Raw genomic sequence first — 57,671 nt, 5'->3', positions numbered from 1 at the left:
TCACTAATTAAACAATTTAATGAAATTGGAATTGAAGTAGTCATGGTTGGAACACAAACAGGGAGAAAAGAAGAATACGATACTATAGCAGATTTAGCTACAGCAGGTACGGTTATATTAGACGATGCAAATCCTTCTGAGCTTGAACAGTTTATGACAGAAAAAGCTGCTGATTTGTTAGTTGGTGGTGTTAAAGAGCGGCCATTGGCTTATAAATTAGGAGTAGCATTTATAGACCATAATCATGACCGTAAACATCCATTGAGTGGCTTCATCGGTGCAGTAAATTTTGCAACAGAAGTACATTCTACGGTTTGTTCGCCCGTATGGAAATATGTTTAGGAGGGATTCCAATGACATTGAATTATAAAAGCACCAATGAAAATCCTTGTAATATGTGTATGCCGATGGGCGGAATCTTACCCTATAAAGGAATTGAAGGGGCAATGGTCATGTTACACGGCTCGCAAGGATGTAGTACTTACATGAGAAGACATATGGCCGAGCATTACAATGAACCAATCGATGTTGGCTCGTCTTCTTTAAATGAGAAAGGCACAGTCTATGGCGGAGAAAAAAATCTTAAGCAAGGCTTAATAAATATAATTATGGTATACGAACCTAAAATTGTAGGAGTTTTAACAACATGCTTAGCTGAGACAATTGGCGAGGACGTAGAACGTATAGTTGCTGATTTTTTAAAAGAAAATCCAGACGTAAGTAGTACTATCATACCTGGCAGTACACCAGGTTATGGTGGCAGTCATTTTGAAGGATATTTTACAACGCTTAGACAAATTCTCAAGACTATTACCAAAGCAACTCAGCCCCATGAAAAACTAAATATAATTATTCCTAATATTAGTCCTGCTGATATAAGGGAATTGAAGCGATTACTAGACACTATGGATATTAAGTACACAATATTTCCTGATTTTTCAGAAACTTTAGATCGACCTTATGAAAAGACATATAAAAAAGTTCCTGAAGGTGGAACAACAATTAAAGAAATTGAACAAATGGCTGGGGCAAAAGCTACGATACAATTTGCTACAACAGTTGAGGATGCACTATCTCCAGGAAAATATCTCTATGATACCTATGGAGTTCCTTTATATAATCTACCAATTCCGCTAGGAATAGAAAACACAGACTTGTTATTTGAGACAATACAGCAAATTACTAATTTAACAATGCCAGACTCTATCAAAAAAGAACGTGGTCGATTAATCGACGCAATGATAGATTCCCATAAATATAATGCGCAGGGTAGAGCTGTTGTCTATGGTGAACCAGAGCAGGCTTTTTCAGTGGCAACATTATGTTTGGAAAATGGTATTACTCCAAATGTAATAGCAACAGGTAGTAAAACAACAAAGTTGTCTAAATTATTACAACCAGGGCTTAAGCGAAAGCTAGTAAATCAAGATGCCGTAAATATAATACAGGAGACTGATTTTTCGGTAATTCGGGCAGCCGCTGTAGAGGCGAAAGCAAATATAGCAATTGGTCATTCTGATGGAAGATATCTGACAGAAAAGGAAGGAATCCCCCTTGTCAGACATGGGTTTCCAATACATGATCGGGTAGGTGGGCAACGTTTACTTTCTATCGGATATTTGGGAACGACGGTGTTTCTAGACAGAATTACGAATACACTACTCGAAAATAAGTACTTACATTATCGAACAAACATGTATCAAGAATACTACAAAAAAGCAAAAACGATTTAATAAAAATGACTTTAAATAAAGTAATCTAAATATAGAAGGAGTTGATAGTTATGGCTTGCAAAACAAGTATGTCTGCATGTGGAGGATTTTCGAAACAGGCGATGGAACAAGCGAAAATGCACCCCTGTTATTCAGAGGATGCCCATCACACCTTTGCTAGGATGCACCTTCCAGTGGCTCCTAAATGCAATATTAGCTGTAACTATTGCAACCGCAAATATGATTGCATGAATGAAAGCAGACCGGGTGTTACAAGTGAAGTATTAAAGCCTGAACAAGCACTAGCTAAATTTATCAAAGTTAAGGAAGCGATTAAGCAGTTAACGGTTGTTGGAATTGCAGGGCCAGGAGATGCCTTGGCAAATTGGGAGCAAACGAAATCGACAATAGCTTTAATTAAGCAGCATAGTGATGATGTGATATTTTGCCTATCGACAAATGGATTGATGCTACCAAGATATGCTGATGAAATTGTTGAACTAGGTGTGAATCATGTAACGATAACAATTAATGCGTTAGACCCTATTATAGGTTCTGAAATCTACAAGCATGTTGTATATGATGGTGTTGCTTATGAAGGAAAGCACGCCGCAGAGATTTTAATCTTCAATCAATTACAAGGTCTAGAAATGTTAACAAAAAAGGGTGTTATGGTAAAAGTAAACATTGTGATGATTAGAGATGTCAACGACAAGCATATACCTGAAGTAGTAAAAAAAGTTAAGTCACTTGGAGCGTTTATGACGAATATTATGCCCCTAATACCAGCTAAAGGTAGTGCGTTTGAAGCATATACGCAAACAAGTATGAAGGATATTAAAGAAATGCGTGCTATCTGTGAGTTAGATATAAATCAGATGCATCACTGTAAGCAATGTAGGGCTGATGCAATTGGTTTGCTTGGTCAAGACCGCTCTATTGAGTTTCGAGAATGCGAGACGAACAATGATAACAAATTAGTCAGTTCAACACCTTTTAATTCAAAATACAGGGTCGCTGTAGCGAGCAAATCAGGCAAAATTGTCGATCAGCATTTTGGTCATGCTACTGAATTTTTAATATATGAAATCAAGGCTGATGCGCATCAATTGCTGGAAAAACGCAGTGTTGGTAAGTATTGCAATGGAAATGAACAATGTCAGGATGATAAAAGGCAGCAAATAATTGCAATGCTAGCTGATTGTGATGCCGTATTATCTTTGAGAATTGGCCACTCTGCTGAGCAAAAGCTATTAGAACAAGGGATCCGTAGCTACCAGCATTATGAAACCATAGATACTAGTCTTGAGTATGTAGCTAAATGCCTTGCATAAATCAGTTATTTAATAAATCAAGTATTTAATAAACATGAAAATAGAAAAACAAGTCAGGGGGAAAACCTTATGGGAAAACCAGTAAAGCACATTTTTGTATGTAGCAGCTCTAGAATCAACGGACAACAAAAGGGATACTGTCATAGTAACGATGCAGTAAATCTAGTAGAAATGTTTATGGAGGAATTAATGGAGCGTGATTTGAGTGGTGATGTGATGGTAACAAACACAGGCTGTCTAGCAATATGTGAAAAAGGGCCAGTCGTAATTGTATATCCTGATAACATATGGTACGGCAGTGTTAGTGAAGGCGACGTAGAGGAAATCATTGAACAGCATATTGAAGAAGATAAACCTATAGAACGTCTGCAAATTTATAAGTAATTTTATAAATGGTTTTGACAGAATGGAGTGGAAATAATGGCTAAACGAATTGCATCCTTTATTGATGAAGAGGGTAATATCACTCCTCTAAATAACAGTGGAAATATCGTAGTATATAAAAAATACCAAGGTCAATGGGAATTAGAGACAACTAAACCTTTTACTATGGATGGAATTAAAAACATGGCACAATTACGGGATATAATGGGTGCCATTATAAATAGCTTAGGTGATTGTAAAACATTTATTGGGCAGTCTGTTTCGGGGGTACCTTATTTTGAATTTGAGAAGGCTGGTATAAATATATGGGAGTTTGAAGGAACGCCTACAGACTATTTAGAGCATGTTTATAAGCAAGAGCTATTAGAGCAAAGCGAGCTTGAAATAACCGAGCTACGAAAAAAGCAACAGCTTGAGGCGATTGGGCCAAAAGATTTTGGTAATGGTCATTATCAAGTGTCTCTAACAAAAATACAGGGAAATAACTTAGGTATTACATCTAAGCAAGTGCTATTACCTATTTTGAAAAAGGGGTTATATTATAAACTAGAGGTTTACTGTAGTCATATACCTCCTTGGTTAGAAGCAGAAATTGTGAGTCGTGCCTTATCGAGTAAGATAGAAAGAATTAATGAGAAAGAGTTAAGGGTACTTATTACTAAAAAAATATGCAAATAGCATTTCGCTGCAATAATTTAAGATTGGAGTGGATGGGGTGAAAACATGTTAACAATTATCGATAAAACACTAATCACTATTTGTAATGAAAGAGCAGATTTTTACGCAATTAAAGATATTTTAGAAGGGCTCATAGGGGCAGGGGTTAAAACTTTTGAAGTTAATAAGGACACATTGCAATACCTCATAAATATATGCAACGAATCACAGTCAAAGGACATTTTAAGTATACTTAAACCAGTTTCCTTAGCATACCGTTTATGCGACGATTCAAAATACGATAGACATGAGCAAGTAAGTGTATTGACCAAGACCCTTTCCGAGAAAGTCGAAATTTTAATTATTCCAGTTAAAGACATTTTATCGTTTGATCCAATATTACTTAGCAAATTAAAAAATATTATGGTAGAGGTGTCCGTTGCTGATTTCTTTGAATTATTTAAGCAAGATAATTGGCAGCAACTAAAGCAAGTTGTTCGAAGGTATGGAGTAAGTGTGCTTAGGTTATCTGGCTTACAGCGAACAGTACTACCATTGTATGAGAACTATATTATGCTTATTAAAAAAGAATTGCAGGTAAAAATTAATGTGTGTGCTAGAAATGATGCATATACAGCGACTGCTATTAGCTTTAATGCAGTTGAGCAAGGAGTTGATTCCATAACTACCCATATAAATGGAGGGATGAGTTCGCAGTACACTCCATTAGAAGAGATAGTTATGTCACTGACAATCTTAAGTAATCAAGAGTATACAGGAATTAAAGAGCTATCTTTTATACAAACAACGGCAAAAGCGTACGAACAAGCAACTGGGAATAAAATAGCACACAATAAGCCTATTATAGGTGATGGTATATTTAAATATGAGTCGGGAGTGCACGCAGATGGGATTGCCAAAAATCATGCTACCTACGAACCATATGCACCAGAATTTGTAGGTCAAAACCGAAAACTTTTATTAGGTAAGCATTCAGGCTGTAAGTCATTGCAAACTCAAATAAAAAAATGGAAAATCCCGCTTACTTGTACACAAATACCAATCTTACTAGAAACAATTAGAAATAATAGCATCAACTTAAAGCGTTCAATTTGTGATGAAGAACTATTATCAATGATTAAGCAGATTGAAAGTAATACTTGCTAAGAAAGGGAGTGATAAACGTGTATATTGTTGATACTACATTACGGGATGGAGAACAACAGGCAGGGATTGCGTTAAACGTAGAGGAAAAAAGCAAAATTGCTACCCTGTTAGACTATATTGGTGTAAGACAGATAGAGGCTGGAACACCAGCGATTGGCGGTATTGAAGTAGAGAGCATAAAAAACATAGTTAATCTTGGACTAAAAAGCAAAATAGCTACATGGAACCGTATGAACATAAACGACATACAAGCATCTGTAGAGTGCGGAGTTGATATTATACATATATCAGTTCCTGCATCTGATTTGCATATTCAAGAGAAGCTAAAGAAAAACCGAACTTGGGTTAAAGAACAGATGAAAAAATGCATAGATTATGCTAGGAAAAAAGGTTTTGAAATCCATGTTGGCTTAGAGGATGCGTCTAGGGCTGATTTAGGTTTCTTATTAGAATTATGCATAATAGCTAAACAATTAGGTGCATCTAGGGTTAGATATGCTGATACCGTTGGAGTATTAACTACTAAAAAAGCCTATGAGGACATCTTTTATTTAAATCATCAAATAGATATTCCGCTTGCAATTCACACCCATAATGATTTTGGCATGGCAGTAGCTAACTCGTTAGCAAGTGTGCGTGCTGGTGTAAAGTATGTAGATTGTACAATTGGTGGTGTCGGAGAACGAACTGGCAACTGTAATTTACTACATCTGTTGCAAGCTTATGACATGCAAATGAAACATGATCGCAAAATCAAAGAAACCTTAAAACGGCTAGGTGATGTTCAAGATGAAATAATGAATATTTTTTACAACCGCAAACTTAGCTCCTCCAAGACTTTTTCCTTAGCTTGATTATAAGTGGAAAAAGTCTTTTTAGCTGTATAGACACATGAGTATACCTTCCAATATCCGCAATACAAATAATTCCGGCCTTTATTATTGATAAAACCAATTACGTCGTTCATAGGTATCCCAAGGAATACCCCAACTTCATGGGGGCATGCATTTTTGAAGCGTTGTTTTAATATATATATTATGTTATCAAGCGATGTCTGGGTCTTATAACCGTATGATTGTAAAAATTGCATAACATTTGAAGTGAAAATCGCTTGTTCTAATATTTGGCGGTTATAAAAAAGTACTAATGAGGATGAAGCACTTTTTTTCAATTCAATATAGGTAAGCTGATTATCGTTAATTAAAACATTTGTTTCTGACGCAAATTCATTCCATAATCTTAATGAGCTCCTGTTTTTGTCAGTAAAACTTAGTAACACTGAAGGTTTAGCCATTGCAGTAACAGGTGCTGCATGAAATTGAATGGTTGCTTGAAGATATTGTCTATCGTCTAAATGTGAACGTAATAATATGAAATCTTTAGTTAGATTATTCAATATCCATAGCCTCCAATACCGCAAAATTCATTGACATTACGTAGTTTTACTAAGATAATGATGAATAAGTAAAGATATCCATATAAATAAGTCGTTGAGAGGTGAAAGCAAGTTGATGCAAGAAAAAGAAAGCTCACTAACACCACCAGATTTATCACAAACAAAAGAACATGGCATGCAAATTGTATCCATTAAAGGTAAGCTGACTTATGGAACGACACAAGAAGCAAAAGTACGGCTAAAGAATTTATTCGATAACTCTGCTGACGGATATATCATCGATATGGCAGATGTAGAATACATAGATAGTACTGGTTTTGGTTTACTTATTAATTTTGCTAAACAAATTGCAAGTATTGATCGTAAAATGGCGCTTATAGTTACGAATGATTTTATCTATGATTTGTTCAAAATATCTAAATTTCACCTCGTTTTCCCAGTCGTTAAGACAAAAGAGGAAGGATTTAAGGTGTTGAAAGAACAAATTGATTTGCCATTACCATTGCGTGATTATTAATTTTTTGTTATTATGCACACCTAGCATAGTATTATTGCATGCTGGTGTGTTTCTTCTATAAATTGGAGGAACTATGCTATCAAATATTTTATTTGTTATATTTGCAGTCGTACATCTAATTACTAGGGAGTGGCCGTTTGGGACTGGGCTGCAACCAATTCTTGATGTGCTATTTATTGTAGTTACGTTTTTGTTAATTGCTAAATATTTAGGAGAAAATAAGGATTAAGATATTTTTATTGAAAACTTTGGGGTGAGCAGATTGTCTTTATTGAAAAAATTTATACCAGATTTATATGTAACGAATATTCATCAGATAAAACCAAAGGATTTAAAAAAACGTGGCATTGAAGGCGTGCTTACGGATCTTGACAATACATTAGTTAGATGGGATGAGCCAGCTACGACGCAAGAGGTTATACAGTGGTTCAAAGAGCTAAATGATGAAGGCATTAAGGTAGTTATAATATCAAATAATAACGAAATACGAGTTAAAGAATTTGCTGACCCAATGAATGTGTCATTTATTCATAAAGCTAGAAAGCCTTTGAAAAAAGGTTTTGTTACGGGTTTGAAGATGCTGCAATTGCCAGCAAACAAAACTGCTGTTATTGGTGACCAGGTTTTGACTGATGTTTTAGGTGGTAACCGTATGGGTATGTATACAATACTGGTCGACCCAATAGGTGAGAAGGAATTTTTAATGACGAAATTTAATCGACGGATTGAAAAGAGAATAGTTCGCCATTTATTTAAGAAGGGGTTAATATCATGGACTCGCTAACGGAGGCAAATATTAAATGCTATGGCTGTGGAGCTACATTACAATCCCAAACTGAAAATTTACCAGGGTATGTTCCTGAAAAGAAATTAAAAAATAATGAACAAAAAAAGCTTATTTGTAAGCGCTGCCATCGAATAAAGCATTATAACGAAATATTACAGGTAACATTAGATGAAACAAAGTTTATTAATATTTTAAGACAAGTTTCTAAAGATAGTTCAGCGGCAATCTTATATGTAATTGATATTTTTGACTTTGAGGGCTCATGGCTTAGTCAAGTACCTGAATACCTTGCGGAATTTCCAATATATGTAGTAATCAACAAAGCTGACGTATTACCAAGAGATATCAATGCAGAAAGAATCAGATTATGGGTAAGTGATGAATTAGTACAAAAAGGCTTGCAAGTAGAAAAGGTGTTTCTAGTAAGTGCATTAAAGCGTTGGGATTTAGACAATCTTGCTAATGCTGTATTGAAGCATTATGTTAATAAGAATATCTATGTTATTGGAGCAACAAATGTAGGGAAATCAACATTGCTAAATCGTCTAGTCCCCATATTAATAGGACAGGCCGAGCAAGTGAAAATGTTTGACATACCAGAGATCACTACTTCTGTATACTCTGGTACTACTGTAGAGACACTGAAAATTCCGTTGTCTAGTGAGTATGCGATTTATGATACTCCTGGAATTATAAAGCATGAGCGGTTGACGGAGCAAATATGCCCCAAATGCTTACAAGCTGTGATACCAGCCAAACGCATAAATCCAAGAATATATCAATTAAACAGTAAGCAAACGCTATTTCTTGGAGGTTTAGCTAGGTTTGATTACCTTGAAGGAGATAAACAACCATTTGTGTGTTATGTGTCTAATGAGCTTAATGTTCATAGAACAAAACTTGATAATGCTGACGATTTATATCAAACACATAACAAAGATTTACTAACACCGCCATGTGCTGATTGTGCGCAGGATTTTTCACTCAATAAAATTATTGAACTAGATATCCCTGTTTATCAGGAAATAGATGTTGTGATTGCAGGCTTAGGTTGGATTACACTTAAGGGCTATAAGTCAAAATTAAGATTATATGTACCAGAAGCTGCAGAGGTTAGAACGAGGACAGCACTTATATAAGTATTAGATGTGAATGGAGATAATAGCATGAGATTAGTTGGTTTATATGGGCATCCAGTAGGTCATAGTCTGTCACCTTTGATGCACAATTTTGCATTCAATAAATTGGGCTTGTCATTCCATTATCAAAGCTTTGATATCAAGCCAGAGCAGCTACAAAATGCTGTATTGGCTATAAGGGCATTAGATATGACAGGCGTTAATGTGACTATTCCGTATAAAGAATCTGTAATCCCTTACTTAGATGCTTTAGATGAATCAGCTAAGCTTATCGGTGCTGTGAATACTATTGTGAATGAAAATGGTATTCTTAAAGGATATAATACCGATGGATTAGGCTATGTCAAATCATTAGAGCAAGAACTACAAATACGAGTCGCTGACAAACGGGTGGCTATAATAGGTTCAGGAGGGGCTGCACGGGGTATTGTATACGCTTTAATTGTAAATGGATCTACAGATATCACTATCTTAGGAAGAAATGCAGCCAAAGCACAGAAAATAGCCAATGATTTAATAAATATTGGTAATATAAAAACAAGTCAACTCAATGAAGAAAATGATTTAAAAGACTTTGACATAGTTGTAAATACGACCCCAATTGGAATGCACCCAAACACTGAGCACACTCCAATTGCAGCTAGTCTTCTACATAGTGAACAAATTATAAGCGATATTGTATATAACCCATTAAACACAAAGCTCTTATTAGAAGCGCAAAAAGTAGGGTGTAGAATTCATAGAGGATTAGGTATGTTTATACACCAAGGTGCGTTAGCATTTGAGAAATGGACAGGCCAAGAGCCGCCAACTAAAGAAATGTACCAATTAGTACACAGTCATTTACAAAACAAGTCAAGTCAATAAATCAGGTAAAATCAATAAAAAATTATATGTTTTAAGATGGAGGATTTAGATATGCTTACTGGAAAACAAAAACGTCACTTACGCTCATTAGCAAACCCACTTGAACCAATTTTTCAAGTTGGAAAGGGTGGAGCTAATAGTAATCTTTATAAGAGTATCTCAGAGGCATTAGAGGCTCGCGAATTGATAAAAATTAGTGTGTTGAAAAATTGCTTAGAAGAAAAACAGCAGGTAGCAGAATATGTTGCAAAGCATACTGATTCAGAGATTGTGCAAATCATTGGTAGTACGATTATTTTGTATAAGGAATCTGCTGAGAAGAAAAAAATTGAATTGCCATAATAAAATTATTATCAATAAAAGGACGGTTTAATTTGTGAGGATAGGAATATATGGTGGGACGTTTGATCCCGTACATATTGGCCACTTAATATGCGCTGATTGGATTCGTAACGCGTTAAAACTTGATAAAATATTGTTTGTGCCTGCTAAAACTCCACCCCACAAACAGGGAAAGAGCATCACTGACCCTAGGCACCGTCTAAACATGCTTGCTTTAAGTATTAAAAGCAACCCGTATTTTGAGGTCTCTGATATAGAATTAGTATCACAAGAACCTGTATCTTATACATGGTACACGATTGAAAGGATTAAGCAGCAAAATCCAGATGCTAAATTATTTTTATTATTAGGTGCAGACACAATATATGACTTAGAGAACTGGAAGTACGTAGATAATATTATCAATAATAGTCAAATCGTAGGCTTTAATCGTGGTGGTGAAATAAGCCTTAAAGATGCAAAGTGTGTAAAATATAAGGACTCGATTGTATACGTTGATACACCTATAATAAGTTTATCGTCAACGACAATACGCAATCGGATTGCTAATGGAGAATCGGTCAATTATATAGTTACTTCTGAGGCGTGGCAATATATTAAGGAGAATCGTTTATATGGACATATGTAAAGAATGGATTACAGACGAAAAATGGGAACAGTTATTATCTGAGGTTTCCAAAGCATTATCTTTCCAACGATTTGAACACACTAAACGTGTAATTGTTGTTGCTAAAGACTTAGCAAAACACTATAACCAGTCAATTGAAAAAGTAATGCTGGCTGCATTGTTCCATGACTACGCCAAAGAACTTCCAAAGGAAAAAATGCGCAATATTCTCACAGACCACGGTAGAAAAGATATTTTAGCCATGGCACCAGCAATCTGGCATGCTCCAGTGGGTGCCTACTTAGTACAATCTTATCCCTTTGGTAAGGAAATATTTGACGCAGTTTGTTACCATACCACTGGTAGGAAAATGATGTCTGATATCGAAAAAATTATTTTCTTAGCTGACTACATAGAGCCAAGTCGTTCGTTCCCGGGTGTTGAAGAGGTACGTAATATGACCTGGAAAAACCTGGATGAAGCTATGTACCTAGCTTTAAACTTAAATATCGAAAAATTATTAAAAAAACACTTTTTAATCGCAGAAATTACTGTTGACGCACGAAATTATTTTTTAACTAAAAGGAGTGCAACATAAAATATGACAATACAAGCTAAAGAACAAAACTTACAAACCGTTGAAGTGATAACAAAATTATTAGATGAAAAAAAAGCCGAAGATATGGTGGTACTAAATATAGAAGGCCTATCTGTGATTGCGGACTACTTTATTGTCTGTACTGGTAGGTCAGTTACACAGGTGAAGTCATTAGCAGACCATGTTGAAGACACCCTGAAGCAAAAACATAATATTATGGCAAAGGGTATTGAGGGCACACAAGAGGGCAAATGGGTGCTGCTTGATTATGGCGATATAATTGTCCATGTATTCCGCCAAGAAGAACGTGAATTTTACAATTTAGAGCGTATCTGGGCAGATGCACGACAAATACCATTAGATAGCCTGTTAGAAGAAAAATAGGTAGTGTTTTATGGGTATATATCGAGAATTTGCTAATTTTTATGACTTTCTAATGAAGGATGCACCATATGAGCAGTGGTTGAAGGTGCTTGATAAGGCAATAGAAGAAAAGCCGTTAAGAATTGCAGATATAGGCTGTGGAACTGGAACACTTTGTATGAAGCTTGCGGCTAATGGGCATCAAATATGGGGCATAGATATTTCTGACGAGATGCTAACTATTGCTGAAGAAAAGCGATTGCAGCTTAGCTTGCCAATACGCAGAAGAGTTAATTATCTGCTTGAAGACATGACTCAGCTACAGCTACCAGAACCAATGGATATTTGCTACTCTTTTTGCGATAGTATGAACTATTTACCATCAATAGCCGATTTAGATGTGACCTTCAACAAGATATATAACAATCTAAAACCAGGTGGTTTATTTATTTTTGACCTATTAGCACTTGCGAAGATGGAACATCAATTACACGATTTGAAAAATTTTGAGGTAGCTGATGATGTAATTTGTATTTGGCATAATCATTTTGATAAACAATTATCTGAATTGCATTATGATGTAACGTTAATGACCAAAGAACAAAAGAATAAATACCTTCGTCATGATGAATATCATATCCAAAAAGGATATACTATCGAGGATGTAAGAGGCTTATTGAATAAAAACGGCTTTGAAATATCAATGGAGTTTGCAGATTTTAATTTAGAGAAAAATATAGAAGAGGCTACAGACAGATATTTTTGGGTTGTTAAAAAGGTAAGCCCTTGACAAAGCATATAGAAATTTCATATACTAACACTGATTTTAATCGAAATAAAAACAGTGACAGGGACTATTAGTTATATGTTTGACCAATAGAGAGCTAACGGTTGGTGGAAGTTAGTGGCGAAATATAATGAACTCACCCTTAAGTTATCTTTATGAGCATTTCAGGGTAGCATTTGCCTATGAAATGGTAGTATCGATCGTCTAAGCTGCGTTAAAGCTTTGAGTGAGCATACATGTTTTAAGGTTGCTAATTAGGGTGGTACCACGTGTGATAACCTCTCGTCCCTAGCTATATAGCTTGGGGTGAGAGGTTTTTGATTTTTTTACAATATTGTAGTTTGAGAACAAATATTTACTTATATTAGGAGGTAACTAATAAAATGCAATACAACCCAGCAGAAGTAGAAACTAAGTGGCAAAAGCAATGGGAAGATAAAGATATGTTTAAAACTGAGGATATAACGGACAAGCCAAATTTCTATTGTTTAGAGCAATTTCCATATCCATCAGGAAAGCTACATATGGGACATATGCGTGTATATTCAATCGGAGATGTAATTGCAAGATTTAAGCGCATGAAAGGCTATAATGTACTACACCCTATGGGTTGGGATGCATTTGGTATGCCTGCCGAAAATGCTGCTATCAAGAATAATTTACATCCTGCTAAATGGACCTTTGATAATATTGATTATATGAGAAGTCAACAGAAGAAATTAGGCGTAAGCTATGATTGGAGCCGCGAGGTTACAACCTGTGCTCCTGATTACTATAAATTTACACAATGGCTGTTTCTGCATTTTTATGATCAGGGTTTAGCTTATCGTAAGAAAGCTGCTGTTAATTGGTGTCCTGACTGTGTAACTGTACTTGCCAATGAGCAGGTAGAAAACGGTGGCTGCTGGAGATGTGGAACAGAGGTTGTTAAGAAGGAATTAGAACAATGGTTTTTCAAAATTACTGATTATGCAGAAAAGCTATTACAAGATTTAGATACCCTTGATGGCTGGCCTGAAAAAGTTAAAACAATGCAGCGTAACTGGATAGGTAAGAGTGAAGGTGCTGAAATCGTTTTCGGCTTACCAACAATTAACGAACAGGTTTCTGTTTTTACTACCCGTCCAGATACATTATTCGGTGTAACATATATGGTCTTAGCACCTGAACATCCATATGTGCAACAATTAGTAGCTGGAACTGATAAGGAACAGGAAATTTTCGAATTTGTTGAATCGATTCGCAAAAAATCAGAGATTGAACGTACTTCAGTAGATTCAGAAAAAATTGGGATATTTACAGGTCAATACGCTGTACACCCAATAACTAAGGAACAGGTACCGATATGGGTAGCAAACTATGTATTAATGGAATACGGTACAGGGGCTGTTATGGGTGTTCCGGGACATGACGAGCGCGATTTTCTGTTTGCAAAAAAATATAATCTGCCAATTGTACAAGTAATAGCTCCATATAACCCAGAGGAAGCTAATTATGATGAACAACAGCAATTAGTGGATGCTTATGTTGGTGAAGGAACATTAATCAATAGTGGTGACTTCAACGGGCAAAAAAACACACAAGCGATTAGGGAAATAGCTAGCTATTTAGAGAAACAAAATCTAGGCAAGGCGACAATATCTTACCGATTACGTGACTGGCTTGTATCGCGTCAAAGATATTGGGGGGCACCAATACCAATTGTGTATTGTGATGAATGTGGTATTGTACCAGTTCCTAATGAGAAGTTACCTGTTTTGTTACCTGATGATGTAAATTTATCGCAGGGAAGCAAATCTCCATTAGCAACATCAGATAGTTATCTAAATACAACATGTCCGACCTGCGGGAAAGCCGCAAAACGTGAAACTGATACGATGGATACGTTCATCTGTTCGTCTTGGTATTATTTACGCTATACTGATCCAAAAAATAAGGAATTACCGTTTGCATCTGATAAAGCAAATAACTGGCTACCAGTTAATGAATATATTGGTGGAATTGAGCACGCTGTCTTACATTTACTATACTCTAGGTTTTTCACAAAGGTATTATATGATTCAGGGTTAGTTAATTTTAAGGAGCCCTTCAACAGTTTATTAACTCAAGGTATGGTAATTAAAGAAGGGGCAAAAATGTCAAAGTCTAAGGGGAATGTCGTAAGCCCTGACGAGATAATTAGCAAATACGGTGCTGACACTGGAAGGCTATTTATATTATTTGCTGCTCCGCCAGACAGAGATTTAGATTGGAACGACCAAGGTGTGGAAGGCTGCCATAGATTTTTAAATCGTGTTTGGAGAATTGTCACTGAGAACAAGGAATTATTTAACGAGGACTTAGAGTACAATTTGGATTGTAAAGACAGCAAGGAATTGCATCGTACTATCCATGCGACGATAAAGAAGGTAACAGAAGATACGGGAGTTCGCTATAATTTTAATACGGCAATATCTTCAATAATGGAATTGGTAAATAAGATTAATCAATATCCTGAATCGGCTAACAAAGCTGTATTTAAAGAAGCTATTAGAAACTTAGTAGTAATGCTCGCGCCATTTGCGCCGCATATCACTGAAGAGCTGTGGGAAATGATTGGTCAGAAGGAAAGCGTTCACCTTGTTGTTTGGCCTGAGTACGATGAGACTGCACTCGTTTTAGATGAGGTAGAAATTGTAGCTCAGATAAATGGTAAAGTGAAAACAAAGCTTGTAGTAGCGACTAGTAGCACAAAGGAGGAAATAGAGCAGCTTGCTTTTGCTGATGAAAAAATTAAGGAATTAATAGAAGGTAAGCAGGTACGTAAAGTTATAGTTGTACCAGGAAAATTAATAAACATAGTTGTTAGTTAAATGTGACCTAAATATTATTTAAGGGGGCGCTACCAATGACAACGATCTCAGACCGACAAAAAATTCTTATAATAATCTTGTTTAGTGCAATATTAATTGCTAGTAGCTTTTATTTTTATAAAGCACATATCCAACAAACTGGAATTATTATAGAAATATCCGAGCAAAAAGATATTAATGACGGTGCGCAAGTAGAAAACGGGGATCGGGACATTGTTAGCGCCCCGATTTATGATGAAATATACGTACATGTTAAAGGGGCGGTTAAAAACCCTGGAGTTTATAAGTTAGATACCTCGAATAGGGTTGTTGATGCAGTTAACGCTGCAGGAGGTCCGCTGGCTGACGGCAATTTAGATTTAATAAATTTAGCAGCTAAACTTACTGATGGACAAGAGGTAATTGTCTACACCTCTGTAGAGGAGCAGCAAGCATGGAACACTTTAGCGAGTATAGCTAGTGCAAGTGATTCCAATAATGTAAATAGTATGGTGAACATAAATACGGCCACACAAGAACAATTACAAGTCCTACCAGGGATTGGTCCTAGCAGGGCAGAGGCAATTATAAGGTATCGTGAGCAACACGGAGCATTTCAATCTATAGAGTCAATTATTAATGTCAGTGGAATTGGACAGGTAACATTTGAAAACATTAAGGATAGCATTACGATTCAATAAGCTAGTAAGAAAACATAAACAGATAGAAAATAACATATTAAACATAGTAATATAATGTGAATTGTGGTATATTATATAAAATTTTATATCATCATTTTTAGGAGGAATAGTATGACTGACAAAAAATTACGTTTTGATACAGTGGCAGTGCGAGGCGGATATGATGCTGACCAGACTACAGGGGCTTGTGCGGTACCTATATACCAAACATCTTCATATGTTTTTCGTGATACAGAGCATGCAGCTAACTTATTTGCATTAAAGGAAATGGGGAATATATACACACGTATTATGAACCCGACTCAAGATGTGTTTGAGAAAAGAATTACTGAATTAGAAGGTGGAATTGGCGCTTTAGCAACATCGTCAGGTCAGGCTGCTATTACATATGCAATTCTAAACATTGCTAGCTCAGGAGATGAGATAGTTGCAGCTAGCAGTCTATATGGAGGAACATATAATTTGTTCTCAGTAACATTGCCAAAACTTGGTGTTAAAGTTAATTTTGTAGATCCTGCAGACCCTAATAACTTTAAACAAGCAATCAATGACAAAACTAAGGCTGTTTTTGCAGAGGTTATAGGTAATCCTAAAATTGATATATTAGACATTGAGGCAGTTGCTAAGGTGGCCCATGATGCTGGTGTTCCTTTAATAATTGATAATACATTTGGTACGCCTTACCTAATTAAGCCATTTGACTTTGGCGCTGATATTGTTGTGCATTCAGCCACAAAATTTATTGGTGGACACGGAACCTCAATTGGCGGAGTAATTGTAGATTCTGGGAAGTTCAATTGGGATAATGGAAGATTTCCAGGGCTGACAGAGCCTGATACAAGCTATCATGGTGTATCTTATACAAGGGATGTCGGACCTGCAGCGTATATTATTAAAGCGCGCGTTCAATTGTTAAGAGATATGGGCTCTTGTATATCTCCATTCAATTCATTTCTAATGATACAAGGCTTAGAGACTTTACATTTACGCATGCAACGCCATAGTGAAAACGCCCAAAAAATTGCAGAATTCCTTCAAGGGCATGATTGTGTAAGCTGGGTTAATTATCCAGGACTAAAGGATAACATTAACTATGATAAAGCCCAAAAATACCTACCTAAGGGACAGGGTGCGATTCTAACATTCGGGATAAAAGGTGGAACTGAAGCAGCCACTAAATTTATAGACTCGTTAAAATTATTCTTACTATTAGCAAACGTAGGAGATGCAAAATCATTAGTTATCCACCCTGCATCAACTACACATCAGCAACTAACTAAGGAACAGCAAGAGTCTACTGGTGTTACAGAGGATATGATTAGACTGTCAGTTGGAATAGAGGATGCAGCTGATTTAATCGAAGACCTAGAACAAGCTTTTGCAAATAGTAAGTAGCAAGTATTCAGTAATCAGTAATCAGGTATAGAATATTAATATGCAGTATAATGCCATTTTTTCTTGAAATAATTGGCTGAATTGCATAAGATATATGCGTGAAGGGGTATAATGTTTTATTGTTATACCAGTCGAAAATATAACCAACCACTAGGAGGTTACTATCATGTCAGTTATAAGTGTAGTCGGGAAAGAAAATTTAGAGGCAGAAGTTAATTCAGGTGTTTCGATTGTAGATTTTTATGCTGATTGGTGCGGTCCTTGCAAGATGCTTACACCTGTATTAGAAGAATTAGCTACAGACTTAGCTGGAAAGGCGAAGGTTGTAAAGGTGAACGTTGACCAAAACCAAGAGCTTGCTGCTGAATTCAAAATTCAAGGTGTTCCTACCATCGTTATTATGAAAGATGGAGAAGTTGTTGAACGTGCTGTAGGCTTTCAACCAAAGGCGGGTTTGGTTGATTTAGTAAATAAAAATCTGTAAAACAGATAAAAATAAGATTAATATGTCTTGATTATGTATTAATTTACAGGAAATGAGAGGGCGATAGCGAATTTATCCCTATACTGTTCTACGGGGGTAGGTTATGCGTCGTCCTCTTTTTTGGTTATTAATAGCATTCTTAATTGGCTTGCTACTTTCTTTATTGTTAAAATTAAATAAACAGGCTTCTATGTTAATTATGGATTCTATCGTAATTATAGTACTTTTCGTTATCGTTTCTCTTTTAGCAATTATAATCTTAGTTTTTAGGAGTAATAATTCAACCTGGAGTTTAAGCTACACTTTTATATTACTAATGTGTGTAAGTTTAATTACAGGAACTATTTATGGACTTACTAGGATAGAGTCAATAGGGATAGAAAGACAAATCAAAGACCGAGAAATAGTTAGTGTTGTTGGCGTTGTCAATTCGGTATGGCACACACCTAGCTACAAAGGGTTGCTACTAAAGTCTGAAGATGATTTATACGTACAGCTTCGAATATATCACGATGAACATATGAACGATGAACATAAAGATGATGAAATTATTTACATAATACCAGGTATGGTAATAGATGCTACGGGTCAATACCGTGCGCCTTCCCTTAAAAGAAACCCAGGTGGGTTTGATGAACAACGTTATTTTTGGCTACAAGGATGGGATGGTAAGCTAATTACAGAATACAATCAAATTGAAGTTATAGGCACCCATGAAGGTGTTCAATACAAGCTGCGAGGGTTTGTATATAATACTAAGGTATACTATCAAAACATTATCAATAGCTATATGGAAAATCGGGAATTTGCTATAGTAAATGCATTGGTGCTAGGAGATCGTGGTTATATAGATTTTGATACTAGAGACCAAATACGCAATTTAGGCCTTGCCCATTTGTTTGCATTATCAGGTCTACATGTTGGAATCATCATCGTTGTCATGATTTTCTTTGCTGACCGTCTACTATTTATAACGAGGGAAAGGGCATATGTGATTCTACTAGTATTGCTACCTGTGTACGCTATATTAACAGGTGCAAGTCCGTCTGTAGTAAGGGCGGTTATTATGGCAATGCTTATGCTTATCGCTTTATTGATAAACAAGAAGGGCGATGTCTACACAAATCTGATTTTAGCTGCATTTGTAATTATATTATTTGAACCTAAACTGCTGCTAGCTGCAGGATTTCAACTTACCTTTATAATCACAGCAGGTATTGTATTGTTTATGCCAATTATTGATTATATGCTTAGAAAAGCTCACCTTTCATGGCCGTGGTTGCGTAACTTTGTTGCTATTACAATATCAGCACAGATATTAGCTTTTCCGTTACTAGTATACTATTTTCAGGAGTTTGCCTGGTCTGTTTTTATATCGCAGTTTTTTATATTACCAATCATTAGCTTCCTAATATTACCGGCTGGTATAATGTTATTAATGTTCGGATGGATTCATCCAGCGCTAACTGTTATTCCAGGGTATATATTAAAGCATAGTGCAAGCTTGATGCTAAGTATAACCGACGGCTTTGAATTTGCTACAAGGTTTGTAAGTAGCTTTCCTGAAATATCAATCTGGTGGGTATTGATTTATTTTGCAGGTACAGTTTTTATGGGATATTTGCTGTATTATAAACGTTATCATGTAAAAGCTATCGTAATAAATTCATTGTTCTTAATAGTAGTTATTGCATATGTGTTTTTTCCTAAGCTACCTACAGGTGAATTACATATTACGCTAATAGATGTAGGTCAAGGGGATGCCATACATATAGAAACACCTAAGGGTAAGCATATTCTGATTGACGGTGGTGGGATCCCAGGTAGTAATTACGATATAGGAAAACATGTAGTTTTACCTTATTTAAATGCTATTGGAGTGCGCCATCTTGATATCGTTTTCTTGAGTCATGCTGATTATGACCATATTCAAGGTCTGTTTGCTGTTTTAGTAGAACACTCTGTTGGCAGTTTAATCTATGGCTATGATGACCCAAGGCCAATATTTCAAGAACTAAAGCAATTAGCTGAACGTTCTGGTGTAGAACTGTATCAAGTAACAGAAGGTGATAAAATCATTGTTGATGATATTGTATTTGAGATTCTATACCCTAAAATAAATAAATCGGTATTGAGTTCACCTAATGAGACTTCCATGGTAAAATTATTAACATACTATGACGTAAAGGTGTTGTTCACTGGCGACATTGAAGCCGAAACAGAGATGTTGCTTTACGACACTCTGTACGATTTGCAAGTAGATATTCTTAAAGTAGCACATCATGGTAGCCGAACATCTAGTACAGAACTGTTTTTGCAACAGGTAAGCCCAGAATATGCAGCAATAAGTGTGGGGAAATATAACCGCTTTGGTCACCCGAATCAACAGGTTTTAGATAATTTACATAACATAGGAGCAGAGATATATCGTACAGATGAACAAGGTGCTATACACTTTCAAGTCAGTCAGAACGATGTAATTGTAAATACGATGCTTGAATAAGGAGGTAGTTTCAGGTATGAATGAAGAACTAGCCATGAAGCGTGTTTTTGAAGATGCAAAGACAGTCGCAGTTGTCGGTTTATCTGTAAGTGAAGATCGTCCAAGCTATATGGTAGCAAAATACTTGCAAAATAGGGGCTTTACTATAATCCCGGTTAATCCTAAGGCAACGGAAATATTAGGAGAAAAATGCTATGGTAGCCTGGCAGAAATTGATATACCTATTGATATAGTTACTATTTTTAGAAGAAGTGACTATGTTTTACCTATTGTTGAAGAAGCTATTGAAAAAGGAGTTAAAGCAATTTGGATGCAGTTTGGTGTAGTAAACGAACAAGCATATCAAACAGCAAAAAATGCAGGGGTAGAAGTATTTATGGATAAATGTATAAAGATAGATTATCATAGGACGACGACACAAATTAGATAAAAAATTAGTAATAGATAAATTTATAGTAGGAGATTCATATGTCAAATATATATTTATTACATGGTAGTGAAGAAGTTTTAATGAACGAGTGGGTATCTAGGGTGATTACTAAATATCTTCCTGACGGAAAAGAGGATTTGAATTATTCAGTCTTTGACTTAGACGAGACACCAATTCAAAATGTTATTCAACAGGCAGAAACTATTCCGTTTATTGGTGAGAAAAGGGTAATCGTTGCAGGCTCAGCAGATTTTTTTGGTTCTGGTTCTGGAAAGCAATCGCATGATTTAGAAGGGCTTTTGAAATTTATAGATAATCCACCTGATTTCTCTACTGTCATATTAAAAACGAATTTAGATAAGCTAGACAAAAGAAAAAAAATAACCAAACAACTGGAAAAAAACAAAGCAATTATTTCTTTTGAAAAACTTCAAGGCAAGCTACTTGAAGATTGGGTTACTAAAAAATTAGAATCAATGGGCTGTAGCATTGAACAAGAAGCTTTAAACAAGCTAGTTCTGTCAACGGGTTCAAATATTACTATCTTATCTAAGGAAATAGAAAAACTATGTTTATATATTGGACAGGGTAAAATTACAGCCGAGCATGTTATTCTACTTGTGCCTCGTTCATTGGAACAAAATTTATTTTCATTTGTTGACAAACTTGCAAAACGTGACATTGAACAGGGTTTACAGATAATTTATGATTTATTAAAAAATAAAGAGTCGCCAATATTAATCCTGTTTTTCATAACGAAAAAATTTAGAACGATGTTACTAGCTAAGGAATTAGCTGATAAGGGTTATTCACCGCAGCAAATCGCCAGCCAAGTGGGTCAACATCCATACGCTGTAAAGATTAGTCTAGAGCAAGCACGGGCCTTTAGCTACACACAAATTAGAAAGATTATTATCTCTTTAGCACAGGCAGATGAACAAATTAAAACAGGTAAATTAACTGATGTCCTTGCTTTAGAGAAATTTGTTCTTACATTATCTAATTAAAGCAAACTAACCTAACTGATAAGAAAAATAAAAACGACCTATGTAAGGTCGTTTTCTTATGCTTGAGCTAGTTTATTTAAACGATTAGCTAAGCGCGATTTTTTACGAGCTGCTAAATTTTTATGAATAATTCCCTTTGATACAGCCTTATCAAGGGTTTTTGTAGCTTGTAATAACTCCTGTTGAGCTAATTCAAGATTAGTATCATTTACTGCTGTTTCGAACTTCTTAATGGCAGTTTTAAGCTTTGATTTAATAACTACATTACGTTCATGTTTTCTAGCTGTAACGCTAATACGTTTCTTTGCCGATTTAATATTTGCCATCTAACTTCACCTCCCTAGACAGTATGTACTGTCACACTTACAAACATAACACAAAGTATTTTATCATGTAATAATAAAAATGACAAGAAAATTTTATCCGTATCTCTGTGTATGTGAATAATGCATAAAATTAGTTTAGATTAAAAGAATAACAGAATAAAAGAAAGAAATCAATTTCATTAGAAGGTGAGGAATAAGTATGCCACATAAAGGTTACCACGATATTAACACAGTTAATGTACCATTTTTCTCAACTGACTTAGCTGTTGAAGCACATGAGCATATTAGTCAAAACCAGCAAATCCCAGGTGTGGACAAGGAAGTAGAAGAAATCGACAAAGTAAAAGTGGAACGAGTATTTGTAAGGGATATACAGGGGGCACAGGCTATAAATAAAGCCCCAGGGAACTATGTAACTATTTATGCACCAGGCCTACGTACGAAAGATACACCACTAAGAAAAGCTGTATCAAAAATTTTTGCTAAAGAATTCTCTAAATATATCGAAGGTCTTAATGATAATGCTAGCGTCTTAGTGGTTGGTTTAGGAAATGCTAATGCAACACCAGACGCTATTGGTCCTGCGGTAACTGATAATTTACTAATATCTAGGCATTTCTTTCAAGTCATGCCTGATAAAGTAGAGCAAGGATTTCGTCCAATCAGCGCGATTTCACCAGGAGTCATGGGTCAGACTGGAATCGAAACAGGAGATATAATTTTAGGAGTAATCCAACAAATAAAACCAGATGTTGTTGTAGTTGTTGATGCCCTAGCTTCAAGAAGCATTGAAAGAATCAATACAACTATACAAATTGCCGATTCGGGCATTAACCCAGGGGCTGGTGTCGGTAACAACCGAAAAGTTTTAAACCAAGAGACTTTAGGGATACCAGTAATAGCCGTGGGGGTTCCTACGGTAGTAGATGCAGTGACGATAGTTCATGATGCAATGGAATTCGTGGCTGCCCACATAACAGAAAAGGGTGCGATGCCCATGCCGACTGGAATAACAAACATGGCAACAAAGAATATGATACGTCAGCAAGCCATGGAGCAGGTCCAAGAAAATAATAATCAACAACATAATACAGCAGCAGCTAATCAAACTAGCATGAATAATCAAAATTTGAATCAAACAATTAACACTGAATATGAATCTTTAACAGAAGATCAGAAAAAACAGCTTATTCAACAAGTATTAAAAGCAGAAGGTCATCAGTTTATGGTTACACCAAAAGAAATTGATACATATATAGAAGAAATGGCCCATATTATAGCAGGCGGGTTAAATGCTGCGTTACATCCGAAGATTGGGATTGAAGATGCAGCTATGTATACACACTAAAATTAAAAATAATTTTTGTCATTTTGTCATATCTAGGCATTCGTATTCATACAGTATGTAATAGGACAACCCTATGGGAGGATACGAATGCCTATTAATCGTCGTAAATTTCGTACTGTAATGCTGAATCTATCAAGTTCTCAACGCAAGAAAACATTTATTACGTTTGTATTAAGTGCAATGTTTCTAGTAATAATATTAAGTTTAACTATATCTAGTGTGGAAAGCTTGACAAGTAGTACAGATGATAAGTCCCGTGTTGAGCAGTTAGTTAATAAAGTAAGTGTCGCTACCTATAAAAATGTTCTTCAAAGTGAAATAAAAGCCTTACCAGCTACAAATCATGTAGCAACTTTTTATGGTACGGGATATGAGTTAGATTCATTTTTTGCTAAGTTGTTTACGGGTATTGAAATGAGAAATCTACAAAGCATTCTGTATCAAGAAATACCTGGTTTTAGTATAATGGCCGCAGAATTAATTGGAGATAGAAGTCAGCTAGATATTTATGCTCCACCAGTAGAAATAGCTCCACGCGACTATCTTTTTTCAAATGATGACCTCATACAGGATGGACGCAATCAAGACCAAAGCGGGCTGGAGCAACCAGATAATCAACTTAATCAAAAGCCTTTAGATAAAGAACCTGACTCCGATAAAAAACCAATTAATATAGATGATAGACCACCAATATTAATTTATCACACACATAATCGCGAAGCATATCTTCCAGAGCTAGATGGAGTGAACAGGGCGAACGAGGCTTTTCATGCATCTAATAATATTACACTGGTAGGCAAGCATTTAGCTGAGGAACTTAATAAGCTTGGGATACCAACTATTCATTCTTCTAGAGATTATTGGGTTGAACTACCCCATGGAGCCTACTCAAAATCATATGTTTATTCAAAGGACGAGGTTGAATCTATACTTGCAGAGAACGAAAATATACCATTTATCTTTGATATTCATAGAGACTCAGCGCCCCGGTCACGAACTACAGTCGAGCATAACGGGGAGACTTATGCAGCAGTCTGGTTTATAATCGGGCAACTAAATCCTACATGGCAATTTAATTACCAGTTTGCAGCAAAAATAGAAGGAATGATAGAAGATAGAGTGCCCAGTATATCTAGGGGTATTTGGGCAAAGAAAGCAGGCCAGTATAATCAAGATTTATCTCCGAATAATGTTTTGATTGAAATTGGTGGCGTAGACAATACATTAGAAGAAGCAAAGCGAACAGCCAAGGTGTTAGCAGACATTATTGCTGAGTTATATTTAGAAGAAATACAATAGCTAATATAGTAATGTATAAAAAAACTAGATTTGCTAATAATAATACTAGAGTAGTAAAAAATCTAACTGTATATATTCTAACTATATCTATATAGAAGGATTAAAAATGAGGGGATTTACATGCAATCTATTAAAAATTTAAAAAGTTATTTTGAACAGGTATTAATAATTTCCTTGCTTTTGTTTTTAATGGCATCATTTATATCCCTTGGTTTTTATGTTGTAGAAAAAAGCATGTATGATTTGATGGGAATATATGAAAACCCAAGCGTCGTGTATATCTCACAAACTGAGTACTTAGAGACTACTATAGACAGCAATATAAATCAGCAAAAACAATTTGCGGACGTAGAAGCTATTAGTAATCAAGAGCAGTTAACAACGAATGCAGTTGATAGCAATAATCCAGCAGGCATTAACAACCTTGCAATTGTTTTAGACAGTAAAATAGAGAAAAAAGCGCAGTCTGGAATTATATGGACAATAGATAAACTAGCTTTCGGATTAGAGTTTATTGCTGATTTGTTATCTAAAGCCTTACAAGCATAATGAAATAGTATACTTAAGATATTGTAGTGTTTTAAAAACATTGCAGTCCTCCTAATGAATTGTTATAATGAGCTTTAGCGCATTTTCGATTAGGAGGGTATTAGTAAATGAGTGATCATATGGATAAACAGAGCCGTATTAGAAATTTCTCAATTATTGCTCATATAGATCATGGAAAGTCTACGTTAGCAGATCGGATTCTTGAGTTTACGGGAGCTTTAACATCACGTGAGATGCAGGATCAGGTTTTAGATAAAATGGATTTAGAGCGAGAACGTGGAATAACCATTAAATTACAAGCAGTACGACTAAATTACAAAGCAAAAGATGGACAAGAATATACGTTGCATCTTATTGATACTCCTGGACACGTGGATTTTACCTACGAGGTTTCGAGAAGCCTAGCTGCATGCGAAGGAGCATTGCTTATTATTGATGCAGCGCAAGGTATTGAAGCACAAACGCTAGCTAACGTTTACCTAGCGCTTGAAAATGATTTAGAGATTCTTCCAGTGGTGAATAAAATTGACTTACCTAGCGCCGAGCCAGAAAGAGTAAAGCAAGAAGTTGAGGACGTTATTGGTCTAGACACCAGTGAAGCTGTTTTAGCGTCTGCTAAAGAGGGAATAGGAATCGAAGATATTTTAGAACAAGTAGTAAAAAAGGTACCAGCTCCAAGTGGCAGTGTCTCAGAGCCATTACAAGCATTAATATTTGACTCTCATTTTGATCCTTATAGAGGAGTTATTGTTTATACAAGGGTTGTTAATGGATGTATAAAGCCGGGTATGAGGATTCGTATGATGGCAACAGAGAAGGAATTTGAAGTGCTTGAATTGGGTACATTTTCACCTAATCCAATAAAGGTGGATGAGCTTAATGTCGGTGAAGTAGGGTTTGTAATAGCAAGTATAAGAAATGTTAAAGATACCCGTGTTGGTGACACTATCACTGAAGCTAAGCGTCCGGCATCTTCAGCGTTACCAGGATACAGAAAAGTTAACCCGATGGTTTTCTGTGGTATGTATCCAGTAGATAATACTGAATATGAGGACTTAAGGGAAGCCCTAGAGAAGTTAGAACTGAATGATGCTTCGTTAAAATACGAGCCAGAGACATCAAGTGCATTAGGTTTTGGTTTTCGTTGCGGGTTTCTAGGTTTATTACACATGGAGATTATTCAAGAACGTATAGAGCGTGAATTTGACATAACATTAATTACAACGGCTCCAAGTGTTGTCTACCACACCTATCTCAATGACTCAGAACAAACCCTAGTGAGAATCGATAATCCAACAAAAATGCCACCACAAGATAAACTAGACCGGATTGAAGAGCCATATGTTAAGGCTAGTATTATGGTACCAAACGAATATGTCGGTTCCGTTATGGAGATTTGTCAAAACAAACGTGGCGAATATAAAGATATGAAATATTTAGATGTAACCCGTGTTAATATCACGTACGAAATTCCATTATCGGAAATAGTTTACGATTTCTTTGATCAACTGAAATCACATACGAAAGGCTATGCGTCCTTTGACTATGAACTTATTGGCTATAAGCCGTCGAAGCTTGTGAAAATGGATATCTTACTGAATGGTGAAGAAGTTGACGCATTCTCACTAATTGTCCACCGTGATAAAGCATATTACCGTGGTCGAGCGCTTGTTGAAAAGCTTAGAGGTATCATACCAAGACAAATGTTCGAGGTCCCTATACAGGCAGCCATTGGTCAAAAAATTATCGCACGTGAAACAATTAGAGCTATGCGTAAAAATGTACTGGCTAAATGTTATGGTGGAGATATCAGTCGTAAAAGAAAGCTGATCGAGAAGCAAAAAGAGGGTAAGAAACGCATGAAGCAAGTAGGAAGCGTTGAAGTCCCACAGGAAGCGTTTATGGCAGTATTGCAAATGGACGATTCAAATAAAAAATAATGAACTAACTTCAGGTTTTCCCTGGAGTTTTTTCTATTCATTTTTCTGTTAAGAAAGAGGAGTTTTTATGAAATTATCTGATATCGCTTTATATATTCATATACCATACTGTGTGCAGAAGTGCTACTATTGCGATTTTGCTTCTTACGCTAATTCAGAGGCTACAATAGATGTGTATATCGAAGCTTTAGAAAATGAGTTAATAGAATTAACAAAGGTTGCACCTGAGATATCGGCTAGAACTATCTTTATCGGTGGTGGCACACCTACTGTATTAAATGCTAACCAGCTTCAACGACTATTTAAGATTCTATATAAATATATAAACCTAGAGCATGCTATTGAATTCACCATAGAAGCAAACCCAGGAACAATAACTGTAGACAAGCTAGCAGTTTTAAAAAGCAATAAAATAAATCGTATAAGCTTAGGGGTGCAATCATTTCAAGAGCAAGAGCTACAAGCACTTGGCAGAATTCATAACGTCAATACAGTATATGAAACAATAGCTTTGCTGAAAGCAAACGGCTTTAACAACATAAACCTAGATTTGATGTATGGTTTACCACATCAAACTATTGAAAGCTGGATGAATACTTTAAAAGCAGCTATATCTTTAAAGCCTACCCATATATCGATGTACAATCTTAAAATAGAAGAACATACAAGTTTTTATCAACAGTACGACAGAGGCACTTTGCTTTTGCCTGATGAAGATGAGGTAATTTCTATGTACCAATTAGGTAGAGATACCTTATCTAATAATGGATATTTACATTATGAAATTAGTAATTTTAGTAAAGACAACTATCAAAGCGAGCATAATTTAGTCTACTGGAACAATCATAACTATTTAGGCTTAGGCAGCTCAGCCTGGAGTAATATTGCTAATATTAGATATCATAACCCATTACCAATAGCTAAGTATATAGACTTATATAAGAGTAAACGAGCTAATACTAAGAAAAAAATAAGCTGGCACAACTATTTAATGGCTAAACAAGATGTACAAATAAATAGCCTGCAAAACCAAATAGAAGATCATATTATGCTTGGTTTGAGAAAAGTAGAAGGCATTTCAGTTGATGATTTTAATAAACGTTTCTATACAGATTTTGATGAGTTGTATTGCAAGCAGTTAAAGATATTGATTCATAAGCAACTTTTAGAGAAGTCGAACAGTAAATATAGATTAACAAATAAGGGTTTATTGCTTGCTAATGAAGCTATAGAAGCATTCTTTAAGTAGGGTAGGGAGTCCTAAGATGTATTGATGATAATTATTTTCAAAACTATGATAATTATTATCAAAAACCTATTGACTTATAGTTTTTTTAGCATTATACTAGGCAATAGCTACATAATAATGATAATTATTATCAAAAGAAACAATGTGGCAAAATACATCTTAAGGGGAGAAAAAAATTGAAAAAAGCAGTTAAAGTATTATTTATTTCAATGCTAGCTTTATCACTTCTGTTAGTGGGTTGTGGCGGCAATAATAACACACAAACGCCAGCACCAACTCCAGATCCAGCGCCTAGCAATGGGGAAGCTGTTGAGCAAGTACAATTAGAAGATCAAATAGTGGTATATTCAAGTCGTAATGAAAGATTTGTGCAAGATTTATTAGATAAATTTACTGCAGACACTGGTGTTGAAGTGGTAGCACTTCATGGTGCTAGTGAGCTTCAACTTATGGAAGAGCGTAACAATGTTCGTGCTGACATCTTTATTTCTAACGACTTAGGAGCTTTAGGTTACTTACACATGCAAGATGTATTACAAGGTTCAAATCCAGCAGGAATTGAATCAATCCCTGCAGAATTCCGTGCCGATGATAACGCATACTTTGCTGTTTCTCTTAGATCTCGTGGTTTTATCTATAACAAAGACATGATTACAGCTGAAGAAATGCCTAAGAGCATTGAAGATTTATTTGACCCTAAGTGGGCAGATTTAGAGGGTGGTTATGCTATTACTCGTGGTGGTAATGGTGGTATGATTGGGAACGTATCAGCTCTTCGTTACCAGTGGGGCGATGAAAAAACTGCTGAATGGATTCAGGCTATTAGTGCAAACGCAGAAGGAATTTACCAAGGTCACGGTGATATCCGTAGAGCTGTAGGTGCTGGTGAGCACACATTTGGTTTAGTTAACAACTATTACTTCCATCAACAATTAGTAGAGCCTACTAACAACAATGTTGGATTCATTTACCTTGATCAAGCAGAAGGGCAAATGGGTGTAGTTGCAAACGCTGCAGGTGTGGGACTAGTTAAAGGTGGACCGAACCCGAACGCTGCTAATGCATTCTTAGAGTGGTTATTACTTCCAGAGAACCAAGTGCAATTTGTTGGTGAATCATTAGAGCTTTTAATCAACTCTCACTACGGTGCTGTATATCCACCAGAAGTACAACCGTATATCGTTGACTCTAGTGAGTTAAAAATTCAAGATATGCCAATTAAGGAATTAGGTAACTTCTTTGAAGATACAAGAAAATTAATTGAAGATTCAGGTTTACACTTAGACCTAAGATAGTTATAATCTAAAGTAGTGAAAAAGAGAATTATTATTAAGATAAAAATGATTTAAAATATATTCTCATACAGCTTTGGGAGATGGCATAATGAATAACGATAATGAAAATCAAACACAATCGAATAGTACAAGTGCCGAGGTTGGGGAAAAAAGTTCCCCAACCATTCTCTATTTCTTTAGAAGGAAATGGTTGAAAATATGGAGGGGGAATCCTCCAGGTGGAGTGCTCCTTTCTTTCGGTGCAATTATAGCAGTAATCATGTCAATACCAATCATTTATGTTGTGTGGCGTTCTTTATTTGCAGGCGTTGATAGATGGATGCGTTTACTGGATGAAAGAATTCCGATGCTTTTATGGAATACAATTTCACTTACAGTTGCAGTAACGATTTGTGCAGTAATTATTGGCGTTTCACTTGCATGGATTGTCACGCGCACAGATATCCCTGGGAAAAAGCTCTGGCAATGGTTATTAGCTTTACCACTTGTTATACCACCATATGTTGGAGCAGTAACATATATTATTGTCTTTGGTAGAAGTGGCTGGGCACGTGATTTTTGGCGCGATACACCATGGTTAGTTGAAACCTTTGGGCCTTATCCGATAAACATTTTTTCATTCTGGGGAGTTTTTTTTGTTTTAACGATGTTTACGTACCCCTATGTATATTTAATAGCAAGTGCTGCACTAAGAAAGATGAATCAGAATTTTGAAGAAGCCGCCCGCTCCTTAGGGATGAGCGCATGGCAGATATTTTGGAAGGTAAATCTACCGTTCCTTCGTCCTGCTATCGGTGCTGGTGCAATACTAGTGTCGCTCTACGTGCTATCTGATTTTGGTGCTATTGCTATGCTGCGTTATGTGACGTTTACGGCAGCTATTTATTTCCAAAGAGCTAGCTTTGATACTGCATCAGCATCTGTATTGAGCTTAGTTTTAATAGCGTTAACAGTTATTATTCTATGGATTGAATCTCGTACTCGTAGGAAGAATAAATACTACCAAACGTCAAATACCTATCGAAAACCAGCAACCTTAAAGCTTGGCAAGTGGAAGCCAGTTGCACTTATTTATACTAGTTTGGTATTTTTTGCTTCCGTATTGTTACCAATTAGTGTTCTGGTATATTGGTCAAATATAGGGTTGCGTATGGGCGCTCTTGATAGTCGTTTCTTCGGTTTTGTTCTCAATAGTTTACAGGTATCTGGTTTAGCAGCATTATTATGTATGATATTAGCTATGCCAATTATCTATTTAAAAACGCGCTATCCATCTTTAATCACAAGTATAATAGATAGATTATGCTATGCTGGCTATGCCCTTCCAGGAGTAATCGTTGCCTTAGGATTTATATTTATTTTTAATAATCATATACCGATGCTTTATGGAACATTTTATGTAGTGGCGCTTGCCTTTGTAGTTAGATTTTTACCGCAAGCAATGCAGTCTGGTGAAGCTTCATTAAGTCTGATATCACCAAGAATTGATGAAGCAGCACGAAGTCTTGGTTATCCACCTTGGAAGGTAATGTTTAAGGTAATACTGCCGAATATGTTGCCAGGGGTATTAGCGGGTGGTGCATTGGTGTTTGTAAGTTCAATAAAGGAGCTTCCAGCAACATTGATGTTACGTCCGCCGGGATTTGACACACTAGCTGTGCGAATTTACTTTGAGGCATCTGAGGCAATCTATCATTTAGCAGCACCAGCGGCATTGTTAATTATAATAGTATCAATAATTCCATTGCGTTATATGCTACGCAAATACTAGAGGGTGAGCAGCATGTTTGATATTGAGTTAAAATCAGTTACAAAAACTTATATTGGTTCAGACAATCCTGCCTTAACTAATTTATGTTTGTCTGTAGAGAAGGGTTCAATCATAACGTTATTAGGTCCTAGTGGTTGTGGTAAGTCGACAACACTTCGTCTTATAGCTGGTTTCGAACGAGCAGATTCAGGTGTTATTTCAATAGCTGGAAAAGTTGTGAGTAGTGATAATGCTTGGATACCACCTGAAAAGCGTGGTGTAGGCATGGTGTTTCAGGACTATGCATTGTTTCCGCATTTAGATGTGTATAATAATATTGGCTTTAATTACAAGCAGTCTGATCGCGACAAAAGAATTAAAGAAGTTATCGAATTGGTCAACCTAAATGGCTTTGAAAAACGTTTTCCTCATGAACTATCTGGAGGTCAGCAGCAAAGGGTAGCACTAGCTAGGGCCCTTGCACGTCGCCCTGTTGTAGTGCTTTTAGATGAACCATTTAGTAACTTAGATGCTGATTTGCGTACACATATGCGTGTTGAGGTTAAGCGTATTATTAAAGAAGCAGGGGCGACAGCGGTATTTGTATCCCACGATCAAAAGGATGCATTAGCAATATCTGATCGCATAATTGTTATGAAGGACGGCGTTATTCAGCAGAACGGAACACCAAGGGAGATATATCAATTCCCTGCTAATACTTTTGTTGCTAAGTTTGTAGGTCAGACAAATATGCTTGAAGGGATAATCGGTCCAGATGCTAAATCAGTAGTGACTGAATTGGGGACGATTCCTTGCAATCATACCCATAGCCTTCCGCCTGGGGAAAAAGTTTATATATCAGTTCGCCCTGACAGCTTAGAGATGGATGCTAATGGTGATATTGAAGGTGTCATTACACAGGCCACATATACTGGTGAGTCTATTGATGCTTTAGCTCAAGTAAAGCTTCAAAACAATAAAACAAAGGATATGCTTGTGCATATTCACCCAGAGGTATGTATTCGAATTGGAGACAAGGTGAACTTCAAGGTGTTACCAAACTTTGTAGCCGTTGTTAAGCACGAAAATTATTAATAACAACTTTAAGAATATTAATATATAAAGTCGAAGGGAAGAATCGTGCTCTTCGGCTTTTGCTTATAGATAAAATGAAAAATCAAATAATATTTTGCAGCTAACAGGTTGACAAAAGATTATGTTTTTTGGTATTTTTTTATTAAAGGTTTAGCACTCACTACGATAGAGTGCTAACAGGAGGTAATGATGATGTTGACTGATCGCCAAAAACTGATTCTAAAAGTTATCATCGATGATTATGTACGCTCTGCCGAGCCTGTAGGATCAAGGGTTATAGCAAAAAAAGAATCCGTAAATTATAGCTCAGCAACTATTCGTAACGAGATGTCTGATTTAGAAGAATTAGGCTATTTAGAACAGCCTCATACCTCTGCTGGTAGAATACCGTCGCAAAAAGGCTATCGATACTATGTTGATAACCTAATGGAAGCAACAGTCTTATCTAAGGGTGACCTAATTAGTGTTAGAGAGCTATTGGTTCAAAAAAAATTAGAGGTAGAGGAAATCGTAAGCAATACGGCTAATATACTAGCAGGTCTTACTAACTATACGGCTATTGTTTTGGGTCCCGAGGTATTTCATACAAAACTTAAAAACATTCAATTGGTACCTATTAACCAAGACAATTGCGTGTGCATCCTTATTACTGATACTGGGCATGTTGAGAAAAAACTGGTATCTCTTCCACCACAATTACCTGCTACACAATTAGAGCAATTAACTAATTTATTAAATAAGAAGCTAACGGGTACTCCATTATATAAACTGTCGCAGGTGCTATATAATGAAGTGGCCAAAGAATTGCAGCGTAATGTAGATAGTTTTGAGCACGCAATGGAATTCCTAGAGGGGATAATAGCAGAGAAAAACGTAAAGGATGCCAGGGGAGTCTTCTTGCGTGGGACATCTCATATTTTAAATCAGCCAGAATTTAAAGATTTAGATAAGGTTAAGGCTTTATTAGGACTGTTTGAAAATAATAAAGTAGTTGTAGATTTATTTACAAATCAATCCAGTTCTACTGTAGTGAAGATTGGTCAGGAAAATAAAGCAGTAGAGGCCCATAATTGTAGCGTAATATCTGCAAATTACATTTTAAATGGCAAGCCAATCGGTTCAATAGGCATCATTGGGCCGACACGTTTAGACTATGCTAAAATCATAACACTAATTGATTATATTTCCTTAGACTTATCGAAAACACTAGGTAAGCTATACAAGGAATAAAAACAATTGCTTCTGTTAATGATGGTATCAACAACTATAGTTTATAGCTAAAGTTATATTGGAGGGGTATTATGCAAGATTTAAAGGAAGAGCAAGTTAAAGAAAATGAGGAAGCAAATTCAGTAAGCTCTGAATGCTCAGAAGACAATCAAAGCAGTACAGATGACGAAAGTAAAACAGATAGTAATAGAGATAGTGAAAGCTCATATAACGAAACTGATAGTAAAATTGATGAGTTAGAACAAAAATTAAAAGATCAAGAAGAGAAGTTTCTGCGTTTGCAGGCGGACTTTGACAACTTTAGGAAACGTAGCCAAAAGGAAAGGCAAAGTGTGATAGCTAGAGCAAACAAAGAGTTATTATTAAGTATTTTGCCGATTGTTGATAACCTTGAACGAGCTATTGCTTCTAGTGCAAACCCAGATGACGCGTTCACAAAAGGTGTAAATATGGTTTACAATCAGCTAATGGATGAGCTGAATAAACAAGGAGTTACGACAATTGAGGCAGTAAATCAAGAATTCGATCCCAATTATCACCAAGCAGTAGCGAAAGAAGCTGCGGATGGGGTAGATTCTAATATAGTAATACAAGAGTTTCAAAAAGGGTATTTATTACACGAAGAAGTCCTAAGGCCTTCGATGGTAAAAGTAAGTGAGTAATATAAAGTAACTATTAAACTAACACTTAAACTAAAAAAAGTATACAAAAGTATATTAAGGAGGATTATTATGAGTAAAGTTATTGGAATAGATTTAGGAACAACTAATTCATGTGTCGCTGTAATGGAGGGTGGGGAGCCAGTAGTTATCCCTAATGCTGAAGGGAATAGAACGACTCCTTCAGTAGTTGCTTTTGGAAAAGATGGTGAGCGTATTGTTGGAGAGACTGCAAAGCGCCAAGCAATTACTAACCCAAATACAATTCAATCAATCAAAAGATATATTGGAACTGACCACAAAGAAACAATTGATGGAAAAGAGTATACTCCGCAACAAATTTCAGCGATGATATTACAAAAATTAAAGGCAGATGCTGAAGCATACATAGGTAGTAAGGTCGAGAAGGCAGTAATAACAGTACCAGCATATTTCAGTGATGCTCAGCGTCAAGCTACTAAGGATGCAGGTAAAATAGCAGGTTTGGAAGTTTTACGTATTATCAATGAGCCAACAGCGGCAGCATTAGCTTATGGACTTGAAAAGGATGAATCACAGACTATTTTAGTTTATGACCTTGGTGGAGGAACATTTGACGTATCAATCCTTGAGCTAGGTGATGGAGTATTTGAAGTTCGTGCAACCAGTGGTAACAACCGTTTAGGTGGAGATGACTTTGACCAAAAAGTTATTGATTACTTAGTAGCAGAATTTAAAAAGGAAAATGGTATCGATTTAAGTAAGGACAAAATGGCATTACAACGTCTTAAAGATGCTGCAGAAAAGGCTAAAAAGGAGTTATCTGGAGTTACTTCAACGCAGATATCACTACCGTTTATCACAGCCGATGCCACTGGTCCAAAACACTTAGAGATTAGCTTAACTAGAGCTAAATTTAATGAACTAACAGAAGATTTAGTAGAAAAAACGCTAGAGCCTACAAGAAATGCGATTAAAGATTCTGGCTTATCGCCAAATGAGATAGATAAAGTAATCCTTGTTGGTGGATCAATAAGAATACCGGCAGTACAGGAAGCGATTAAGAAGCTAGTTGGTAAGGACCCACATAAAGGTGTAAACCCTGACGAAGTAGTAGCCTTAGGTGCTGCTATCCAAGCAGGAGTTTTAACTGGAGATGTTAAGGATGTTGTATTGCTTGACGTAACTCCTTTATCCCTAGGAATTGAGACATTAGGCGGAGTATTCACAAAATTAATAGAAAGAAACACGACTATACCTACAACAAAATCACAGGTATTCTCAACGGCGGCTGATAGCCAAACATCGGTAGACATTCATGTTCTTCAAGGGGAACGTGAAATGGCTGCATACAATAAGTCCCTTGGAAGATTCCAGCTTACAGATTTACCGCCAGCACCTCGTGGTGTACCACAAATTGAAGTTAGCTTTGATATTGATGCTAATGGTATAGTAAACGTATCAGCTAAGGATATGGGCACTGGTAAAATACAAAAGATTACAATTACGGCATCTAGCGGATTATCTGACGAAGAAATTGAAAAAATGGTTCAAGAAGCGGAAGCAAATGCAGAAACAGATAAAAAGCGCCGTGAAGAGATTGACTTACGTAATGAAGCAGACTCATTAGTATACACAGTAGAGAAAACATTGAAGGAATTAGGAGATAAAGCTGAACAGGAGTCTATTGACAAGGCGAATGCTGCAAAGGACGAAGTTAAAAAGGCTTTAGAAGGCACAGATGTTGAAGCGATTAAAACAGCTAAGGAAGAGCTGGAGAAGGTCGTTCATGAGTTATCGATGAAATTGTACGAACAAGCAGCTCAGCAAGCTCAAACTGAACAGGGTGAGCAGGCTAATCAGCAGGAAGCAAATAATGACGATAACGTAGTAGATGCTGAGTACGAAGAAGTTAAAGACGAAGAAACTAAAGACGAAGATAAAAAATAACAACAAGTATTGTTGAAAATTTGCAGACAAACATACAAAGCCAAGGAATATCCTTGGCTTTGTATGATATGAATTGAGGTGTTTAGGTTGAGCAAGCGAGATTATTATGAGGTACTGGGAGTTAAGAAGGATGCAACCCCAGAAGAAATTAAAAAAGCATATAGACAATTAGCAAGAAAGCTTCACCCTGACGTAAATAAAGATGATCCGAAAGCTGAAGAGAAATTCAAAGAAACAAAAGAAGCCTATGATATTTTATCTAGCCAAGAGAAGCGTGCTCAGTATGACCGTTTTGGTCATGCGGGACCTCAGGGACAAGGCTTTGGCGGTTTTGGAGGCTTTGAAGAGGCTGATTTTTCTGGCGGCTTTAGTGATATATTTGATATGTTTTTTGGCGGCGGAGGCGGAGGCGGTCGTGCCACAAATCGTCCTCGAAGGGGATCGGACTTACGCTACGATCTAGCGATTACACTTAAAGAAGCAATGACTGGTAAAGAGGTCGAGGTGAAGATTCCGCGCCAAGAGAACTGTCCGACATGTGATGGATCTGGAGCTGCGTCTAAATCTGATATTGAGACTTGTACAGTATGTAACGGAACAGGGCAAGAAGAAACGATGCAAAACACGCCTTTTGGTAGGATTGTAAATCGTCGGGTATGTTCAGCTTGTCATGGCCAAGGGAAGAAGATTAAGAAGGTATGTCAAGATTGTAAAGGACAGGGCAAGATTCGCAAGACGAAAACGATTAAAATTAATATCCCTGCTGGTGTAGATACAGGTGCTAAAATTCGTGTATCTGGCGAAGGTGAACCTGGAGAGAACGGCGGACCAACAGGTGATTTGTTTATCTTTATTAATGTAAAACCCCATGAGTTTTTCGAACGTAATGGAGACGATTTATACTGCGAGGTTCCTATAACATTTGCTCAAGCAGCACTTGGTGATGATATAGAAGTTCCAACTATTGATGGCAAGGTTCGTCTTAAAGTTCCTGCAGGCACGCAAACAGGCAAGCTATTTAGAATTAAGGGCAAAGGTGCTCCAAGACTGCGTGGCTATGGTACAGGAGATCAATTCGTAAAAACCGTTGTTGTAACACCAACTAATTTAACATCGAAACAGAAGGAACTATTAAAAGAATTCACGGAAGCTGGCGGGGATGACACCTATAGCCAATCCAAGTCTATCTTCCAACGCTTTAAGGATGCATTCAAATAGGCTAGCATCACCTGCTTATGCAGGTTAAAGTAAATTTCAAATAGCCAACGTGATAATGAGAGGTGTATTGTAAGTGACGAATAATATGTGGTCAGAAATTAGAATCCATACAACCAATGAAGCTGTAGAAGCAGTCTCTAACATACTGCATGAAGCAGGTGCTGGTGGTGTAGTTATAGAAGACTCAATAATGCTTGATACAGAGTGGGATACTAACTTTGGTGAGATGTATGAATTGTCAGTAGACGATTACCCTGACGAAGGAGTATATGTAAAAGCTTATCTTCCAGTGGATAGCTCTTTACCTGAGTCTATTGAGCAAATTAAACTAGCACTGGATAAGCTAATGCTATATGACATCGACTATGGCCCAGGGACAGTAGAAATAACGGAAATTAATGAAGAAGACTGGGCTACCTCATGGAAAAAGTACTATAAACCTATATCTATCACAGAACGTATTACAATCACACCTACATGGGAAGACTACCAGCAAAGGGAAGATGAGCTAGTCATCGAGCTAGACCCAGGAATGGCATTTGGTACAGGTACACACCCGACTACAAAACTATGTATTATCGAGCTTGAAAAATATGTTAAAGAGGGCGATACAGTATATGACGTTGGCTGTGGATCTGGGGTATTATCTATTGCGGCTGCTAAACTAGGAGCTAGTAACATACAAGCCTTTGATATTGATACTGTAGCTGTTAGTTCAGCAGAAATAAACGCTAAGCTTAACGATGTTGAAGAGGTTATTAATGCTAGACAAAACAACCTTTTAGAGGGTATAGAACAGCCTGTTGATATTATCGTAGCTAATATTATTGCTGAAATTATCATCCGCTTTGCTAAAGATGTTCCAAGGCTACTTAAAAAAGATGGCTTTTTTATAGCATCAGGCATTATTATACAAAAAGAAGTAGAAGTCATCGATGCGTTAGAAGCACAGGGATTAACGATTGTAGAAAAGAACTATGAAAACGATTGGATGTCAATCGTTGCGCAAAAAGTGAGCTGATAATTTTCATGCAAAGATATTTTGTTGACGGAAATCGAATCAATAATAACAATATTACAATTGATGGCGATGATGCCAAGCATATTATAAAAGTTATGAGATCAGAAATTGGTGACAAAGTAATCTGTGTAAGCCCTGAGGGTGATAATTATATAACAGAAATTATTAACTTTGATAAAAATCAAGTTAAGCTTACAGTTGTTGAACAGATTCAAGATGATAATGAACCAACGATAAATATTACCCTATATCAGGGCTTGACTAAGGCTGATAAATTTGAATGGATAATTCAAAAGGGGACTGAAATCGGTATAACTTCCTTTGTTCCTGTAGAGATGAAATACTCTGTAGCTAAATGGGATGCAAGCAAAGGCGAAAAGAAGCTTGAACGTTGGCAAAAGATTGCTAAAGAAGCAGCAGAGCAATCACATAGAAGTAAGGTTCCTGCAATATCATCAGCCCTTACCTTTCCACAATTACTTAAATCCGTATCTAAACACTCCCTGACTATGCTTGCCTACGAAAAGAGCGAGCATAGCCAGGGTATTTTCGCTTTATTAAAACAACACCCAGAAATTAAAGATTTTGCAATAATTATTGGTCCAGAAGGTGGAGTTAGTGAGCAAGAGAAGCTACAGGCAGTCAATGCTGGAGTTAAGTTAATTAATTTAGGTCCTAGGATTTTACGTACGGAAACAGCAGGCATAGTAGCGGCAACAGGCGTACTTTTTTATCATCAACAATTAGGAGAATCGTAAAATGAAAGTAGCATTCCATACGTTAGGATGTAAGGTTAATCAATATGAAACAGCTACCATGGAACAAATTTTTCAGGATGCTGGATATGAAATTATAGACTTTAAGGATACGGCGGACGTTTATGTCATTAATACCTGTACCGTGACGAACTTAGGTCAAAAGAAATCCCGGCAAATGATTAGAAGAGCCATTCAAAAGAACCCAGACGCTATAATCACTGTGACTGGCTGCTATGCGCAAACAGCACCAGGTGAAGTATTAGAAATATTCGGTGTTGATCTCGTTATTGGTACACAGGATCGCCATAAAATTTTAGAATATATTAATGAAATCGTAAAAGAACGGCAGCCCATCAATGCAGTCGCAGATATCTGGCAGCAGCGTGAATTTGAGGATTTAAGTGCTCCTTTTTTCGGTGAACGAACCAGAGCTACCCTGAAAATACAAGAAGGCTGTACAGAGTTTTGCTCCTATTGTATTATTCCTTATGCTAGAGGTGGAATCCGAAGTCGTAAATTATCAAGTATATTAGAGCAAGCTGAGTTAATTGTAAAACAGGGATATAAAGAGATTGTACTAGCTGGGATTCATCTAGGAGCCTATGGTAGAGATTTAGATAATGTAAAGCTAATAGATGTTTTGAAGGCCCTGGAACAAGTCGAAGGCTTAGAACGTATACGCATAAGTTCAATTGAAGCAACTGAGTTAAACGATGAACTGTTGTTGTTAATGCAGCAATCAAATAAGTTCTGTAGGCATTTACACTTACCATTACAGGCTGCTACCAACGAAATATTAACTAAGATGAATCGCAAGTATAGCGTTGAGCAATATAAATCTATTATTGAACATGTACGTAACCTGATTCCTGATATCGCAATTACAACTGATCTGATTGTTGGCTTCCCAGGTGAAACAGATGAGTTATTTAAGCAGGGATGCGAATTCATTGAAGCCATGTCATTTGCAGATATGCATATTTTTAAGTATTCTAAGCGATCTGGAACGCCAGCAGCAGAGATGGAAGGTCAAATACTAAATACAGACAAAGATGCTCGTAGCAGAGAAATAGCGGGCATTATAGATAAAAGTAAACTTACATACCATCAAAAATTTGTCGGTAAAATATTGCCTGTAATTATTGAACAACAATTTAAAGATGGGGATATTAGTAAGCATGAAAGTCATGGGAAATTATTCGAAGGACATGCTGATAATTATATGAAACTAGTTTTTAATGCAAATGAAGAAGATATAGGCAAGCTGGTCCGTGTACAAGTTAAGCAAGCTGGCATTAATTACTCCATGGGAGAAATAGTTAAGGACAATCATAAGGAGGATTATAGTGATAATTAATCTTCAAGAATATATAGATCATACCAAGCTTAACGCTACTGCTACTGATGCAGATATAGTACAATTGTGTGATGAGGCATTACAGGCAAAATTTGCGGCAGTTTGTGTCAATCCAAACTTTGTGAAATTAGCTTCTGATAAGCTAATTGGTAGTGGGGTAAAGGTTTGTACAGTAGTAGGCTTCCCGCTAGGTGCAAGTGTAACAGAGTCTAAGGTATTAGAAACAAAAATCGCTACTGAACAAGGTGCCGAGGAAATTGATATGGTAATAAACCTTGGAGCTTTTATGGGAGCAAATTACGCCTATGTACTTCAAGATATAGCTGCAGTCGTAAAGGCCGCAGAGAAAAAAGCGATAGTAAAGGTTATTATAGAAACCTGTTACCTTAGTAATGAACAAATTATTAAAGCCTGTACGATTGCAATGGATGCTGGCGCTCACTACGTAAAAACATCAACGGGCTTTGGCACGGCAGGAGCAAAGATAGAGCATGTGAAGCTAATGAAAGAAGTAGTAGGAAATAAACTTGGCGTGAAAGCTTCTGGCGGCATAAAAGACAAGGAAGCTGCTTTAGAAATGATTAAAGCAGGTGCTACCCGTATTGGTACTAGCTCTGGTATTAAGTTACTTGTATAGACTATACAATTGTATATCTTGTTTAATTGTATATTTTGCTTAATTGTATATTTTGTTTAAAAGCCTAATATGTTTTCTTATAAATGGATAGAAAATAACAATCGTCAACAAATTAAATATAACCTGTGAGTGGGCAATTTGTTGCGCCGCGTTAGGGGTTATATATTCAACCGCTGCTACCAACAAGGGAACAATTGGCAATAAAATTACAACACATAAAATATTGATTGCTACGTGATAAAGCATAATTTTTTTAGCGTGGATGGAAGCACCAATAACGGCAATTACAGAAGTAATACAGGTTCCGATATTACTGCCATAAACAAACAAGACCCCAGCAACTAGTGTTAAAAGTTGATTTTCAACTAATGTCATTACAAAGGTTGTTGACGCTGTGCTGCTTTGGACAATTGCAGTGAAGATAATACCAGCCAGTAATGCAAAGGTATTTTCGAGGATACTATTATTAGTTACAACTATGATTCCATCTAAGATACTAGCGTTTCTTTTTAAGAACTCAAAACCAACTAGCAATAATCCTAATGCTAGAAAGACTGCGCTTTGCAGTCTTTTTTTAAATATGTAAAACAACGATGAAACAATGATTAATATATAAACCCAGCTAGGGTTTGAAAAGGCAATGAATTCAAGGGTTAGACTAGTTCCTAGATTTGCCCCTAAGACAATAGCGACAGCATTTAGAATCGGCAAAGCTCCGACACTCACTAAATTTAATATAACAATCAATACGATACTACTGCTCTGAAGGATTGTAGTTAATAAGATACCTGTTAAGACACCTGTCATAGGGCTATTAGTTAACGTTGTCAAAATGTTTTCAGTTTTATTACCTATTAACGACTGTAGTGCCCACCGCAGTAAAAACAAACCTACAAATAAACACATAAATCCTAATATAAACGAAACGATACTATAAGTAGCTCCCATATAATTCACCTCATAGAAGGATATGCTATATATAATTTTTTTTTACTACATACGTGGAAAATCTAATAATTTTGTGGTACTATACTTGAAAGTTAAGTGTGGAGGTGATTATGTGTCTAAGGATTGTATTTTTTGCAAAATAGTCGAAGGGGAAATTCCCAGCAAAAAAGTTTATGAAGATGACATGGTGCTTGCATTTCACGACATAACTCCTGTCGCACCTGTACACGTTTTAATTATTCCTAAAAAACATATTTCGTCTATATTAGACATAGACGAAAGTGATGCGGAGAACTACATAGCAAAGATTCACCTAGCTGCTAAAAAAATCGCTAAAGATTTAGGAATTGCAGAAAATGGATTCCGATTAGTAAATAACTGTGGTGACGCAGGTGGACAGACTGTATATCACATTCATTACCATTTACTTGGTGGTAGGAATCTTAGCTGGCCTCCAGGATAACCTTGACATGAAGCCCAAAAGTGCATATAATATTTTCTGATGGGCATATGTTTTTGTTTATAGTCGTTGGAGGGAGGGAAAGTATATGGCAGAAATTAATGTACGTAAAAATGAGACGTTGGATAGTGCACTGCGAAGATTTAAACGCTCTTGTTCAAAGGATGGGGTTATTGCAGAACTTAAGAGGCGTAAGCACTATGAAAAGCCAAGTGTTAAACGCAAAAAGAAATCCGAAGCTGCTCGTAAGCGCAAGTTTTAGGGGGTATCAGATTGAGTCTAAGAAACAGGCTTAGCGATGATATGAAGCTTGCAATGAAAAGTAAAGACAAGTTTCGTTTATCTGTAATTCGTATGGTAAGATCTTCGATACAAAATACAGAAATCGATAAAAAAGCAGAATTGAACGATGACGAGATACTTGAAGTTCTTACTCGTGAAGTAAAGCAGCGCAAGGATTCCCTCCAGGAATTTAAAAATGCCAATCGTGATGATTTAGTTACTAAATTAGAACAAGAAATTGCAGTTTTAATGGATTATATGCCTGAGCAATTGACAGAAGCAGAAATAGAAACTTTAGTACAAGAGGCTGTAGCAGAAACTGGTGCATCATCAAAGAAAGATATGGGAAAAGTCATGCAGCGTCTTATGGATAAAGTTAAAGGGAAAGCTGATGGCAAAGTGGTAAATCAAATCGTTCAAAAATTTTTGCAATAGTTAATATAAAAATAGTCATTTTTTAAATGGCTATTTTTTAATTTATAAATTTAAGTTTATATGTAAGAAATTGAAAGACTAATTTGCTTTTAACTTTCATTCAATGGTAAACTTATTAAGTATAAACTTTTTTTGAAAGGAGGGAACAAATGCGAAGAAAACTTATAGCTTATTTATTGGTGTTCACATTTTTTTTAAGTCTATTTAATATGCCACCTGCTACTGTTAACGCGGATTCGGATGAAGATATTATTTTTGTCATCCCTATGGAAGGTCCAGTAGAAAAAGGCTTAGACGCATTCTTGAAAAGATCTTTAACAGCAGCACGAGATGAAGGGGCGACTGTGGTTGTTATAGAAATGAACACCTTAGGTGGAAGTGTTGATGCAGCGATGAGCATTGGCAATCGTTTAATTGCTAGCGAAATTCCGGTTATTACATACATTACAGGTACTGCAACATCAGCAGGTGCCTATATCGCGTTGAACACACCGATGATTGCTATGAGCCCTGGAAGTACTATAGGGGCTGCAGAACCAAGATTTCTAACTGGGCAAGAAGTTGATCCCAAAATATTAGCTTTTTGGAAATCTGAGATGGAAGCAGCAGCTGAAGCTTTCGATAGAGATCCCATCTATGCTGCAGCTATGGTTGACAGAAGCGTTGTCATAGAAGGATTAGTTAATGAAGAGCAATTGTTGTCATTAACTGCTAATAAAGCAACGGAAGTTGGAATCGCTGATGGAGTTTTTACAAACCGTCAACAGATGCTTGACCACTATGGTTATTCTGGACAAATAATCCAAGCAGATATCACATTAGCAGAACGGCTGGCTAGATTTGTTACGAGTCCTAATGTCATTCCGTTTTTATTAACAATTGCGTTCTTAGGAATTGCCATTGAGTTCTTAGTACCAGGTTTTGGGTTACCAGGTATTCTTGGGGTTTCTGCATTAGCAATATTTTTTATTGGACACATGGCTGCTGGAGCTGCTGGATATGAAGTTCTAATTATATTTATTATAGGTATCATATTACTCAGTATAGAATTCTTTGCTCCAGGTTTTGGTATCTTTGGAATCTCTGGAATAGTAGCTATGGGTGCGGCGATTGTGTTGGCTGCCCAAGACACTACTTTAGGGATGCAATCATTGCTGATTGCCTTAGCAATTACCTTTGTTGTAAGTATTATTTTAGTTAAATACTTTGGATACAGAGGTATATGGAGTAAGTTTATCTTAAGTGAAAAACAACAGAATGAGCTTGGATATGTTGCTCCTCAGCAACGCAAAGATTTGTTAGGTCAAATAGGTGAAACTATAACACCACTACGACCGTCTGGAACTGCTCAGTTTGATGATTATTTAGCAGATGTTGTTGGCGAAGGCGGCTACATCCAAAGTGGGCGTAAGGTGAAGGTAGTAAAAGTAGAAGGCACAAGAATCGTAGTAAGGGAAATAAAAGAATCATAGAAATACAAATAATTATATTGGGGTGGTAAATTTGGATCCAGCTTTAGTTACGATGTTGATATTTGTTGCAATTATCATATTAGCACTTTATGTGCTACTTACAGTTATACCTGTAATGCTGTGGATTTCAGCTTTAGCAGCAGGGGTTAAGATTGGTATTATGACGTTAATTGGTATGCGTTTAAGAAGAGTAGCACCAGTACGTATAGTTAATCCATTAATTAAGGCTACAAAGGCTGGACTTGATGTTGGTACTAATCAACTTGAGGGTCACTACTTAGCAGGTGGTAATGTTGACAGAGTAGTAAATGCTTTAATTGCAGCTCAAAGAGCAGATATTCCATTACCGTTTGAAAGAGCAGCAGCAATTGATTTAGCAGGTAGAAATGTATTAGAAGCAGTACAAATGAGTGTAAATCCAAAGGTTATTGAGACACCTGTTGTGTCTGCAGTAGCAGCTGATGGAATTGAAGTTAAGGTTCGTGCTAGAATTACAGTTAGAGCGAATATTGATCGACTTGTCGGTGGTGCTGGTGAAGAGACGATTATTGCTCGTGTAGGTGAGGGTATTGTTACGACTGTAGGTTCAGCTGTTAACCACAAAGCTGTACTAGAGAATCCAGATAATATCTCTAACACTGTTTTAAGTCGTGGTTTAGATGCAGGAACTGCTTTTGAGATTCTTTCTATTGATATTGCTGATGTTGATGTAGGTAAAAACATCGGTGCAATCCTACAAACAGATCAGGCAGAAGCAGATAAGAAAATTGCGCAAGCGAAGGCTGAAGAACGTAGAGCAATGGCTGTTGCACGTGAGCAAGAGATGACTGCATACGTTGAAGAAATGCGCGCTAAGGTTGTTGAAGCTGAGGCTGAAGTACCTAAGGCAATGGCGGACGCACTTAGAGCTGGAAAATTGGGCGTTATGGACTACATGAATATGCAGAATATTTTAGCAGACACTGATATGCGTGAATCTTTAGCTAGTGCTGGACGTCCAAGAGGTTCCGATAATGACGAAACTATCGGCAAAAGATAGGTGATTCTATGGAAGGTTTAATTATACTAATTATCCTATTTAGTATCATCCAAAAAATCGCTGAGAAAGTAAAAGAGAGCAGGCAACAGGGAGATCAGTCTAGACCTAAACCTGTAAGACAGCCAGCTAGAACTACTGAAGATACTTATAGAAATAGCGAAGTTGAACAAACAACAGCTAGCGATAATAATCCTAGTAGTTATAATCCCCATGATCCATTCGGGAGCTGGGAAGAAATATTCTTTCCACAAAAGTCAGAACCTACTGTATATAAACCTAAGAAATTGCCAAAACAAGAGCGTACAGTAACAAATATATCAACTGAAAAGAGTTCTATAGAATTAGATAGAATTAAAAATGCTGAGCAAAGACAACTTAATAATCAACACAGTTCAGCAAGAAAAACGCCGCTCGAGCGTTTATCCTTAGACCAGGATTCAATTAAACAAGGTGTAATATGGGCGGAAATATTAGGTGCTCCGAAGAGCAATCTAGCATGGCGTAAAATGAGAAAAAGCAGCCAAAGAGTTTAACTCTTGGCTGCTTTTTTTCATATATAAAGACCACTATGCATAAAGTGTAATGAAACATAGTCTCCATAAGGGGAGTACCTAAATGAAAAATAAAAGGAAGAATAGAAAAAACAGAACAATAGACACATGGCAAAACCGTTTTAAAAATAAAGTTGCTAAAGCATTAGACTTGCCTAAGGATTTAATGTTTGACCTACCAAGGACAACGCTTATTGGGGATATGCAGCTTTATGTAGAGAATCATCTTGGCTTACTAGAATTTAGTCATAATAAAATCCGTCTACATACAAAGACAGGAGAGCTGTATATTTACGGTGAGGAATTAGTAATACGTGGAGTAATGTATAGGGAAATTTTAATTGAAGGAAATATTGACCAAATTAAATGGAAAAGACAAGATTAACGGAGGGAACGTCCCATGATTTCTAGTTGGTTAAAAAATATGTTTTTGGGAGCTATATCTGTTCAAATATCTGGAAAACTATTATCCACATTGTTAAATCAATTGAATCGTGCGGGTATATCCTTATGGAACGTCACTAAAACGTCTGAAGAATCAATTACATTTACGATGAGCATTAAAGATTTTAAAGAATTTACGAATCTAGTAAAGAAGACAGGCTGTAAATTCACAATTAAGCGGAAATATGGTTTGCCATTTTTAAATTGGCGTCTCCAAAAAAGATATATGTTTCTAGCTGGCTTCCTATTTTTTTTATTATTTATTTGGACAATGTCTCAATTCATCTGGGACATTGAGATAACAGGACATGATGGGAAATATCTTGCCTATGAGCATGAAAGAACAATCAGAAGTGAACTGCAGGAATTGGGTATAAAAGAAGGCAGTTGGAAAAGAAAAATGCCTGAAAAAGATATTATCCAAAATCAGCTTCGAGAGCAATTACAAAATGATTATATTTGGATTGGAATGGAAATTAAGGGAACACAGTTATTAATTATAGCAGTTCCTTTAACAAAACCTAAAGAAGATGAAGAGATATTGATTGAGTCAGATTTAGTAGCAACTAAAAGAGCAATTATCCATAGAATTTTAGCTTATGATGGCATAGCTTATGTTAAAGAAGGACAACGTGTTGAACCTGGGCAAATATTGATATCTGGTTTCTTTAGTAAAGAAAAAAAAATACCTGCAAAGGGTGTTGTTGAAGGGATAGTTTGGTATACTGTAGAAGTAGAGCTCCCGCTTGAGCGCACAGTAGAAACATATACTGGCGAGGCGATTAATAAATACAATTTTGTACTTAGGGATTGGTCATTACCTTTATATTTACCAAATAGATTGCAAGAGCTAGAAAACCATGATAAGAGAACATCAATTAAAAAGTTATCATGGAGGTCTCTGAGCTTCCCTGTAGAACTCCATGTAGACACATATTACGAAACAAAAACTGAAACTATATTTTTAAATGAAGATGCTGCGAAGGACCAAGCTGTTGAGATGGCATTTGATAAGATCAGTAAGCAGGTAGATTTTATTGAAGTTGTAAGTCAAACTATTATGCACTACAATATAGATGATGGAAAGATAGAGGTAAAGCTTTTAGCTGAGGTTATCGAAGATATAACTATGAGGAAGTTAATTGATGAGAAAGATTACATCGATGATGAAGATAATGATGAATAAAACGAGGAGTGAACTAGTAATTTGAAGGAACCAATCACTGTAAATATAACGCTAGGAAAAATTGATGAGACTACGTCTTTATTTGGACCAAATGACTTGTTTATTAGAGAGATTGAAAAACACTACCCTGTAAAAATGGTTACACGTGGTGGAGAAATAACTGTTACAGGTGAAATTGAACATGTAAAAAAGGTTGAAGCTATTATTGGAGAGCTACAATCGTTAATAAGGTCTAAGCATGAACTAAATTTACGTGATATTCTATATACAATTCAGATTCATAACCAGAATACAGACGCTAAAATTTCTAGCCTTTTAAACGAGGAAATTGCAAAAACGACCAAGGGAAAACCAATTAAGGTAAAAACCCTCGGTCAGAAGGAATATATTCAAAATATCAGAAACAAAGATATAGTTTTTGGTGTTGGCCCTGCAGGTAGCGGGAAAACGTTCCTGGCAGTTGTTATGGCAGTTTCAGCGCTTAAGAACAATGAAGTGAAAAAGATAATATTAACTAGGCCTGCCGTAGAGGCTGGAGAACATCTTGGTTTTCTGCCTGGTGATTTACAGGAAAAGGTTGATCCTTACTTACGACCGCTATATGATGCACTAGACGAAATGCTTGGCTTAGAGACTATGCAAAAGCTCATAGAACGAGGACATATAGAAATTGCCCCATTAGCTTTTATGAGGGGAAGGACCTTAAATGATTCATTTGTTATATTAGATGAAGCACAAAATACAACACGTGAACAGATGAAGATGTTTTTGACTAGATTAGGCTTTGGATCAAAGATGGTAGTAACAGGAGATATAACTCAGATTGACCTGCCACGAGGTAAGGAGTCAGGTCTCATTGATGCAATAAAAGTTCTCCAGAATGTACAAGATTTAGGCTTTACCTTTTTAAAGGAAGTAGATATAGTTAGACACCAATTGGTTCAAAAGGTAATCAAAGCATATGGTGATGGGTCTTAACCAAGAGAGGTGAAACGTCCGTGGGACAGTTATTTAAAAATAAGTGGAAGAAAAACATACAAAAGTACAAGCTTCAAGAAAATAAATTATATAAATATTTTCTGTTTGCTGTATTAGCTATAGGTATGTTTTTACTTATGTTAGAGGGAATCACAAGCGTGTCCTACGACTTGAAAATTGGAGATCGTAGCCCAGAAGATATTATTGCTAATCGTACGGCAGTAGATGTTGTTGCTACTGATATAGCCAAACAGGAAGCCCGTGAGTTAGTTGAAGACATTTATCGCCTTGATAATACAATATTAAATAAAGTTCGCATCAATATTGATCAGCTTATGTTTGATGTGCGAAGGTTAAGTAATGAAGAGATAACAGAAACGGTTAAAATTAATACACTGCAGGAACGAAGTGAAATAAACCTGTCAGAAGAAGTATATTATAAGCTGCTACAAACTGATTCAGAAAAACTTGATACTATAAGATTTCATGTGCGAAATATAATCACTCAAACTATGGGAGACGGCATTAAACAGACAGACTTAAAAAATGCTCGTTCCTTAGCTGATGATTTAATTATAGGCTTAGATATTAATAAGGATGCACGTTTTATAGTCAGAGAAATTGTGCAAAACTCGATTGCCGCTAACATGTTTTTTGATGAACGTGCAACTGAAGAAAGACGCGACAGTCAAGAAGCAATGGTAGCAGACAGAATGATAACAAAAAACACATTAATAGTAGCAAAAGGAGAAGTTATCTCTGAAGATATATACACTAGGTTACAATCATTAAACTTATTAGAGGATCGAATTCAATACGTTGATTGGGCAGGTCTGCTAATAGTGGTAGTCTTACTTGTTTCTGGGTTATATGCTTATATAAATGTGTACAAAAAAGAAATTCTTAATGATAATTATCTATTAACCCTACTAGTGTTAATTTGGATTTTGACGTTTGTTGTTATCAAGACTGTTCATGTTACTACAGGCTTATTTGATGTAAGCTCTGTTGGTTACTTAGTGCCAATAGCAATGAGTACAATGCTAATAACTATCCTTGTTAGTTCTAAATTGGCAGTATACTCTGCTGTCGTTTTTAGTATATTGGTCAGCTTTATTTTTCAAACGGACTCAACGCTATTATTTGACTATCGTTTTGGCTTTGTCTGCTTAGCTTCGGGACTGGCGGGAGTATTTAGTGTTACTAAAATGACACACCGTTCAGCTATTATGCGCGCCGGTATTATTGTCGCCTTTGTTAATGTGATAGCTATTTTGGCAATCCATTTAATAGCTATTGAGTTTACTCCTAGCGTACTGACGATGAACCTGTTGTTTGGAATTATCAGTGGGCTGTTATCATCAGTATTAACACTAGGGTTACTACCATTTTTAGAAAGCACATTTGGAATTTTGTCTTCCGTAAGCTTACTAGAGTTATCAAATCCGAATAATCCGTTACTACGTAAGCTATTGATTGAAGCGCCAGGTACTTATCACCATAGTGTGATTGTCGGAAATTTAGCTGAGGCAGCAGCTGAAGCAGTGGATGCTGATCCATTATTAGCTAGGGTAGGAGCATTTTATCATGATGTCGGTAAGACTAAACGTCCATATATGTTTATTGAGAACCAATTAACAAAGGAAAATCCACATGATAAGATTGCACCAAGCTTAAGTACGCTAATTATAACCTCCCATCCAAAGGATGGCGTTGAGTTAGCCGAAAAACATAATATACCTAAACCGATTAGGGATATAATTCATCAACATCATGGAACTAGCTTATTAAGCTATTTTTATAATAAAGCAAAGGACTCAGAAAAAGGTAATGTCAATGAAATGGATTATCGATATCAAAATATAAAGCCACAGTCTAAGGAAGCTGCTATTGTAATGGTTGCTGATGCTGTTGAAGCTGCCGTTAGGGCTATGGCAAAACCAACCCCTTCGCGAATGGAAACAATAATTCGCAAGATTATTAAGGAGAAGCTAGCGGATGGGCAATTTGATGAATGTGATTTGACTTTTAAGGATTTAGATAATATGGTACACGCATATATACATGTCTTAAATGGAATTTTCCATTCAAGAATTGAATATCCAGAAGACCAAATTCAGAAAAAAGTTCTAGAAGAGATAAGGCCAGACAGTAATTCAAAGAGTGAGGCGATGTAATTGGGTTTTGAAATTGATTGGTTACAAGAGCATGAAACAAAAAAAATTCCAGAGCCACTATTGCAAATATTAGACGAATGTCTACAATACACAGGACAAGTCATTAATAATGAAACTGGTGAGTTTAGTGTGTCTTTTGTAGATGAACAACGAATTCAAGAAATAAATAGGGAATATCGTGGTAAGGACAAGCCTACAGATGTTATATCATTTGCATTAAATGACGATTTGGATGATATAGAGGAAATTGAAGTATTATCTTATCATTTGGGCGATATTGTAATCTGCGTAGATATAGCAGAAAAACAGGCCAATGACTATGGGCATTCCTTTGAACGTGAACTATGCTTTTTAGCTGTACATGGTCTACTACATTTGTTAGGCTATAATCATGAAACAGACGAACAGGAGCAGGTTATGTTTGCAGTTCAAGAAAAAGTAATGAAGGATAGAGGATTGATATGAAAGAAGAGCTAATAATCGCAGCCGAAAATGCAATGAAGCATGCATATGCGCCATACAGTAAATTTGCCGTAGGGGCTGCTGTCTTAACAGCAACTGGACAAGTATATACAGGCTGTAACGTAGAAAACAGCTCGTATGGTTTGACAAATTGTGCTGAGCGAACAGCAGTATACAAAGCTGTTTCTGATGGACATCGCTCGTTTGTAGCAATAGCAATCATTGCTGATACAGAGCTACCTGTTTCACCATGTGGAGCTTGCAGGCAAGTTTTATCAGAATTTGCTGAACCTAATATGAAAGTGTTTTTAGCGAATACTAACGGTGACAACAAAGAATATACAGTAGCTCAACTGTTGCCATACTCGTTTAATGAATCTATGATGTGAAGGTGAGTAATGTGAGAAACGATAATTTTAAATCAGGTTTTATTTCAATTGTTGGTAGACCAAATGTAGGAAAATCAACATTACTAAACAAAATATTGCGTCAGAAAATCGCCATCATGTCAGATAAGCCACAAACAACAAGGAATAAAATTCAAGGAATACTAACAGAACATGATTTTCAAGCGATATTTATCGACACACCTGGTATTCATAAGCCTAAGCATAAGTTAGGTGAATTTATGAATAAACAGGCCACTAGTACCTTGGGTGAGGTAGATGCTATACTATTTCTAGTTGAAGCTAACCAAGAGCCAGGTGCAGGAGATCAGTATATAGCTGACATACTTAAAGGAATAAAAACGCCTATTATTTTAGTATTAAACAAAGTTGATCTAATAAAAAAGGATGAGCTTTTACTTAGAATTGATCAATACAAAGATTTAGTAGACGTAGAAGAAATTATTCCTTTATCAGCTTTGCAAGGCGATAATGTAGAGGTGTTGATAAAGGAAATTAAGAAACGTTTGCCAGAGGGTCCAATGTTTTTTGCTGCTGACCAAATTACCGACCATCCAGAACGTTTTGTTATTGCGGAATTAATCAGGGAAAAAGTACTTCAGTTAACTGAGGAAGAAATACCCCATTCGGTTGCCGTTGTAGTTGAGCAAATAGTTGAGCGAGAACATACGGATAAGCTTTTTGTATCTGCGGTTATCTACACTGAAAGAAAGTCACAAAAAGGTATACTAATCGGTAAAGATGGAGCTTTACTCAAGGAAGTTGGGAAAAGGGCTAGAAACGATATCGAGCGTTTACTCGGTTCTAAAATCTATTTAGATTTATGGATAAAGGTTAAAAAAGACTGGCGGAATCATGCTATAGATTTAAGGAATTTTGGCTTTCATGAATGATACTTACAGCAGGTAAATATTTTCAACATGAAATATTAGTTATTGCAGAAACTACAGTTAAGCAAGTAAATAAAAAAGAAAGGTTTGATTATATGAAGAACTTTTCTTGGAATTACTTTTCATTATCTGGAAAAGTTGAGAGCTACTTGTTATACAAGGATTTAACTAATGCTGTTACTGAAGATGGAGAGGTGCAAGACGAGTCCGTTGAACGGAATCAGGACTTATGATTATTAAAACAGATGGAATCGTATTAAAAAGCATTGATTACGGAGAATCCCACAAGATAATTCATCTATTAACTCCTACCCTTGGGAAGTTATCAACACTTGCTATGGGCGCCAAAAAAACTAGAAGCAAATTCAGTGCAACTACCCAACCATTGACGTTGGGTTCTTTCGTTATGTATAAAAAAGAAGCAACGTTAGGTCGCCTTAACGAGAGCGAACTAATAAAAACTTATTCAAATATAAGAAAAGATCTCTTATTGTCATCTTATATGATGTATCTTTCTGACCTTACGGATAGAGTAACAATAGAGAATGAAAATACAGAAGAAATTTACAAGTTACTATTGAACATTCTCGATAAAATCGATAGTGGTATGTTTGATGCAGAAATTCTTGTCCGTATTTATGAAATTAAATTATTTTCATTAAGGGGATATAGACCTCAATTTGATGAATGTATTGAATGTAGTACAACCGACAAAGGCTATGCATATCGATTTAGTATCTCTTTGGGTGGATATATATGTGGCGCATGCTTCTCTAAGGATCAACATGCAATCCAAATATCTCAGCCAGTTGCTAAGCTATTAAGGGTGTTTCAATATATAGATATTGATAAAATTGGGAACATTTCAATTAAAAAAAGCTCCCGTGAAGAAATAAGACAGATTAACCAAAGGTTTATCGAACATTATTTTGGAATAAAATTAAAATGGTTTAATGTGATAGATGACATCAAAAATATGTATGATTTGTAAAAAATGAGACAAATTAATACCGAATTGTTATTTGTGAATTGGAGGTATTGACTAATGAATCATGCAAATGAAATGTCAGAAAAAGATTTCCAGGAACTAATTAAGGATGTACAAGCTGTTTCTTCATATACAGGCGCCAGTATGAAAGAAGCCTACGAGACATACTTAAGGTGCAACAAGGATGTCGTTAAGGCTATAATTGAACTAGAAGAGGCGGAGCTAGAACTTCCTATATATGAAACTGTAGTTGTTCAAGGGGAAAGATTATTTGATTATATAAGTGAGATGATTGTAAAGGGCAACGTTAGTCGAGTAATTATTAAACGAAACGATTGTACATTACTTACTATCCCAGTTACTATGGGTGCAATTGGTGTTATAATGTTTCCTTATGTATCTGTGATAACGTTGCTGGCTCTAATGTTTGGTCAATTTGACGTGATAGTAGAACGGGATAAACATGCAGTAAAGTGTAAGGAAGAGCAGCAGGGAGTAAAGAAAATGCGCTTAGCGACAGTTGACAGAGTGTAATTGTAAATGCTATAATCCAAAAAAAATACAAGTACTATGAAGGAGAAGTAGCAAATCGTTACTTAACAGCGAGTCGGGTATAGTGTGAGCCGATATGTTAACATTTGTGATGGCGCTCTGGAGTACGTAGCCTTTAAAGTTGGACTTAATGTCAATTAGGGTGGAACCGCGGGTGAAAGCTCCCGTCCCTATAGCTATTGCTATAGGGGCGGGAGCTTGTATTGTTTATTTAGGAAGCTACGATAGGAGGAATTAATAATGAACGTTCAAGAAATGATATTAACCCTACAAGATTTTTGGGGTAAACAGAAATGTGCTATTTTACAGCCATATGATGTGGAAAAAGGAGCAGGTACTATGAGTCCCTATACCTTTTTACGGGTAATAGGACCTGAGAAATGGAATGTTGCTTATGTAGAGCCTTCACGAAGACCTGCAGATGGTAGATACGGCGAAAACCCTAATCGTTTATATCAACATCATCAGTTCCAGGTAATTATGAAGCCGTCTCCAGACAATATCCAAGAATTATATTTAGAATCCCTTAAAAAGCTAGGGATAGACCCATTAGAACATGATATTCGCTTTGTTGAAGACAACTGGGAATCTCCAACCTTAGGTGCGTGGGGACTTGGCTGGGAAGTATGGCTAGATGGTATGGAAATCACTCAATTTACATACTTTCAGCAGGTTGGTGGAATTGATATGAAGCCAGTTGCCGTGGAGATAACGTACGGTATAGAGAGGCTAGCATCTTATATTCAAGAAAAAGAAAATGTATATGATTTATTATGGGTTGATGGTATTACTTACGGTGATATTTTTAAGAATGCAGAATATGAACATTCAAAGTACACCTTCGAAATATCTGATAGTAATATGCTATTTAATCTATTCAGTACCTATGAGCAGGAAGCAGAAAGAGCATTAAAAGAAAATTTAGTTTTACCTGCATACGATTTAGTGCTTAAGTGCTCGCACACATTTAATTTGTTGGATGCTAGGGGAGCTATTAGTGTAACAGAAAGAACAGGATACATTGCTAGGGTTAGAAACCTTGCTCGTAAATGTGCTGAAATGTATTATCAGCAGAGACAAGAGCTTGGATTCCCTTTAGCTTAAGGAGGTAGTTATAGGTGACAGTTAAGGATTTCTTATTAGAATTAGGAACTGAAGAGATACCAGCAAGATTTATGCCAGGCATTATTGCTGATTGCAAACAAAAAACTGAAAATTGGTTAAATGAGCTTAATATTCCATATAGAGAAATAGCTGTTTATGGGACACCTCGACGCATTGTAATTTACGTTCATGAGCTAAGCGAAAAGCAACAGGATAAAACCATCGAAGCAAGGGGACCAGCAAAAAAAGCTGCTTATGATGATGCTGGTAATCTGACTAAGGCAGGTTTAGGATTTGCTAAAGGACAAGGTGTAGATGCAAGTCAACTAGAGACTAGAGCTACTGAAAATGGCGAGTATATCTTTGCAGTTAAGAAAATAGCTGGTGGTAAAACAATTGATATTTTAAGTGGTATTAAAGATGTTATACTAAATATTTCTTTCCCGAAAAATATGCGATGGGGTAATCATGATTTACGTTTTGTTCGACCTATCCAATGGCTTTTATGTATGTACGGTAATGAAGTAATTCCTTTCTCTATTGCGAATAAAGAGACTTCTAACATATCCTTTGGCCATAGGTTTTTAAGTGAGACTCCTTTGCAAATTAACAGTCCAGACATGTATTTCGAGGTATTAAGAAAAAATTATGTAATTGTAGATCAAACTCAAAGACAACAGGATATTATAGCTGAACTTAAGCGGATTGAGAAAGAGCATAATGTTACTATTCCTATTGATAGTGATTTATTAGAAGAGGTAACTTATTTAGTGGAATTTCCGACAGCCATTATTGGTAGCTTTGAAGAAGAGTATCTACAGATACCTAAGGAAGTACTAATCACTTCAATGAAGGAGCACCAAAGATATTTTCCTGTAATGGATTCACAGGGCACACTGTTAGCACACTTTGTTACCATCAAAAATGGAGACAACAGAGCCGTTGAGACCATAAAAAAAGGCAATGAAAAGGTTCTTAGGGCTAGATTAGCCGATGCAAGATTTTTTTACGAAGAAGATAAGAAGGTTGCTATCGATAGCTTTAACAAAAAACTTACGGCGATAGTATACCAGGAAGAGCTAGGTACAATTACAGATAAGCTTCACAGAATCAAAGAAAATGCTGATGAAATTACAAAGCACATGCTATTAACTGCTGATGATGAAAAGAATTTAGCCCGTACTATTGAAATATGTAAATTTGATTTAGTTACCAATATGGTTTACGAATTTCCAGAGCTACAAGGATTGATGGGTAGAGAGTATGCTTTATTAGCTGGAGAAAGAGCTGAAGTAGCAGATGCGATATTCGAACACTATCTGCCACGCTTTGCTGGAGATGAAATTCCGAAATCAATAGTTGGTTCTATAGTCAGTGTCGCCGATAAAATTGATACAATTGTTAGCTGCTTTGGGATTGGTATTATACCTACAGGGTCACAGGATCCATATGCTTTAAGACGTCAAGCGACTGGAATCTGCCAAATTATTAAAGGGAATCAATTAGAACTGCCCTTAAATACATTAGTAGATATAGCTTTAACTACGAATGCCCAAAAAGACCTATTAAAAAAACCTAAAACGGAGCTGGTAAAAAGCATAATGGATTTCTTTATGCTCCGTGTTAAG

General features: G+C 36.3%; 61 protein-coding genes and 1 other annotated feature (2 of these 62 cut by a window edge). Of the genes, 58 read left to right on the top strand and 3 right to left on the bottom strand.

Annotated elements, in window-relative coordinates:
• The 7 genes from nifE to BHF68_RS11295 form a co-directional block, all read left to right on the top strand.
• Nucleotides 1-342: the end of a nitrogenase iron-molybdenum cofactor biosynthesis protein NifE gene (gene nifE / locus BHF68_RS11325; RefSeq protein ID WP_069643774.1), read on the top strand. It extends 1,047 nt beyond the left edge of the window; the window shows 342 of its 1,389 coding nt (coding positions 1,048-1,389); the start codon falls outside the window, past its left edge; the stop codon is at nucleotides 340-342.
• Nucleotides 343-353: 11 nt separating this feature from the next.
• Nucleotides 354-1,733 (top strand): nitrogenase component 1, encoded by a 1,380-nt coding sequence (locus tag BHF68_RS11320; protein ID WP_069643773.1) that lies wholly within the window; start codon nucleotides 354-356, stop codon nucleotides 1,731-1,733.
• 50 nt (nucleotides 1,734-1,783) lie between these two features.
• Nucleotides 1,784-3,046, top strand: a complete 1,263-nt coding sequence (gene nifB / locus BHF68_RS11315) for a nitrogenase cofactor biosynthesis protein NifB (RefSeq protein ID WP_069643772.1) — start codon at nucleotides 1,784-1,786, stop codon at nucleotides 3,044-3,046.
• A gap of 69 nt (nucleotides 3,047-3,115) precedes the next feature.
• On the top strand, nucleotides 3,116-3,430 hold the full coding sequence (locus tag BHF68_RS11310; protein ID WP_069643771.1) for a 2Fe-2S ferredoxin: 315 nt from the start codon (nucleotides 3,116-3,118) through the stop codon (nucleotides 3,428-3,430).
• Between the two features lie 36 nt (nucleotides 3,431-3,466).
• Nucleotides 3,467-4,108 (top strand): Fe-only nitrogenase accessory AnfO family protein, encoded by a 642-nt coding sequence (locus BHF68_RS11305; RefSeq protein WP_069643770.1) that lies wholly within the window; start codon nucleotides 3,467-3,469, stop codon nucleotides 4,106-4,108.
• 45 nt (nucleotides 4,109-4,153) lie between these two features.
• On the top strand, nucleotides 4,154-5,254 hold the full coding sequence (locus tag BHF68_RS11300; protein WP_069643769.1) for a homocitrate synthase/isopropylmalate synthase family protein: 1,101 nt from the start codon (nucleotides 4,154-4,156) through the stop codon (nucleotides 5,252-5,254).
• Between the two features lie 17 nt (nucleotides 5,255-5,271).
• Nucleotides 5,272-6,108, top strand: a complete 837-nt coding sequence (locus BHF68_RS11295; RefSeq protein ID WP_218070357.1) for a hydroxymethylglutaryl-CoA lyase-like TIM-barrel protein — start codon at nucleotides 5,272-5,274, stop codon at nucleotides 6,106-6,108.
• Here the strand turns inward: BHF68_RS11295 and BHF68_RS11290 are convergent.
• Entirely contained in the window at nucleotides 6,063-6,650 is a 588-nt protein-coding gene (locus BHF68_RS11290; protein WP_069643768.1) for a DUF3793 family protein, read from the bottom strand. The genes BHF68_RS11295 and BHF68_RS11290 overlap by 46 nt on opposite strands.
• 115 nt (nucleotides 6,651-6,765) lie before the next feature.
• On the opposite strand from BHF68_RS11290, the gene BHF68_RS11285 reads away from it, so the two are divergent.
• The 17 genes from BHF68_RS11285 to holA all read left to right on the top strand — a co-directional run bounded on the left by BHF68_RS11285 (nucleotide 6,766) and on the right by holA (nucleotide 22,008).
• On the top strand, nucleotides 6,766-7,167 hold the full coding sequence (locus BHF68_RS11285) for an STAS domain-containing protein (protein WP_069643767.1): 402 nt from the start codon (nucleotides 6,766-6,768) through the stop codon (nucleotides 7,165-7,167).
• A gap of 73 nt (nucleotides 7,168-7,240) precedes the next feature.
• The gene (locus BHF68_RS15395; protein ID WP_176719928.1) at nucleotides 7,241-7,396 is read left to right on the top strand and encodes a hypothetical protein; all 156 of its coding nucleotides are present in this window, start codon (nucleotides 7,241-7,243) and stop codon (nucleotides 7,394-7,396) included.
• 42 nt (nucleotides 7,397-7,438) lie between these two features.
• Complete coding sequence (locus BHF68_RS11280) at nucleotides 7,439-7,951, top strand: YqeG family HAD IIIA-type phosphatase (RefSeq protein WP_069643877.1); 513 nt, start codon at nucleotides 7,439-7,441, stop codon at nucleotides 7,949-7,951.
• The gene (gene yqeH, locus BHF68_RS11275) at nucleotides 7,939-9,093 is read left to right on the top strand and encodes a ribosome biogenesis GTPase YqeH (RefSeq protein ID WP_069643766.1); all 1,155 of its coding nucleotides are present in this window, start codon (nucleotides 7,939-7,941) and stop codon (nucleotides 9,091-9,093) included. Before BHF68_RS11280 ends, yqeH begins: the two co-directional genes overlap by 13 nt.
• 27 nt (nucleotides 9,094-9,120) lie before the next feature.
• Nucleotides 9,121-9,960 (top strand): shikimate dehydrogenase, encoded by an 840-nt coding sequence (locus tag BHF68_RS11270; protein WP_069643765.1) that lies wholly within the window; start codon nucleotides 9,121-9,123, stop codon nucleotides 9,958-9,960.
• A gap of 51 nt (nucleotides 9,961-10,011) precedes the next feature.
• Nucleotides 10,012-10,302, top strand: a complete 291-nt coding sequence (gene yhbY / locus BHF68_RS11265) for a ribosome assembly RNA-binding protein YhbY (protein ID WP_069643764.1) — start codon at nucleotides 10,012-10,014, stop codon at nucleotides 10,300-10,302.
• A gap of 34 nt (nucleotides 10,303-10,336) precedes the next feature.
• Entirely contained in the window at nucleotides 10,337-10,930 is a 594-nt protein-coding gene (gene nadD, locus BHF68_RS11260; protein WP_069643763.1) for a nicotinate-nucleotide adenylyltransferase, read from the top strand.
• Entirely contained in the window at nucleotides 10,917-11,507 is a 591-nt protein-coding gene (gene yqeK / locus BHF68_RS11255; RefSeq protein ID WP_069643762.1) for a bis(5'-nucleosyl)-tetraphosphatase (symmetrical) YqeK, read from the top strand. Before nadD ends, yqeK begins: the two co-directional genes overlap by 14 nt.
• 3 nt (nucleotides 11,508-11,510) lie before the next feature.
• The gene (gene rsfS, locus BHF68_RS11250) at nucleotides 11,511-11,891 is read left to right on the top strand and encodes a ribosome silencing factor (RefSeq protein ID WP_069643761.1); all 381 of its coding nucleotides are present in this window, start codon (nucleotides 11,511-11,513) and stop codon (nucleotides 11,889-11,891) included.
• A 10-nt stretch (nucleotides 11,892-11,901) separates the two neighbouring features.
• Nucleotides 11,902-12,660 (top strand): class I SAM-dependent DNA methyltransferase, encoded by a 759-nt coding sequence (locus BHF68_RS11245; RefSeq protein ID WP_069643760.1) that lies wholly within the window; start codon nucleotides 11,902-11,904, stop codon nucleotides 12,658-12,660.
• A 45-nt stretch (nucleotides 12,661-12,705) separates the two neighbouring features.
• Nucleotides 12,706-12,950: a binding site (T-box leader), on the top strand.
• 90 nt (nucleotides 12,951-13,040) lie between these two features.
• Nucleotides 13,041-15,509 (top strand): leucine--tRNA ligase, encoded by a 2,469-nt coding sequence (leuS, locus tag BHF68_RS11240; RefSeq protein WP_069643759.1) that lies wholly within the window; start codon nucleotides 13,041-13,043, stop codon nucleotides 15,507-15,509.
• A 35-nt stretch (nucleotides 15,510-15,544) separates the two neighbouring features.
• Nucleotides 15,545-16,189: a helix-hairpin-helix domain-containing protein gene (locus BHF68_RS11235; RefSeq protein WP_069643758.1), complete on the top strand. Its 645-nt coding sequence runs from the start codon at nucleotides 15,545-15,547 to the stop codon at nucleotides 16,187-16,189.
• A gap of 111 nt (nucleotides 16,190-16,300) precedes the next feature.
• Nucleotides 16,301-17,584, top strand: coding sequence for a homocysteine synthase (locus BHF68_RS11230; RefSeq protein WP_069643757.1), 1,284 nt, complete (start codon nucleotides 16,301-16,303; stop codon nucleotides 17,582-17,584).
• Nucleotides 17,585-17,750: 166 nt separating this feature from the next.
• Nucleotides 17,751-18,068 carry a thioredoxin gene (gene trxA / locus BHF68_RS11225; protein ID WP_069643756.1) on the top strand — a complete coding sequence of 106 codons (318 nt, stop codon included), beginning with the start codon at nucleotides 17,751-17,753 and terminating at the stop codon, nucleotides 18,066-18,068.
• A gap of 103 nt (nucleotides 18,069-18,171) precedes the next feature.
• A complete protein-coding gene (locus BHF68_RS11220; RefSeq protein ID WP_069643755.1) occupies nucleotides 18,172-20,571 on the top strand; it encodes a DNA internalization-related competence protein ComEC/Rec2 in 2,400 nt (799 codons plus the stop codon).
• Nucleotides 20,572-20,587: 16 nt separating this feature from the next.
• The gene (locus tag BHF68_RS11215; protein WP_069643754.1) at nucleotides 20,588-21,001 is read left to right on the top strand and encodes a CoA-binding protein; all 414 of its coding nucleotides are present in this window, start codon (nucleotides 20,588-20,590) and stop codon (nucleotides 20,999-21,001) included.
• 38 nt (nucleotides 21,002-21,039) lie between these two features.
• Nucleotides 21,040-22,008 (top strand): DNA polymerase III subunit delta, encoded by a 969-nt coding sequence (holA, locus tag BHF68_RS11210; RefSeq protein ID WP_084019390.1) that lies wholly within the window; start codon nucleotides 21,040-21,042, stop codon nucleotides 22,006-22,008.
• 56 nt (nucleotides 22,009-22,064) lie between these two features.
• Here the strand turns inward: holA and rpsT are convergent, their stop codons facing one another.
• Nucleotides 22,065-22,334 (bottom strand): 30S ribosomal protein S20, encoded by a 270-nt coding sequence (rpsT, locus tag BHF68_RS11205; protein ID WP_069643753.1) that lies wholly within the window; start codon nucleotides 22,332-22,334, stop codon nucleotides 22,065-22,067.
• Nucleotides 22,335-22,533: 199 nt separating this feature from the next.
• Between rpsT and gpr the strand changes: the two genes are divergently transcribed.
• From gpr to deoC, 16 genes are all read left to right on the top strand, one after another.
• On the top strand, nucleotides 22,534-23,682 hold the full coding sequence (gpr, locus tag BHF68_RS11200; protein ID WP_069643752.1) for a GPR endopeptidase: 1,149 nt from the start codon (nucleotides 22,534-22,536) through the stop codon (nucleotides 23,680-23,682).
• A gap of 87 nt (nucleotides 23,683-23,769) precedes the next feature.
• On the top strand, nucleotides 23,770-24,981 hold the full coding sequence (gene spoIIP / locus BHF68_RS11195; RefSeq protein ID WP_069643751.1) for a stage II sporulation protein P: 1,212 nt from the start codon (nucleotides 23,770-23,772) through the stop codon (nucleotides 24,979-24,981).
• Nucleotides 24,982-25,101: 120 nt separating this feature from the next.
• Nucleotides 25,102-25,530: a hypothetical protein gene (locus BHF68_RS11190; RefSeq protein ID WP_069643750.1), complete on the top strand. Its 429-nt coding sequence runs from the start codon at nucleotides 25,102-25,104 to the stop codon at nucleotides 25,528-25,530.
• Between the two features lie 107 nt (nucleotides 25,531-25,637).
• Nucleotides 25,638-27,470: a translation elongation factor 4 gene (lepA, locus tag BHF68_RS11185; RefSeq protein ID WP_069643749.1), complete on the top strand. Its 1,833-nt coding sequence runs from the start codon at nucleotides 25,638-25,640 to the stop codon at nucleotides 27,468-27,470.
• 67 nt (nucleotides 27,471-27,537) lie between these two features.
• Complete coding sequence (hemW, locus tag BHF68_RS11180) at nucleotides 27,538-28,719, top strand: radical SAM family heme chaperone HemW (protein WP_069643748.1); 1,182 nt, start codon at nucleotides 27,538-27,540, stop codon at nucleotides 28,717-28,719.
• A gap of 176 nt (nucleotides 28,720-28,895) precedes the next feature.
• Nucleotides 28,896-30,014 carry an extracellular solute-binding protein gene (locus BHF68_RS11175; protein ID WP_069643747.1) on the top strand — a complete coding sequence of 373 codons (1,119 nt, stop codon included), beginning with the start codon at nucleotides 28,896-28,898 and terminating at the stop codon, nucleotides 30,012-30,014.
• 88 nt (nucleotides 30,015-30,102) lie between these two features.
• Complete coding sequence (locus tag BHF68_RS11170; RefSeq protein WP_069643746.1) at nucleotides 30,103-31,785, top strand: ABC transporter permease; 1,683 nt, start codon at nucleotides 30,103-30,105, stop codon at nucleotides 31,783-31,785.
• Nucleotides 31,786-31,797: 12 nt separating this feature from the next.
• The gene (locus BHF68_RS11165; RefSeq protein WP_069643745.1) at nucleotides 31,798-32,859 is read left to right on the top strand and encodes an ABC transporter ATP-binding protein; all 1,062 of its coding nucleotides are present in this window, start codon (nucleotides 31,798-31,800) and stop codon (nucleotides 32,857-32,859) included.
• Nucleotides 32,860-33,045: 186 nt separating this feature from the next.
• Nucleotides 33,046-34,089 (top strand): heat-inducible transcriptional repressor HrcA, encoded by a 1,044-nt coding sequence (hrcA, locus tag BHF68_RS11160; protein ID WP_245669670.1) that lies wholly within the window; start codon nucleotides 33,046-33,048, stop codon nucleotides 34,087-34,089.
• 71 nt (nucleotides 34,090-34,160) lie between these two features.
• Nucleotides 34,161-34,751: a nucleotide exchange factor GrpE gene (grpE, locus tag BHF68_RS11155; protein ID WP_069643743.1), complete on the top strand. Its 591-nt coding sequence runs from the start codon at nucleotides 34,161-34,163 to the stop codon at nucleotides 34,749-34,751.
• Between the two features lie 69 nt (nucleotides 34,752-34,820).
• On the top strand, nucleotides 34,821-36,677 hold the full coding sequence (gene dnaK, locus BHF68_RS11150) for a molecular chaperone DnaK (protein ID WP_069643742.1): 1,857 nt from the start codon (nucleotides 34,821-34,823) through the stop codon (nucleotides 36,675-36,677).
• An 87-nt stretch (nucleotides 36,678-36,764) separates the two neighbouring features.
• A complete protein-coding gene (gene dnaJ, locus BHF68_RS11145; protein ID WP_069643741.1) occupies nucleotides 36,765-37,895 on the top strand; it encodes a molecular chaperone DnaJ in 1,131 nt (376 codons plus the stop codon).
• Nucleotides 37,896-37,980: 85 nt separating this feature from the next.
• Nucleotides 37,981-38,916 (top strand): 50S ribosomal protein L11 methyltransferase, encoded by a 936-nt coding sequence (gene prmA / locus BHF68_RS11140; protein ID WP_069643876.1) that lies wholly within the window; start codon nucleotides 37,981-37,983, stop codon nucleotides 38,914-38,916.
• A gap of 8 nt (nucleotides 38,917-38,924) precedes the next feature.
• Entirely contained in the window at nucleotides 38,925-39,674 is a 750-nt protein-coding gene (locus tag BHF68_RS11135) for a 16S rRNA (uracil(1498)-N(3))-methyltransferase (protein WP_069643740.1), read from the top strand.
• Between the two features lies 1 nt (nucleotide 39,675).
• The gene (mtaB, locus tag BHF68_RS11130) at nucleotides 39,676-41,031 is read left to right on the top strand and encodes a tRNA (N(6)-L-threonylcarbamoyladenosine(37)-C(2))-methylthiotransferase MtaB (RefSeq protein WP_069643739.1); all 1,356 of its coding nucleotides are present in this window, start codon (nucleotides 39,676-39,678) and stop codon (nucleotides 41,029-41,031) included.
• Nucleotides 41,027-41,668 (top strand): deoxyribose-phosphate aldolase, encoded by a 642-nt coding sequence (gene deoC / locus BHF68_RS11125; protein ID WP_069643875.1) that lies wholly within the window; start codon nucleotides 41,027-41,029, stop codon nucleotides 41,666-41,668. Before mtaB ends, deoC begins: the two co-directional genes overlap by 5 nt.
• A gap of 39 nt (nucleotides 41,669-41,707) precedes the next feature.
• On the opposite strand, the gene BHF68_RS11120 is transcribed toward deoC, so the two are convergent.
• The gene (locus BHF68_RS11120; protein WP_069643738.1) at nucleotides 41,708-42,616 is read right to left on the bottom strand and encodes a Na/Pi cotransporter family protein; all 909 of its coding nucleotides are present in this window, start codon (nucleotides 42,614-42,616) and stop codon (nucleotides 41,708-41,710) included.
• 112 nt (nucleotides 42,617-42,728) lie between these two features.
• Between BHF68_RS11120 and BHF68_RS11115 the strand changes: the two genes are divergently transcribed.
• The 18 genes from BHF68_RS11115 to glyS form a co-directional block, all read left to right on the top strand.
• Complete coding sequence (locus tag BHF68_RS11115) at nucleotides 42,729-43,079, top strand: histidine triad nucleotide-binding protein (protein WP_069643737.1); 351 nt, start codon at nucleotides 42,729-42,731, stop codon at nucleotides 43,077-43,079.
• An 85-nt stretch (nucleotides 43,080-43,164) separates the two neighbouring features.
• Nucleotides 43,165-43,338 (top strand): 30S ribosomal protein S21, encoded by a 174-nt coding sequence (gene rpsU / locus BHF68_RS11110; protein WP_069643736.1) that lies wholly within the window; start codon nucleotides 43,165-43,167, stop codon nucleotides 43,336-43,338.
• A gap of 11 nt (nucleotides 43,339-43,349) precedes the next feature.
• A complete protein-coding gene (locus BHF68_RS11105; RefSeq protein ID WP_069643735.1) occupies nucleotides 43,350-43,793 on the top strand; it encodes a GatB/YqeY domain-containing protein in 444 nt (147 codons plus the stop codon).
• Nucleotides 43,794-43,942: 149 nt separating this feature from the next.
• A complete protein-coding gene (locus BHF68_RS11100; RefSeq protein WP_069643734.1) occupies nucleotides 43,943-45,265 on the top strand; it encodes an NfeD family protein in 1,323 nt (440 codons plus the stop codon).
• 52 nt (nucleotides 45,266-45,317) lie between these two features.
• On the top strand, nucleotides 45,318-46,304 hold the full coding sequence (floA, locus tag BHF68_RS11095; protein ID WP_436796441.1) for a flotillin-like protein FloA: 987 nt from the start codon (nucleotides 45,318-45,320) through the stop codon (nucleotides 46,302-46,304).
• A gap of 8 nt (nucleotides 46,305-46,312) precedes the next feature.
• The gene (locus tag BHF68_RS11090) at nucleotides 46,313-46,837 is read left to right on the top strand and encodes a YqfB family membrane protein (protein WP_069643732.1); all 525 of its coding nucleotides are present in this window, start codon (nucleotides 46,313-46,315) and stop codon (nucleotides 46,835-46,837) included.
• An 82-nt stretch (nucleotides 46,838-46,919) separates the two neighbouring features.
• Nucleotides 46,920-47,240, top strand: a complete 321-nt coding sequence (gene yqfC, locus BHF68_RS11085; RefSeq protein ID WP_069643731.1) for a sporulation protein YqfC — start codon at nucleotides 46,920-46,922, stop codon at nucleotides 47,238-47,240.
• A gap of 15 nt (nucleotides 47,241-47,255) precedes the next feature.
• Nucleotides 47,256-48,485 (top strand): sporulation protein YqfD, encoded by a 1,230-nt coding sequence (yqfD, locus tag BHF68_RS11080; protein ID WP_069643730.1) that lies wholly within the window; start codon nucleotides 47,256-47,258, stop codon nucleotides 48,483-48,485.
• 21 nt (nucleotides 48,486-48,506) lie between these two features.
• On the top strand, nucleotides 48,507-49,463 hold the full coding sequence (locus BHF68_RS11075) for a PhoH family protein (RefSeq protein ID WP_069643729.1): 957 nt from the start codon (nucleotides 48,507-48,509) through the stop codon (nucleotides 49,461-49,463).
• A 20-nt stretch (nucleotides 49,464-49,483) separates the two neighbouring features.
• Complete coding sequence (locus BHF68_RS11070; protein ID WP_084019388.1) at nucleotides 49,484-51,640, top strand: HD family phosphohydrolase; 2,157 nt, start codon at nucleotides 49,484-49,486, stop codon at nucleotides 51,638-51,640.
• Complete coding sequence (ybeY, locus tag BHF68_RS11065; RefSeq protein WP_069643728.1) at nucleotides 51,641-52,105, top strand: rRNA maturation RNase YbeY; 465 nt, start codon at nucleotides 51,641-51,643, stop codon at nucleotides 52,103-52,105.
• Entirely contained in the window at nucleotides 52,102-52,491 is a 390-nt protein-coding gene (locus tag BHF68_RS11060; protein ID WP_069643727.1) for a cytidine deaminase, read from the top strand. Before ybeY ends, BHF68_RS11060 begins: the two co-directional genes overlap by 4 nt.
• Before the next feature lie 11 nt (nucleotides 52,492-52,502).
• Complete coding sequence (gene era, locus BHF68_RS11055; RefSeq protein WP_069643726.1) at nucleotides 52,503-53,402, top strand: GTPase Era; 900 nt, start codon at nucleotides 52,503-52,505, stop codon at nucleotides 53,400-53,402.
• The gene (locus BHF68_RS15580) at nucleotides 53,399-53,632 is read left to right on the top strand and encodes a YqzL family protein (RefSeq protein ID WP_069643725.1); all 234 of its coding nucleotides are present in this window, start codon (nucleotides 53,399-53,401) and stop codon (nucleotides 53,630-53,632) included. Before era ends, BHF68_RS15580 begins: the two co-directional genes overlap by 4 nt.
• Complete coding sequence (recO, locus tag BHF68_RS11045) at nucleotides 53,629-54,390, top strand: DNA repair protein RecO (protein WP_069643724.1); 762 nt, start codon at nucleotides 53,629-53,631, stop codon at nucleotides 54,388-54,390. Before BHF68_RS15580 ends, recO begins: the two co-directional genes overlap by 4 nt.
• Nucleotides 54,391-54,444: 54 nt before the next feature.
• The gene (locus tag BHF68_RS11040) at nucleotides 54,445-54,921 is read left to right on the top strand and encodes a DUF4342 domain-containing protein (protein WP_069643723.1); all 477 of its coding nucleotides are present in this window, start codon (nucleotides 54,445-54,447) and stop codon (nucleotides 54,919-54,921) included.
• 258 nt (nucleotides 54,922-55,179) lie between these two features.
• Entirely contained in the window at nucleotides 55,180-56,043 is an 864-nt protein-coding gene (glyQ, locus tag BHF68_RS11035; RefSeq protein WP_069643722.1) for a glycine--tRNA ligase subunit alpha, read from the top strand.
• A 14-nt stretch (nucleotides 56,044-56,057) separates the two neighbouring features.
• A protein-coding gene (gene glyS, locus BHF68_RS11030) for a glycine--tRNA ligase subunit beta (protein ID WP_069643721.1) crosses the window boundary here: on the top strand, nucleotides 56,058-57,671 show its 5' portion. It continues 471 nt past the right edge of the window; 1,614 of the gene's 2,085 nt are visible here — the first part of the coding sequence; it begins with the start codon at nucleotides 56,058-56,060; its stop codon lies off the right edge, out of view.

This window comes from Desulfuribacillus alkaliarsenatis (assembly GCF_001730225.1).
In the GTDB taxonomy this organism is placed as follows: domain Bacteria; phylum Bacillota; class Bacilli; order Desulfuribacillales; family Desulfuribacillaceae; genus Desulfuribacillus; species Desulfuribacillus alkaliarsenatis.
This window is presented reverse-complemented; position numbering and strand designations above follow the sequence as displayed.

Coding starts and splice junctions, on each gene's coding strand:
- holA (WP_084019390.1), top strand. CDS start 21,040: ATGTCAAATATATATTTATTACATGGTAGTGAAGAAGTTTTAATGAAC.
- BHF68_RS11285 (WP_069643767.1), top strand. CDS start 6,766: ATGCAAGAAAAAGAAAGCTCACTAACACCACCAGATTTATCACAAACA.
- glyQ (WP_069643722.1), top strand. CDS start 55,180: ATGAACGTTCAAGAAATGATATTAACCCTACAAGATTTTTGGGGTAAA.
- BHF68_RS15580 (WP_069643725.1), top strand. CDS start 53,399: ATGATACTTACAGCAGGTAAATATTTTCAACATGAAATATTAGTTATT.
- BHF68_RS11320 (WP_069643773.1), top strand. CDS start 354: ATGACATTGAATTATAAAAGCACCAATGAAAATCCTTGTAATATGTGT.
- trxA (WP_069643756.1), top strand. CDS start 17,751: ATGTCAGTTATAAGTGTAGTCGGGAAAGAAAATTTAGAGGCAGAAGTT.
- BHF68_RS11230 (WP_069643757.1), top strand. CDS start 16,301: ATGACTGACAAAAAATTACGTTTTGATACAGTGGCAGTGCGAGGCGGA.
- BHF68_RS11310 (WP_069643771.1), top strand. CDS start 3,116: ATGGGAAAACCAGTAAAGCACATTTTTGTATGTAGCAGCTCTAGAATC.
- rpsT (WP_069643753.1), bottom strand. CDS start 22,334: ATGGCAAATATTAAATCGGCAAAGAAACGTATTAGCGTTACAGCTAGA.
- yqfC (WP_069643731.1), top strand. CDS start 46,920: ATGAAAAATAAAAGGAAGAATAGAAAAAACAGAACAATAGACACATGG.
- dnaK (WP_069643742.1), top strand. CDS start 34,821: ATGAGTAAAGTTATTGGAATAGATTTAGGAACAACTAATTCATGTGTC.
- recO (WP_069643724.1), top strand. CDS start 53,629: ATGATTATTAAAACAGATGGAATCGTATTAAAAAGCATTGATTACGGA.
- floA (WP_436796441.1), top strand. CDS start 45,318: ATGTTGATATTTGTTGCAATTATCATATTAGCACTTTATGTGCTACTT.
- BHF68_RS11060 (WP_069643727.1), top strand. CDS start 52,102: ATGAAAGAAGAGCTAATAATCGCAGCCGAAAATGCAATGAAGCATGCA.
- BHF68_RS11300 (WP_069643769.1), top strand. CDS start 4,154: ATGTTAACAATTATCGATAAAACACTAATCACTATTTGTAATGAAAGA.
- BHF68_RS11305 (WP_069643770.1), top strand. CDS start 3,467: ATGGCTAAACGAATTGCATCCTTTATTGATGAAGAGGGTAATATCACT.
- BHF68_RS15395 (WP_176719928.1), top strand. CDS start 7,241: ATGCTATCAAATATTTTATTTGTTATATTTGCAGTCGTACATCTAATT.
- BHF68_RS11120 (WP_069643738.1), bottom strand. CDS start 42,616: ATGGGAGCTACTTATAGTATCGTTTCGTTTATATTAGGATTTATGTGT.
- yqfD (WP_069643730.1), top strand. CDS start 47,256: ATGATTTCTAGTTGGTTAAAAAATATGTTTTTGGGAGCTATATCTGTT.
- yqeK (WP_069643762.1), top strand. CDS start 10,917: ATGGACATATGTAAAGAATGGATTACAGACGAAAAATGGGAACAGTTA.
- gpr (WP_069643752.1), top strand. CDS start 22,534: ATGCCACATAAAGGTTACCACGATATTAACACAGTTAATGTACCATTT.
- BHF68_RS11245 (WP_069643760.1), top strand. CDS start 11,902: ATGGGTATATATCGAGAATTTGCTAATTTTTATGACTTTCTAATGAAG.
- BHF68_RS11220 (WP_069643755.1), top strand. CDS start 18,172: ATGCGTCGTCCTCTTTTTTGGTTATTAATAGCATTCTTAATTGGCTTG.
- BHF68_RS11235 (WP_069643758.1), top strand. CDS start 15,545: ATGACAACGATCTCAGACCGACAAAAAATTCTTATAATAATCTTGTTT.
- BHF68_RS11190 (WP_069643750.1), top strand. CDS start 25,102: ATGCAATCTATTAAAAATTTAAAAAGTTATTTTGAACAGGTATTAATA.
- rsfS (WP_069643761.1), top strand. CDS start 11,511: ATGACAATACAAGCTAAAGAACAAAACTTACAAACCGTTGAAGTGATA.
- spoIIP (WP_069643751.1), top strand. CDS start 23,770: ATGCCTATTAATCGTCGTAAATTTCGTACTGTAATGCTGAATCTATCA.
- BHF68_RS11040 (WP_069643723.1), top strand. CDS start 54,445: ATGAATCATGCAAATGAAATGTCAGAAAAAGATTTCCAGGAACTAATT.
- leuS (WP_069643759.1), top strand. CDS start 13,041: ATGCAATACAACCCAGCAGAAGTAGAAACTAAGTGGCAAAAGCAATGG.
- BHF68_RS11090 (WP_069643732.1), top strand. CDS start 46,313: ATGGAAGGTTTAATTATACTAATTATCCTATTTAGTATCATCCAAAAA.
- BHF68_RS11135 (WP_069643740.1), top strand. CDS start 38,925: ATGCAAAGATATTTTGTTGACGGAAATCGAATCAATAATAACAATATT.
- rpsU (WP_069643736.1), top strand. CDS start 43,165: ATGGCAGAAATTAATGTACGTAAAAATGAGACGTTGGATAGTGCACTG.
- mtaB (WP_069643739.1), top strand. CDS start 39,676: ATGAAAGTAGCATTCCATACGTTAGGATGTAAGGTTAATCAATATGAA.
- BHF68_RS11215 (WP_069643754.1), top strand. CDS start 20,588: ATGAATGAAGAACTAGCCATGAAGCGTGTTTTTGAAGATGCAAAGACA.
- grpE (WP_069643743.1), top strand. CDS start 34,161: ATGCAAGATTTAAAGGAAGAGCAAGTTAAAGAAAATGAGGAAGCAAAT.
- BHF68_RS11165 (WP_069643745.1), top strand. CDS start 31,798: ATGTTTGATATTGAGTTAAAATCAGTTACAAAAACTTATATTGGTTCA.
- BHF68_RS11270 (WP_069643765.1), top strand. CDS start 9,121: ATGAGATTAGTTGGTTTATATGGGCATCCAGTAGGTCATAGTCTGTCA.
- yqeH (WP_069643766.1), top strand. CDS start 7,939: ATGGACTCGCTAACGGAGGCAAATATTAAATGCTATGGCTGTGGAGCT.
- BHF68_RS11170 (WP_069643746.1), top strand. CDS start 30,103: ATGAATAACGATAATGAAAATCAAACACAATCGAATAGTACAAGTGCC.
- hrcA (WP_245669670.1), top strand. CDS start 33,046: ATGATGATGTTGACTGATCGCCAAAAACTGATTCTAAAAGTTATCATC.
- lepA (WP_069643749.1), top strand. CDS start 25,638: ATGAGTGATCATATGGATAAACAGAGCCGTATTAGAAATTTCTCAATT.
- hemW (WP_069643748.1), top strand. CDS start 27,538: ATGAAATTATCTGATATCGCTTTATATATTCATATACCATACTGTGTG.
- yhbY (WP_069643764.1), top strand. CDS start 10,012: ATGCTTACTGGAAAACAAAAACGTCACTTACGCTCATTAGCAAACCCA.
- BHF68_RS11100 (WP_069643734.1), top strand. CDS start 43,943: ATGCGAAGAAAACTTATAGCTTATTTATTGGTGTTCACATTTTTTTTA.
- nifB (WP_069643772.1), top strand. CDS start 1,784: ATGGCTTGCAAAACAAGTATGTCTGCATGTGGAGGATTTTCGAAACAG.
- prmA (WP_069643876.1), top strand. CDS start 37,981: ATGTGGTCAGAAATTAGAATCCATACAACCAATGAAGCTGTAGAAGCA.